The sequence below is a fragment of the Clostridioides sp. ZZV14-6009 genome, assembly GCF_020658095.1.
Taxonomy (GTDB): Bacteria; Bacillota; Clostridia; order Peptostreptococcales; family Peptostreptococcaceae; genus Clostridioides.
This window is the reverse complement of record NZ_JAGWDG010000005.1, coordinates 57,672-115,342: the sequence shown is the minus strand read 5'-3', so window position 1 is coordinate 115,342 and position 57,671 is coordinate 57,672. Positions and strand designations below refer to the sequence as shown.

59 protein-coding genes and 1 riboswitch (2 of these 60 cut by a window edge) are annotated in these 57,671 nt (G+C 29.1%); all 59 genes read left to right on the top strand.

The genetic code is table 11. The features are described 5' to 3' along the window. Positions 1-1,263 carry the 3' portion of a GGDEF domain-containing protein gene (locus tag KGF36_RS09120; protein WP_227854682.1) on the top strand. 981 nt of this gene lie to the left of the window's left edge, so only the last 1,263 of its 2,244 coding nucleotides appear in the window; its start codon lies beyond the left edge, outside the window; it ends in the stop codon at positions 1,261-1,263. Positions 1,264-1,690: 427 nt separating this feature from the next. Further along, positions 1,691-3,721, top strand: a complete 2,031-nt coding sequence (locus KGF36_RS09115) for a PTS sugar transporter subunit IIA (RefSeq protein WP_227827810.1) — start codon at positions 1,691-1,693, stop codon at positions 3,719-3,721. After that, positions 3,718-4,170 carry a fructose PTS transporter subunit IIA gene (locus KGF36_RS09110; RefSeq protein WP_227827809.1) on the top strand — a complete coding sequence of 151 codons (453 nt, stop codon included), beginning with the start codon at positions 3,718-3,720 and terminating at the stop codon, positions 4,168-4,170. The genes KGF36_RS09115 and KGF36_RS09110 overlap by 4 nt, the downstream gene beginning before the upstream one ends. A 1-nt stretch (position 4,171) precedes the next feature. Further along, positions 4,172-5,227 carry a PTS fructose transporter subunit EIIC gene (locus KGF36_RS09105; RefSeq protein ID WP_227827808.1) on the top strand — a complete coding sequence of 352 codons (1,056 nt, stop codon included), beginning with the start codon at positions 4,172-4,174 and terminating at the stop codon, positions 5,225-5,227. 78 nt (positions 5,228-5,305) lie between these two features. Further along, positions 5,306-5,614 (top strand): PTS fructose-like transporter subunit IIB, encoded by a 309-nt coding sequence (locus KGF36_RS09100; RefSeq protein ID WP_227827807.1) that lies wholly within the window; start codon positions 5,306-5,308, stop codon positions 5,612-5,614. A gap of 104 nt (positions 5,615-5,718) precedes the next feature. Then, positions 5,719-6,984: a class II D-tagatose-bisphosphate aldolase non-catalytic subunit gene (locus KGF36_RS09095; RefSeq protein ID WP_227827806.1), complete on the top strand. Its 1,266-nt coding sequence runs from the start codon at positions 5,719-5,721 to the stop codon at positions 6,982-6,984. A gap of 87 nt (positions 6,985-7,071) precedes the next feature. Beyond that, a complete protein-coding gene (locus tag KGF36_RS09090) occupies positions 7,072-7,782 on the top strand; it encodes an HAD family hydrolase (protein WP_227827805.1) in 711 nt (236 codons plus the stop codon). Between the two features lie 471 nt (positions 7,783-8,253). After that, positions 8,254-8,730, top strand: coding sequence for a 5-(carboxyamino)imidazole ribonucleotide mutase (purE, locus tag KGF36_RS09085; RefSeq protein ID WP_227827804.1), 477 nt, complete (start codon positions 8,254-8,256; stop codon positions 8,728-8,730). Positions 8,731-8,735: 5 nt separating this feature from the next. Then, on the top strand, positions 8,736-9,434 hold the full coding sequence (purC, locus tag KGF36_RS09080; protein WP_227452069.1) for a phosphoribosylaminoimidazolesuccinocarboxamide synthase: 699 nt from the start codon (positions 8,736-8,738) through the stop codon (positions 9,432-9,434). An 11-nt stretch (positions 9,435-9,445) separates the two neighbouring features. After that, positions 9,446-10,813 carry an amidophosphoribosyltransferase gene (purF, locus tag KGF36_RS09075; protein ID WP_227827803.1) on the top strand — a complete coding sequence of 456 codons (1,368 nt, stop codon included), beginning with the start codon at positions 9,446-9,448 and terminating at the stop codon, positions 10,811-10,813. Beyond that, a complete protein-coding gene (gene purM / locus KGF36_RS09070) occupies positions 10,807-11,883 on the top strand; it encodes a phosphoribosylformylglycinamidine cyclo-ligase (RefSeq protein ID WP_227827802.1) in 1,077 nt (358 codons plus the stop codon). The genes purF and purM overlap by 7 nt, the downstream gene beginning before the upstream one ends. After that, the gene (gene purN, locus KGF36_RS09065) at positions 11,877-12,470 is read left to right on the top strand and encodes a phosphoribosylglycinamide formyltransferase (protein WP_227434636.1); all 594 of its coding nucleotides are present in this window, start codon (positions 11,877-11,879) and stop codon (positions 12,468-12,470) included. The genes purM and purN overlap by 7 nt, the downstream gene beginning before the upstream one ends. Beyond that, positions 12,463-13,995, top strand: a complete 1,533-nt coding sequence (gene purH / locus KGF36_RS09060) for a bifunctional phosphoribosylaminoimidazolecarboxamide formyltransferase/IMP cyclohydrolase (RefSeq protein ID WP_227827801.1) — start codon at positions 12,463-12,465, stop codon at positions 13,993-13,995. The genes purN and purH overlap by 8 nt, the downstream gene beginning before the upstream one ends. 10 nt (positions 13,996-14,005) lie before the next feature. Then, positions 14,006-15,256: a phosphoribosylamine--glycine ligase gene (purD, locus tag KGF36_RS09055; RefSeq protein WP_227827800.1), complete on the top strand. Its 1,251-nt coding sequence runs from the start codon at positions 14,006-14,008 to the stop codon at positions 15,254-15,256. Positions 15,257-15,280: 24 nt separating this feature from the next. Beyond that, positions 15,281-19,087, top strand: a complete 3,807-nt coding sequence (locus KGF36_RS09050) for a phosphoribosylformylglycinamidine synthase (protein ID WP_227827799.1) — start codon at positions 15,281-15,283, stop codon at positions 19,085-19,087. A gap of 202 nt (positions 19,088-19,289) precedes the next feature. Further along, positions 19,290-20,162, top strand: coding sequence for a dTDP-4-dehydrorhamnose reductase (rfbD, locus tag KGF36_RS09045; protein ID WP_227827798.1), 873 nt, complete (start codon positions 19,290-19,292; stop codon positions 20,160-20,162). 110 nt (positions 20,163-20,272) lie between these two features. Further along, a complete protein-coding gene (gene rfbA, locus KGF36_RS09040; RefSeq protein WP_227827797.1) occupies positions 20,273-21,142 on the top strand; it encodes a glucose-1-phosphate thymidylyltransferase RfbA in 870 nt (289 codons plus the stop codon). Positions 21,143-21,192: 50 nt separating this feature from the next. Then, on the top strand, positions 21,193-21,750 hold the full coding sequence (gene rfbC / locus KGF36_RS09035; protein ID WP_227827796.1) for a dTDP-4-dehydrorhamnose 3,5-epimerase: 558 nt from the start codon (positions 21,193-21,195) through the stop codon (positions 21,748-21,750). A gap of 37 nt (positions 21,751-21,787) precedes the next feature. Beyond that, positions 21,788-22,771, top strand: coding sequence for a dTDP-glucose 4,6-dehydratase (gene rfbB, locus KGF36_RS09030; protein ID WP_227827795.1), 984 nt, complete (start codon positions 21,788-21,790; stop codon positions 22,769-22,771). A 38-nt stretch (positions 22,772-22,809) separates the two neighbouring features. Further along, the gene (locus KGF36_RS09025) at positions 22,810-23,478 is read left to right on the top strand and encodes a lytic transglycosylase domain-containing protein (RefSeq protein ID WP_227827794.1); all 669 of its coding nucleotides are present in this window, start codon (positions 22,810-22,812) and stop codon (positions 23,476-23,478) included. Positions 23,479-23,486: 8 nt separating this feature from the next. Continuing rightward, a complete protein-coding gene (locus tag KGF36_RS09020) occupies positions 23,487-23,915 on the top strand; it encodes a YaaR family protein (protein WP_227827793.1) in 429 nt (142 codons plus the stop codon). Positions 23,916-23,938: 23 nt separating this feature from the next. Continuing rightward, positions 23,939-24,253 carry a FliM/FliN family flagellar motor switch protein gene (locus KGF36_RS09015; protein WP_227434646.1) on the top strand — a complete coding sequence of 105 codons (315 nt, stop codon included), beginning with the start codon at positions 23,939-23,941 and terminating at the stop codon, positions 24,251-24,253. A 151-nt stretch (positions 24,254-24,404) separates the two neighbouring features. Next, the gene (gene flgM, locus KGF36_RS09010; protein ID WP_227827792.1) at positions 24,405-24,680 is read left to right on the top strand and encodes a flagellar biosynthesis anti-sigma factor FlgM; all 276 of its coding nucleotides are present in this window, start codon (positions 24,405-24,407) and stop codon (positions 24,678-24,680) included. A 4-nt stretch (positions 24,681-24,684) separates the two neighbouring features. Then, positions 24,685-25,101 carry a flagellar protein FlgN gene (locus tag KGF36_RS09005; protein ID WP_227827791.1) on the top strand — a complete coding sequence of 139 codons (417 nt, stop codon included), beginning with the start codon at positions 24,685-24,687 and terminating at the stop codon, positions 25,099-25,101. A gap of 17 nt (positions 25,102-25,118) precedes the next feature. Next, positions 25,119-26,429 carry a flagellar hook-associated protein FlgK gene (gene flgK, locus KGF36_RS09000; RefSeq protein ID WP_227827790.1) on the top strand — a complete coding sequence of 437 codons (1,311 nt, stop codon included), beginning with the start codon at positions 25,119-25,121 and terminating at the stop codon, positions 26,427-26,429. 18 nt (positions 26,430-26,447) lie between these two features. Continuing rightward, positions 26,448-27,380, top strand: a complete 933-nt coding sequence (gene flgL / locus KGF36_RS08995; protein WP_227827789.1) for a flagellar hook-associated protein FlgL — start codon at positions 26,448-26,450, stop codon at positions 27,378-27,380. 15 nt (positions 27,381-27,395) lie between these two features. Further along, positions 27,396-27,788 carry a flagellar assembly protein FliW gene (fliW, locus tag KGF36_RS08990; protein ID WP_227827788.1) on the top strand — a complete coding sequence of 131 codons (393 nt, stop codon included), beginning with the start codon at positions 27,396-27,398 and terminating at the stop codon, positions 27,786-27,788. Then, positions 27,782-27,994 (top strand): carbon storage regulator CsrA, encoded by a 213-nt coding sequence (csrA, locus tag KGF36_RS08985; RefSeq protein WP_227827787.1) that lies wholly within the window; start codon positions 27,782-27,784, stop codon positions 27,992-27,994. Before fliW ends, csrA begins: the two co-directional genes overlap by 7 nt. 22 nt (positions 27,995-28,016) lie before the next feature. Beyond that, complete coding sequence (gene fliS / locus KGF36_RS08980) at positions 28,017-28,409, top strand: flagellar export chaperone FliS (RefSeq protein ID WP_227827786.1); 393 nt, start codon at positions 28,017-28,019, stop codon at positions 28,407-28,409. Positions 28,410-28,413: 4 nt separating this feature from the next. Then, positions 28,414-28,770 (top strand): flagellar export chaperone FliS, encoded by a 357-nt coding sequence (gene fliS, locus KGF36_RS08975; protein WP_227827785.1) that lies wholly within the window; start codon positions 28,414-28,416, stop codon positions 28,768-28,770. A gap of 16 nt (positions 28,771-28,786) precedes the next feature. After that, positions 28,787-30,304, top strand: coding sequence for a flagellar filament capping protein FliD (gene fliD / locus KGF36_RS08970; protein WP_227827784.1), 1,518 nt, complete (start codon positions 28,787-28,789; stop codon positions 30,302-30,304). Between the two features lie 14 nt (positions 30,305-30,318). Further along, positions 30,319-30,654: a flagellar protein FliT gene (locus tag KGF36_RS08965; protein ID WP_227827783.1), complete on the top strand. Its 336-nt coding sequence runs from the start codon at positions 30,319-30,321 to the stop codon at positions 30,652-30,654. 87 nt (positions 30,655-30,741) lie between these two features. Next, the gene (locus tag KGF36_RS08960) at positions 30,742-31,590 is read left to right on the top strand and encodes a flagellin (RefSeq protein ID WP_227827782.1); all 849 of its coding nucleotides are present in this window, start codon (positions 30,742-30,744) and stop codon (positions 31,588-31,590) included. Between the two features lie 79 nt (positions 31,591-31,669). Beyond that, complete coding sequence (locus KGF36_RS08955; protein WP_227827781.1) at positions 31,670-33,820, top strand: glycosyltransferase family 2 protein; 2,151 nt, start codon at positions 31,670-31,672, stop codon at positions 33,818-33,820. 27 nt (positions 33,821-33,847) lie between these two features. Beyond that, positions 33,848-35,707 (top strand): bifunctional glycosyltransferase family 2 protein/class I SAM-dependent methyltransferase, encoded by a 1,860-nt coding sequence (locus tag KGF36_RS08950; RefSeq protein ID WP_227827780.1) that lies wholly within the window; start codon positions 33,848-33,850, stop codon positions 35,705-35,707. 46 nt (positions 35,708-35,753) lie between these two features. After that, complete coding sequence (locus KGF36_RS08945) at positions 35,754-38,420, top strand: glycoside hydrolase family 99-like domain-containing protein (protein ID WP_227827779.1); 2,667 nt, start codon at positions 35,754-35,756, stop codon at positions 38,418-38,420. Next, complete coding sequence (locus KGF36_RS08940; RefSeq protein WP_227827778.1) at positions 38,413-39,081, top strand: glycosyltransferase family protein; 669 nt, start codon at positions 38,413-38,415, stop codon at positions 39,079-39,081. Before KGF36_RS08945 ends, KGF36_RS08940 begins: the two co-directional genes overlap by 8 nt. A 248-nt stretch (positions 39,082-39,329) precedes the next feature. Further along, positions 39,330-39,418: riboswitch (cyclic di-GMP riboswitch) on the top strand. A gap of 408 nt (positions 39,419-39,826) precedes the next feature. Then, a complete protein-coding gene (gene flgB / locus KGF36_RS08935) occupies positions 39,827-40,144 on the top strand; it encodes a flagellar basal body rod protein FlgB (protein WP_227827777.1) in 318 nt (105 codons plus the stop codon). Positions 40,145-40,151: 7 nt separating this feature from the next. Next, positions 40,152-40,556, top strand: a complete 405-nt coding sequence (gene flgC / locus KGF36_RS08930; RefSeq protein WP_054272255.1) for a flagellar basal body rod protein FlgC — start codon at positions 40,152-40,154, stop codon at positions 40,554-40,556. Between the two features lie 9 nt (positions 40,557-40,565). Next, positions 40,566-40,883, top strand: coding sequence for a flagellar hook-basal body complex protein FliE (gene fliE, locus KGF36_RS08925; RefSeq protein ID WP_227827776.1), 318 nt, complete (start codon positions 40,566-40,568; stop codon positions 40,881-40,883). Between the two features lie 24 nt (positions 40,884-40,907). Continuing rightward, positions 40,908-42,452: a flagellar basal-body MS-ring/collar protein FliF gene (gene fliF / locus KGF36_RS08920; protein WP_227827775.1), complete on the top strand. Its 1,545-nt coding sequence runs from the start codon at positions 40,908-40,910 to the stop codon at positions 42,450-42,452. Between the two features lie 12 nt (positions 42,453-42,464). Continuing rightward, positions 42,465-43,535 (top strand): flagellar motor switch protein FliG, encoded by a 1,071-nt coding sequence (fliG, locus tag KGF36_RS08915; protein WP_227827774.1) that lies wholly within the window; start codon positions 42,465-42,467, stop codon positions 43,533-43,535. Then, a complete protein-coding gene (locus KGF36_RS08910) occupies positions 43,519-44,259 on the top strand; it encodes a FliH/SctL family protein (protein ID WP_227827773.1) in 741 nt (246 codons plus the stop codon). Before fliG ends, KGF36_RS08910 begins: the two co-directional genes overlap by 17 nt. A gap of 3 nt (positions 44,260-44,262) precedes the next feature. Then, a complete protein-coding gene (gene fliI / locus KGF36_RS08905) occupies positions 44,263-45,582 on the top strand; it encodes a flagellar protein export ATPase FliI (protein ID WP_227827772.1) in 1,320 nt (439 codons plus the stop codon). A gap of 31 nt (positions 45,583-45,613) precedes the next feature. After that, positions 45,614-46,060 (top strand): flagellar export protein FliJ, encoded by a 447-nt coding sequence (gene fliJ / locus KGF36_RS08900; protein WP_227827771.1) that lies wholly within the window; start codon positions 45,614-45,616, stop codon positions 46,058-46,060. A gap of 28 nt (positions 46,061-46,088) precedes the next feature. Continuing rightward, a complete protein-coding gene (locus tag KGF36_RS08895; protein ID WP_227827770.1) occupies positions 46,089-47,294 on the top strand; it encodes a flagellar hook-length control protein FliK in 1,206 nt (401 codons plus the stop codon). 17 nt (positions 47,295-47,311) lie between these two features. Beyond that, positions 47,312-47,920: a flagellar hook assembly protein FlgD gene (locus KGF36_RS08890; RefSeq protein WP_227827769.1), complete on the top strand. Its 609-nt coding sequence runs from the start codon at positions 47,312-47,314 to the stop codon at positions 47,918-47,920. Positions 47,921-47,946: 26 nt separating this feature from the next. Beyond that, on the top strand, positions 47,947-48,927 hold the full coding sequence (locus KGF36_RS08885; protein ID WP_227827768.1) for a flagellar hook-basal body complex protein: 981 nt from the start codon (positions 47,947-47,949) through the stop codon (positions 48,925-48,927). Positions 48,928-48,939: 12 nt separating this feature from the next. Then, complete coding sequence (locus KGF36_RS08880; protein WP_054268815.1) at positions 48,940-49,143, top strand: flagellar FlbD family protein; 204 nt, start codon at positions 48,940-48,942, stop codon at positions 49,141-49,143. Beyond that, a complete protein-coding gene (locus KGF36_RS08875) occupies positions 49,143-49,961 on the top strand; it encodes a motility protein A (protein WP_227827767.1) in 819 nt (272 codons plus the stop codon). The genes KGF36_RS08880 and KGF36_RS08875 overlap by 1 nt, the downstream gene beginning before the upstream one ends. After that, positions 49,951-50,646: an OmpA family protein gene (locus KGF36_RS08870; protein ID WP_227827766.1), complete on the top strand. Its 696-nt coding sequence runs from the start codon at positions 49,951-49,953 to the stop codon at positions 50,644-50,646. The genes KGF36_RS08875 and KGF36_RS08870 overlap by 11 nt, the downstream gene beginning before the upstream one ends. 11 nt (positions 50,647-50,657) lie before the next feature. Then, positions 50,658-51,101 (top strand): flagellar basal body-associated protein FliL, encoded by a 444-nt coding sequence (gene fliL, locus KGF36_RS08865; RefSeq protein ID WP_227827765.1) that lies wholly within the window; start codon positions 50,658-50,660, stop codon positions 51,099-51,101. 14 nt (positions 51,102-51,115) lie between these two features. After that, positions 51,116-51,490, top strand: a complete 375-nt coding sequence (locus tag KGF36_RS08860; RefSeq protein WP_227827764.1) for a flagellar biosynthetic protein FliO — start codon at positions 51,116-51,118, stop codon at positions 51,488-51,490. Continuing rightward, positions 51,491-52,156 carry a flagellar type III secretion system pore protein FliP gene (gene fliP / locus KGF36_RS08855; RefSeq protein ID WP_227827763.1) on the top strand — a complete coding sequence of 222 codons (666 nt, stop codon included), beginning with the start codon at positions 51,491-51,493 and terminating at the stop codon, positions 52,154-52,156. A 12-nt stretch (positions 52,157-52,168) separates the two neighbouring features. Beyond that, entirely contained in the window at positions 52,169-52,438 is a 270-nt protein-coding gene (gene fliQ / locus KGF36_RS08850) for a flagellar biosynthesis protein FliQ (RefSeq protein ID WP_227827762.1), read from the top strand. Between the two features lie 11 nt (positions 52,439-52,449). Next, a complete protein-coding gene (locus KGF36_RS08845; protein ID WP_227827761.1) occupies positions 52,450-54,264 on the top strand; it encodes a fused FliR family export protein/FlhB family type III secretion system protein in 1,815 nt (604 codons plus the stop codon). Between the two features lie 8 nt (positions 54,265-54,272). Further along, on the top strand, positions 54,273-56,348 hold the full coding sequence (gene flhA, locus KGF36_RS08840; protein WP_227827760.1) for a flagellar biosynthesis protein FlhA: 2,076 nt from the start codon (positions 54,273-54,275) through the stop codon (positions 56,346-56,348). Continuing rightward, complete coding sequence (flhF, locus tag KGF36_RS08835; protein WP_227854681.1) at positions 56,323-57,339, top strand: flagellar biosynthesis protein FlhF; 1,017 nt, start codon at positions 56,323-56,325, stop codon at positions 57,337-57,339. The genes flhA and flhF overlap by 26 nt, the downstream gene beginning before the upstream one ends. Then, positions 57,336-57,671, top strand: the beginning of a protein-coding gene (locus tag KGF36_RS08830) for a MinD/ParA family protein (RefSeq protein WP_227827758.1). 543 nt of this gene lie beyond the right edge of the window; only the first 336 of its 879 coding nucleotides appear in the window; it begins with the start codon at positions 57,336-57,338; its stop codon lies off the right edge, out of view. The genes flhF and KGF36_RS08830 overlap by 4 nt, the downstream gene beginning before the upstream one ends.

Sequence of the window (57,671 nt, the reverse complement as noted above, 5' to 3'; positions counted from 1 at the left end):
TTTAGTATGTTAATAAAACCTTTAATTTCTAAATCTCCTGATAGCACCTACATGATGATAGCAATAAACATAAAAGATTTTAAGCTATTAAATGATTGTTTTGGTAGTGAAAAAGGAAATAATGCACTTAAATATATTTATAATGTATTGGAAAAGAATATTATTAATGATGAAGAGTTTGTATGTCGTCATGATGCAGACTTATTCTACCTATTTATAAAGAATCGAGCAGTATTAGAAGTTTTAGAATTATTGTATAAAATAGAAAATGAGATTAATTATTTTAATAAAGACAAAGAAAACCCATACTTTTTAAGAATATCAGTAGGTATTTACACTATTGAAAATCATAATGAAGATTTAATAACAATACAAGACCATGTAAATACAGCAAGAAAAAGTTTTAATAAAACTCATAAAAGTGATTTTAATTTTTATAGTGATATAGAAAAAAATAGATTGATATTTGAAAAGGAATTATCAAATTTAATGGAAAAGGCTCTTGCAGATAAAGAATTTTTTATATGCTTACAACCAAAGGTTGATATAAAAACTGGAAAAATTAGAGGTGCAGAGTCTCTTGTTCGTTGGAATAGTGTAGAAAAAGGAATGATTTATCCAAGTGATTTTGTTCCTCTTTTTGAAAAAAACGGATTTATATGTGAATTAGACTTGTATGTGCTTGAAGAAACATGTAAATTGATTTCTAAATGGATAAAAGAATGTAAAGAGTTATTAATAATTTCTGTTAATGTATCAAGGCAACATTTAAAGGATAAATTATTCTTAGAAAAATATGAGATGATATGTAATAAATATAATGTGCCTACATGGTTAATAGACTTAGAACTTACAGAATCTATTTTTTTAGAAAATTCAGAAGCAATTGACGTAATAGATGATATCCACAGTAAAGGATTTAAATGTTCTATAGATGATTTTGGATTTGGATATTCATCATTAGGGATATTAAAGGAGTTTAAAGTCGAGATAATTAAATTAGATCGTTCATTTTTTGTTAGTAAAAATAATATAGAACGTGGCAAAGTTGTTGTGGAATCTATTATTGAACTTAGCAGAAGGCTTGGTATGAAAGTAATTGCTGAAGGTATTGAAGAAGCTGAACAAGTACACTTCCTAAAAAGCATTGGATGTGATTATATTCAAGGTTATGTTTTCTCAAAGCCATTATCAATATCTGAGTTTGAAGAATTCACATATAATGATAATAAAATAAAAAATTTGAAAATATCTAATGATTAGAGTTCTAAAATAAAATATTTAGGCAAGTTATATAATTTAAATATATAGCTTGCCTTTTTTACTTGTATGATTAAATATTCAGATATAGTTTTACTTTTAAGTAAAACCTTTAACTATTGCCCATATAGTTATAGATATATAGTAGTTATCAATAAAGCGTTGAAAATACTATGTAATATTAAAATGTATTGTAATCAGTAGATGATATAAAGTTTTAAATATAAATATTATATTTTTTGATAAAAATATGTCTACAGATTTTGTAAAAACAATTTTCAAATATTGTAAGTTGTAGTTAAAGCTTTATTGTATTATTCTGAATATAGAAAGATAGTCACTATTTTTAGACATAAAAAAACTAAAATATACAGAATAACATAAAATTTGCAGTATTGATAACTCTAATTATTTTGAAAGGAGGGAAAATATGATAAGTGGAAGAATGTTACTCATTATGAATTTTCTAAAGGAAAAAGAGAAGACAAGTTATAGGGAGATTAGCCAACAACTAAGTATAGAAGAAAGAAAAGTTAGATATGACATAAATAATTTAAATATTGTTTTACAGTCACTAAAGAAACCATTAATACAAAAGATAAATAAAGGCGTATTAATTGTCCCCAAAGATTTCCAAGTAGTATATATAGATAATAATGACTATGTATTTTCTTTAACTGAGAGAGTATCTATTATGAAAATTATATCAATGTTTAAAATAGATAAGCTAAATTTAGAAAAGTTGAGCAAAGAATTCCAGGTTTCTAGAAGTTCAATTAAAAACGACCTTAATGTTTTATCAAATGAATTAGAAAGAAACAAAATAACTATCACATATGATAAGACTTTCAAAATAAGTGGAGATGAAAACACTATATATAAACAAAGACTAAGTATATTAAAATCATATTCTTACCTATTTGGTAAAGAAAAGTCTGATTTAAGTGTGTTTGAGCAGTATTTAGTGAAGATTATTGAACAAATATTCAAAGGAATTTCTTTGAATGATATATATAACTGGTCAACAGATTTACTTTCCCAAATGGATTGGACTTTAAACGATGAATCTTTTATGTGGTATGTTTCAAATATTTTTCTTTTTACATGGTACATACATTCAGATGAAAAACATCCTTTAGAATCTTCTTCATTAAGTGAGCCGTATTTTGAAAATAAGTTTGACCAAGAATTTGAACAAATCATTCAAAAGAAATTGACCAAAGAACAAATTTTATTGTTAAAAAGTTTTGTGTTTTTTACAAATAAATATGCAAGTTTAAATGAAGATATGGATTTGATTAGTACAGAAATAATAGTTCAAGATTTAATTTACAATATGTCAGAAATACTAAGTGTTGATTTCAAAGAAGATATGATTCTTTATAAAGGTTTGCTTAATCATATTGCTCCATTAATAGAAAGAATCAAACAAAACATACAAATCTATGAAGAACTATTCCATGTTATACCAGATAAATATCAATATGTACTTGAAGCTACTAAGGTTTCTATACAAAAGAATAGGATGTTAAATCAAATAAGAAATGAAAATGAAATAATACTTTTAGCAATACACTTTTTAGGAAGTGTACAAAGAAACGAGAGAAATAATTATAAAAATATATTATTAGTTTGTGGATTTGGATATGGTGTAATTGCTATGTTAAAAGATACTCTAATAAATGATTATCAAATAAATATATTGGACAGTATTCCAGCATATAAATTGCAAGATTATAAGGACTGGGAAAATATCGATTTCATTATAACAACATCAAAGATAGCTACAACTTTACCCAAAGTAGTTATTGAGATTAATCCATTTTTACAAGAAAACGATTATCTAAAACTTGAAGAAAAAGGAATAAAAAGAAAGAATGTCCTGACTAATTATATATCAATTAAAAAAAGGCTAGATTTCTTAGAAGAAGATGCTCAAAAAAGAGTGTTGAGTATCATATGGCAAGAGCTCGGATATAGTGATGAAAGGATATTATCTAGACAACTTAAATTAAGTGATTTAATAGGGGCTGATACTATCAACATAATTGATAAAGAAGTGAAGTGGGAAGATGCTGTTAAAATTAGTTCAAATATACTTGCTGATTGTGATTTTGTATCAACACAATATGCTGAGAATATTATAGATATTTTGAAAAATGTAGGTTTTTATGCTGTAAAAGATGAAGAGTTTGCTTTATTACATGGGAATGATAGTTCATTAGTTAAAGTGAGTTCAATAAGTTTACTAATATGTAAAGAGCCAATTAGTTTTGGTGATAAAAAGGTTAAAGTTATATTTTGTCTAGCAAGTAGAGATAAAAAAGAGCAAATTCCAGCAATAATTAATTTAACTAAAATGGTTTATAAGACTAATTTTATTAGTATGTTAGAAAGTGCAAGGACAAAAGAAGAAGCAGAAGGTTTAATTCATAAATATGAGGAGGAGGTCACTGTATGAGTAAATTAGTCAATGTAAAATGCTCATTCAAAATGAAAGCAGATTCAAAAGAAGAAGCTATTACATCATTAGTGGATGTAGTATCAAAAGAGGGGTATTTAAGAGATAAAAATCAATTTTTAGAAGATGTTTTAAAAAGAGAGGAAACATTATCAACATATATTGGGCATGGTATAGGTCTACCTCATAGTCAAAGTATAGGGGTCAAAGATTCTTGTATTACAATTGGAAAGCTTGATGTTCCTATTGAATGGACAGAAGAAGGTGAAAAAGTAGATTTGATATTTTTAATATCAGTAACAAAAGATAATGAGAATAATCTTCATTTAAAGATTTTATCAAAACTGGCACGTTTATTGATGCATGAGAGTTTTAGAAATCAAATTAGAGAGTCAGATGAACAGACAGTTTATAATCTTATAAAAGAAAAGATAGGGGAGGAAGATTAAAGTGAGGATTTTAAAGTTTTTACAAAAACATCTTATGACAGCAACATCATATATGATTCCATTTGTAGTTGCTGGGGGAATATTATTTGCTTTGTCAGTAACATTAAGTGGGCAAGCTGCTGTTCCTGAAACTGGATGGTTAGCTAAACTAAATCAAATTGGTGCTGCAGGTCTAGCTTTGTTTATCCCAATATTAGGTGGATATATAGCATTTAGTATGGCAGATAAACCAGGGCTAGCACCAGGTATGATAGGTGCATATTTAGCAAAAGAAGTAAATGCTGGTTTTATAGGTGGTATTATAGCAGGATTTATAGCAGGATTTGTTGTCTTACAACTAAAGAAAATAAAATTAGCTCCTACAATGAGAACTCTAGGTTCCATATTTATTTATCCTTTGCTTGGTACATTGATTACAGGTGGCATAATTGTATTTTTAATTGGAGAACCTATAGCTTCTTTTATGGCATGGATGACGAACTGGCTAAATGGAATGTCTGGTGTTTCAAAGATTCCTTTAGGGGGTATTTTGGGAGGAATGATAGCTTCTGATATGGGTGGCCCTATAAATAAAGTTGCTGCGACTTTTGCTCAAACACAAGTTGATACACTTCCATACTTAATGGGAGGGGTTGGCGTTGCGATTTGTATACCTCCAATTGGATTAGGGTTAGCAACATTATTATTCCCAAAAAAATTTAGTAAAGAAGAAAGAGATTCAGGAAAAGCATCACTTCTAATGGGGTGTGTTGGAATCACGGAAGGAGCTATTCCATTTGCAACAGCGGACCCTGTTAGAGTAATTCCTTGTATTATGGCTGGTTCAATTATTGGAAACATTATGGCTTTTTTATTAGGATGTTTAAATCATGCTCCTTGGGGAGGCTTGATAGTACTTCCAGTTGTTGATAACAGGTTGGGTTATATAGCATCTGTACTAACTGGAGCAGTTGTTGTCGCAATCTTGATGAAATTAGTAAAGAAAAATGTAAAGGAAGATGAAGAAATTGAAGAAGATATAGATGATTCTATTGAATTGATATTCGAAGAATTATAGATATATGAAATAATAAATTAGCTTATATAAAATTTTAAAAAAAGCATGTAGAACTATAAATTTAAAGGAGATGAAGATATGAAAATTGTAGCAGTAACATCTTGCCCTAGTGGAGTAGCACATACTTATATGTCAGCTGAATCACTTGAATTATCAGCAAAAAAATTTGGAATAGAAATAAAGGTTGAAACTCAAGGAAGTTCTGGAATAGATAATGAGTTGTCACCTAAGGAAATTGAAGAAGCAGCCTGTGTGATATTAACTAACGATGTTGAGATTAGAAATATGGAGCGTTTTAAAGGAAAGAAAGTAGTAAGAATGAGTGTGTCTGACATTATTAAAAAATCTGATGCATTAATTAAGAAAATAAAAGATACTTTTCAATAAAGTTTGATTTATTTTACATATAACATAAAGATGTTTTTATTGAAGATTTTATTAAAAATATCTTTAAAAACATCTTAAAAAATAGAATAAAAGGAGATATAGTAATGAAAAAATTACCAATAAAAACTGTCGTACAACGATTACTAGACTTACAAGAAGAGGGGAAAAGTGCAACACTTTTAGGGATTGGTCCTATGTCACCTAATTTGTTACAAGCGAGTTTTGAATTAGCGAAAGATGATGATTTTCCTTTAATGTTTATTGCCAGTAGAAATCAAGTAGATGCAGATGAGCTAGGTGGAGGCTATGTAAATGGTTGGAATCAAGAAACTTTCACAAGAGATATTAAGAGAATAGCTGATAAAGTTGGATTTGATGGTTTATATTACTTATGCAGAGACCATGGAGGGCCATGGCAAAGAGATAAAGAAAGAAATGACCATTTACCTGTTGACAAAGCTATGGAATTAGGAAAAAAATCTTATTTAGCTGATATTGAGGCAGGTTTTGATTTACTAATGATTGACCCTACAAAAGATCCATTTGAAATGGGGAAAGTGATTCCATTGGATATAGTCTTAGAACGAACTGTAGAATTAATTGAATATTGCGAAAAAGAAAGAAAAAGACTTAATTTTCCAGAGATAGGATATGAAGTTGGGACAGAGGAAACAAATGGAGGATTAACTTCAACTGAGACATATGAAACATTTATAACTAGATTAAAAGTTGAACTTGAAAAGAGAGATTTACCAATGCCAACATTTATAGTTGGTCAGACAGGGACTCTAACTAGAAAAACAGAACAAGTAGGAACTTTTAATTTTAAGAATGCTTATGATTTAGCTCAAATGGCTAAAAAGTATGGAGTTGGTTTAAAAGAACATAATGGAGATTATTTGGATGATGTGACTTTATTAGAGCATATACCATCTCAAATTATTGCGACAAATGTTGCTCCTCAATATGGTACTGAAGAGACTAGAGCATACTTAAAGCTAGCAGAAGTTGAAAGAAAACTAAAGGAAGAAGGATTAATTGAAAAAACTTCAAATATTAGACATGTTCTTCTTGTAGATGCTATTGAATGTGGACGTTGGAGAAAATGGGTAATGGGAGAACAAAAAAGTTTAACTACTGAAGAAATATTTAAGGATGAAGTACTATCTAATGAGATATTAGATATTGCAGGTCACTATACATTCAATAATGATGATGTTAAAAGAGAGATAGAAGTGCTTTATAGTAATTTAAGCAAAAATAACATTGATGGTCAAAGATTTGTTGTAGACCATATTAAGCGTCCTTTACGTGATTATGCAGAATGTTATAATCTAAAGGGTGTAACTACTAGAATTTTAAATAAATAATAGGACTTATAGTGGTAAGTATTGTTATACTAGGTATTTATAGTTATAATTATATTTACCACTATTAAATTTTGGAGGACTAATATTTTGATTAATTTAATTTTTGATGTAGATGATACTTTATACAATCAGTTAACACCTTTTTATATTGCATATGATAAAGTGTTTTCTTCAATAAAGAATGTTTCTGTTAAGGATTTATATATAAGTAGCAGAAAGTATAGTGATGAGGTATTTCATTTGACTGAGAGTGGAGAGATGCCAATTGAAAAAATGCATGTGTATAGAATAATGAAAGCTTTTGAAGAATTAGGAAATGCCATTACAGAAAAAGATGCTCAAAATTTTCAAGATGAGTATATATATCAGCAATCACAAATAACTTTAATACCAGAAATGGAGCAAGTTTTAAATTTTGCTAAAGAAAAAAATATTAATATGGGAATTATAACTAATGGACCATCTTCTCATCAAAGAATGAAATTAAAGCAATTAAATATTGAAAAGTGGGTTGATGAAGAGAATATTTTTATTTCTAGTGAAGTTGGTTTTTCTAAGCCAGATATTAATATTTTTAGATTGGCTGAGAAATTTATGAATTTAGATAAGGCAAATACATATTATGTAGGTGACTCTTACAAAAATGATGTAGTAGGTTCTAAAAAAGCTGGATGGAAGAGTATCTGGATGAATCATAGGAAACATAGGGTAGAGGAGTTGGTTTATAAACCTGACTTTATAATTTTGGATTATCAAGAAATACCATTATTGTACAAAAAATTATTTAAAGATATTTAACTATTAATAAGATATAAATTGATTGGTAAAATAAAATTAAAAACTAGATATTTTGTAAGTCAACAACTATAAAATTGTATATCCATGAATAAGGAAGATGATTTATGATAATCAACTTCCTTTTTTAGTATAGATTTTAATTTAAATATCTTATAGAAGTGAGTATCTTACTGAATTATGAATATTATAATTTAAAAAATATTATGTAAGTTTACTCTAAATTATATAAAATATATTTATTTATCAAAAAATAATAAATAAATGAAAAGTAATTTTGTTAGGTATCAAAAAAAGTAAATAAAGTTCGTGATGGGACGAATAAAAAAAATACAAGGAATATTTTTTTTAAAAAATTTCAAAAAAGAGTTGATAATATATGTATATTAATATAAAATTTAAGATGTATAATTCGTATAATAATGCGAATGATTTAAAGTTTAAAATAACTTATAAACGGAGAGGGGAAGTCTAATGAAAGTAGCAGTAGTTATGGGTTCAAAATCAGATTATCCAAAATTAGAAGAAGGGATAAAACTGCTTGAAAAATACGGAATAGAAGTTGTAGCAAGAGCATTATCTGCTCATAGAACACCAGAACAACTTTCAATATTCCTAAGAGAAATAGAAGATGATACAGATGTAATAATAGCAGCAGCAGGAAAAGCAGCACATCTACCAGGTGTAATAGCTTCACAAACTCTAATTCCAGTAATAGGATTGCCTATTAAATCATCAACTATGGATGGATTAGACTCACTTTTATCAATAGTTCAAATGCCAAAAGGAATACCAGTTGCAACAGTTACAATAGATTTAGGTTTAAATGCAGCTTTATTGGCATTACAAATAATGACTCTAAAATACCCAAAATTAAAAGAAGATTTGAAATCATATAGAGAAGAAATGGCACAAAAGGTGCTAGAAGACGACAAGAATTTAAGGGGGTAACAGAAATGTTATTATATGAAGGAAAAGCAAAACAAGTATATTCTACAGATAATGAAAATGAATATGTTGTTTATTATAAAGATGATGCAACAGCATTTAATGGAGAAAAAAAAGCAGAAATATCTTCAAAAGGTATACTAAATAATAAGATATCAACAATAATCTTTGAAATGTTAAAAGAAAATAATATAAATACACACTTTATAAAAAGTTTATCGGATAGAGAAATGTTAGTTAAGAAAGTAGAAATTTTACCATTAGAAGTGATAGTAAGAAATATTGCTGCTGGTTCTATTTGCAAAAGAGTTGGTCTTGAAGAAGGTGTAGTTTTCGATGAGCCAATCTTTGAAATAAGCTATAAAAATGATGATTATGGTGACCCAATGCTAAATGACGATTATGCAGTGGCAATGAAATTAGCAACTAGAGAAGAATTAAAATTCTTAAGAGAAGAAACTCTAAAAATAAATGAATTGCTAAAAGCATTCTTCTTAAAATTAAACCTAAAGTTAGTTGACTTTAAAATAGAATTTGGTAAAGATTCAGAAGGAAACATAATATTGGCAGATGAAGTATCACCAGACACTTGTAGACTTTGGGATGTAAACACAAATGAAAAATTAGACAAAGACAGATTTAGAAGAGACCTTGGAGACCTTGTAGAAGGTTATACGGAAGTACTTTCGAGAATGAATAATAAATAGGAGGCAAATGTATGTGTGGAGTTTTAGGGATTTACTCTAATAAAGATGTAACTAAAGAACTATATTATTCTTTATATTCTATGCAACACAGAGGGCAGGAAAGCTGTGGTTTAGCTCTTTTAGATGATGGAGAAATTAAGTACAAAAAAGATATGGGATTAGTTGGAGATGTTTTTAAGGAAAGTGAATTATCTAAGTTAAAAGGAAATATAGGTATTGGACATGTTAGATATTCAACAGCTGGAGGAAGTCATGTTTCTAACTGTCAGCCTTTAGTTGGAAGTTGCAGAAAAAGACAATTAGCTATAGCTCATAATGGAAATCTAGTAAATGCAAATTATTTAAAAGATATGCTAGAAGAAGATGGATATATGTTCCAAACTAATTCAGATACAGAAGTAATTTTATATATACTTGCAAGATATTACAAAGGTGATATAGTAGAAAGTTTAAAAGTAACAATGGACTATATCAAAGGTGCATATGCTCTTGTAATAATGAGTCAAGATGAATTGGTTGCAGTTAGAGACCCACATGGATTTAGACCTCTTGTACTTGGTAAAAAGGGTGATGAATATATATTTGCATCAGAAAATTGTGCAATAGACATACTTGGCGGAGAAGTTGTAAGAGATGTAGAGCCAGGAGAAATAATAGTAGTTAAAGATGGTGAATTAAAATCATATTTTTATTCAGAAAATTATAAACCAGTTAAGAAAAGTTGTATATTTGAACACATATACTTTGCAAGAAATGATGCAACTATAGATAATGTAAATGCATATGAATTCAGAATTAAATGTGGGGAAAGATTAGCTCAAGATGAAAATGTAAAAGCAGATGTAGTAGTTCCAGTTCCTGATTCAGGTTGGCCAGGGGCTATTGGTTATGCAAATGCTAGTGGATTAAAAATAAGTGAAGGTCTAGTTAAAAATAGATATGTAGGAAGAACATTTATAAAACCTACACAAGAGGAAAGAGAGATAGCTGTAAAAATAAAATTAAATCCTCTTTCAACAGTAATAAAAGGAAAATCTATAATTTTAGTAGATGATTCAATAGTAAGAGGAACTACATCTAAACAGTTAGTAAAATCTTTAAGAGAAGCGGGAGCAAAAGAAATTCATCTTAGAATAACATCTCCTCCAGTCGCTTACTCTTGTTATTATGGAATAGATACTCCAAATCGCTCTAAGTTAATTGCATCAAGTAACAACGTAGAAGAAATGAGAGAATATATTGGATGTGATAGTTTAAAATTCCTAGATATAGAAGGAATGTTAGATGCAGCAGAACATAAGTCTACTTTCTGTAAAGCTTGTTTTGATGGAGAATACCCAGTTAAAAAAATTGATAAGGAGGAACTACTTTCATGTTAACATATAAAGAATCAGGTGTAGATATAGATGAAGGAAATAGAGCAGTAGACCTTATAAAAGGGAAAATTAAAGGAACTTATGATGGAAATGTAGTTGGAGATTTAGGAAACTTTAGTGGATTATACAGTTTAAAAGATTTTGTAGGAATGAAAGAACCAGTTTTGCTTGCATCTACAGATGGTGTTGGGACTAAGTTAAAAATAGCTCAAATGATGGACAAGCATGATACTGTTGGAATAGATTTAGTTGCAATGTGTGTAAATGATTTAATATGTCAAGGTGCTAAGCCATTATTTTTCCTTGATTATATAGCTCTTGGAAAATTAGTTCCTGAGCATATAGAAAAAGTAGTTGGCGGAATAGCAGACGGCTGTAAGATGTCTGGTTGTGCACTAATTGGTGGAGAAACTGCTGAAATGCCTGGAATGTATGGAGATGATGATTATGATTTAGCAGGATTCTCTGTAGGTATAGCAGACAAAGAAAAGATTGTTTCTGGAAATGATGTTAAATCAGGAGATGTATTAGTTGGTATATCTTCAAGTGGAGTACACAGTAATGGATTTTCTTTCATAAGAAAGATATTCTTAGAAACTTATGATTATAAGATGGAACAATATGTAGAAGAACTAGGAATGACAGTTGGGGAAGCACTTTTAACACCAACTAAAATATATGTTAAGTTAGCTTTAGATGTATTGGCTAAACATGATATAAAAGCTATAGCTCACATAACTGGTGGAGGGCTTATAGAAAATATAACAAGAGTTATACCTAAAAGATTAGGATTAGATATAAATAAAAAATCTTGGGAGAAACCTCCTATATTCAAAATGATAGAAGGTTTTAATGCTGTAGATGAGAGAGAACTTCATAAGAGTTTTAACATGGGTATTGGACTAGTTTTAATAGTAGATAAAGAAAATGCCAACGATGTTGTAAACTTTATAAATAATAGAGAAAATGACAATGCTTCTTATGTAGATAAAAAGTATAGTGAATTATTAGAAGATAAAGCATATATAATTGGTGAAGTAGTAGATAGTCATGAAGGTGTAGAATTATGCTAAATATAGGAGTTTTAATATCTGGTGGAGGAACAAATTTACAAGCAGTTATAGATGGTACTGAGTCTGGAAAGATAAAAGGTCAGGTTAAGGTAGTTATCTCAAGTAAGCAAGATGCTTATGGTTTAGAGAGAGCTAAAAATCATAACATAAAGGCAATTTGCGAAACTAATGAAGACAAGATAATAGAAATTCTTAAAGAAAATAAAATAGATTTAGTAGTTTTGGCTGGTTATTTAAAAATAATCAGCCCAAAACTGGTTAATGAGTTTAGAAACAAAATGATAAACATACATCCATCATTAATTCCTTCATTTTGCGGAGCTGGATTCTATGGAGAAAGAGTCCATCAGGGAGTAATAGATTATGGGGCTAAAGTAACTGGTGCTACAGTTCATTTTGTGGATGAAGGTGCTGACACTGGACCAATAATAATGCAAGATGTAGTTAAGGTAAATCAAGATGATGATGCAAAAACACTTGCAAAAAGAGTGTTAGAAGTTGAACATAGGATTTTGGAAGAGAGTTTAAGTCTTTTTTGTGAAAATAAATTAAAACTTCAAGGTAGGAGAGTGTTTATAAATGAGTAAGAGAGCTTTAATAAGTGTAACTGACAAAACAGGTGTAGTTGAATTTGCTAAAGAATTAAATAAGCTAGACTATGAAATTATATCTACAGGAAATACTTTTAAGACATTAAAAGAAAATGGAGTTAATGTAATGCAAGTTGAAGATGTTACAAACTTCCCAGAAATATTGGATGGAAGAGTAAAAACATTAAATCCATATATACATGGTGGAATACTTTACAAAAGAGACAAAGAATCTCATGTAGAAACTGTAAATGAACATAAAATACATTCAATAGATTTAGTAGCTGTAAATCTATACGATTTTGAAGGAACTTTAAAAGCTGGAAAAAGCCACGATGAAATGATAGAAAATATAGATATCGGTGGACCATCTATGATACGTTCTGCTGCTAAAAACTATAAAGATGTAATAGTAGTAGTAGATATAAAAGATTATGATTCTATAATAGAAAAATTAAAAACAGACACAATGACATTAGAAGATAGAAAAAAATTATCATATAAAGCTTTCTCAACTACAGGAAGATATGATGCTTTAATATCTAGCTATTTTGCTGGAGAAGTAGGAGATACATATCCTGACATATTAAATTTAACTTTCCAAAAAGAACAAACTTTAAGATATGGAGAAAATCCACATCAAAATGGTTTCTTATATTCACAATCAAATGCAAAAAATCCAATCTTAAATTATGAACAACTAGGTGGTAAAGAACTTTCTTTCAACAACTTAAATGATTTACATGGTTGCTTAGAAGTTATGAGAGAATTTAAAGATAGTGAAGAAGTAGTTTCAGTAGCTATAAAACATGCTAATTCATGTGGTGTAGGATTAGGAAAAGATGCTTTTGAAGCATATACAAAATGTTATGAAGCAGACAAGGTATCAATCTTTGGTGGAATAGTAGGAATAACTTCTACTATAGACAAATCTACAGCAGAGAAATTAAATGAAATATTCTTAGAAATAGTAGTAGCATATGATTTTGAACCAGAGGCATTAGAGATACTTAAACAAAAGAAAAACCTAAGAATCTTAAAATTAGCTAAGATAGAAAATAGTTTACAACCATATGAAATGAAATACTTAGATGGAAAATTATTGATACAAGATAGAAACAATATATTAGCAGAAAAAAGCGAAAATGTAACAAAAGCAAAACCAACAGATGAACAACTTAAAGATATGGAATTTGGTATGAGAGTAGTAAAAAACATGAAATCAAATGCAATTGCAATAGTAAAAAATGGTCAAACTCTAGCTTTAGGTTGTGGACAAACATCAAGAATTTGGGCATTAAAAAATGCTCTTGAAAACAATAAAGATAAAGATTTTACAGGAGCTGTTTTAGCATCAGATGCATTTTTCCCATTTGATGATTGTGTAACATTAGCTCATGAATATGGAATATCAGCAGTAGTTCAGCCAGGTGGCTCTATAAAAGATAAAGATTCAATAGAAGCTTGTGATAAGTATGATATGGTTATGGTATTTACAGGAATAAGACACTTCAAACACTAAGGAGGATATTATGAAGATATTGGTTGTAGGCGGTGGCGGAAGAGAACATGCTATATGCTGGAAATTAAGCAATGAAAAAAATGTAGAAAAAGTTTATTGTGCGCCAGGTAATGCAGGAATCGCAAATGTAGCAGAATGTGTAAATATAGGTGATACTGATGTAGAAGGACTTTTAAAGTTTGCCAAGGATAACAACATAGGTCTAACAATAGTAGGTCCAGAAGTACCACTAGTTATGGGAATAGTAGATGAATTTGAAAAAGAAGGTTTAAGAGTATTTGGACCTAATAAAAAATGTGCTCAACTTGAAGGAAGTAAAGCTTTTTCAAAAGATTTTATGATAAAGCATAACATACCTACTGCAAAATATAAAGAATATACAAACTTAGAAGAAGCTATATCAGAAATAGATAGCTTTGGGTATCCAGTAGTAATAAAAGCGGACGGATTAGCTGCTGGAAAAGGTGTTGTAATACCTGAAAATAGAGAAGATGCTATAGCAACTTTAAAAGAAATGATGTCAGATAAGAAATTTGGAACTGCTGGAGATAAAATAGTAATTGAAGAATTTTTAAAAGGTATAGAAACTTCCATCTTGGCATTTGTAGACAATGATACAATAGTTCCTATGGCAAGTGCAAAAGACCATAAAAAGGTAAACAATTATGAACAAGGACCGAACACAGGTGGAATGGGAACTTTTTCACCTAGTGAAATCTATACAGAAGAATTAGCAAATAAAGTAAAAGAAACAGTACTAGAAAAAACATTGGAAGGATTCAAAAAAGATGGACTTAACTTTAAAGGTATTTTATTTGTTGGTCTTATGATAACTGATGATGGAGAGAAAGTACTTGAATATAATGTAAGATTTGGAGACCCTGAAACACAATCTGTTTTATTTAGATTAGAAACAGATTTACATGAAATAATGGAAGCTATACTTGACAACAAGTTAAAAGACATAGAAATAAATTATAGTGATGATGAAGCTGTATGTGTTATGCTTACATCAGGAGGGTATCCAGACAGTTATGAAAAAGGAAAAGTTATAACTGGTCTTGAAAATTTGGATGATGATATAGTAGTATTCCACAGTGGTACTAAGATGCTTGATGGTAATTTAGTTACTAATGGAGGAAGAGTAATTGGTATAACTGCAAAATCAACTACAGTTAAGGATGCAGCAGAAAAAGTTTATGAAAATATAAAGAAAGTAAACTTTGAAGGGATGCACTATAGAACAGACATAGGAAGATAATTTTTCTAAAATGGAGGATAAGGTATGTTGAATACTGAAAATAAAGACTCAATGGTTAGAAGAGTACTAGTTGAAAAAAGAGAAGGTTTTGACCTTGAGGCTAAAGCTTTAAAAAAGGATTTAGTGGAAAGTTTACACATAAGTAGTATAGAAGATTTAAGAATATTAAATAGATATGATGTAGAAGGAATATCAGAAGATGTTTACGAAAATGCAGCAAAGACAATCTTTTCTGAGCCAAATCTAGATGTAGTATACTATGAGGAAATACCAGAATTAAATGGAGAAAGAGTATTTGCAATAGAATTTCTACCTGGTCAATATGACCAAAGGGGTGACTGGGCAGCTCAATGTGTCCAAATAGTAAATCAAGGTATAAGACCTGCTATCAATACAGCAAAGGTTTATATATTATCAGGTAAAATAACTGATGAAGAATTTAGCAAAATAAAAGATTACTGCATAAATCCAGTGGATAGTAGAGAAGCATCTTTAGAAAAACCAGAAACATTAAAAATGGAAACTGAGATACCAACATCAGTTGAAATATTAGATGGATTTATAGATTTAAATGAAGATGGATTAAAATCATTTGTAAGTGACAAAGGGTTAGCAATGACTTTAGGAGACTTACAACATGTTCAAAAATACTTTAAAGATACAGAAAAGAGAAACCCAACTATAACAGAAATAAAAGTTTTAGATACTTATTGGTCTGATCATTGTAGACATACTACTTTTATGACTGAAATAGAAAATGTAAAAATAGAAGATGGTAAGTTTAATGATATAGTAAAAGAAGCGTATCAAATGTATCTTAACTCAAGAGACAATGTATATGTAAACAGACACAAAGATATATGCTTAATGGATATAGCTACAGTTGCAGTAAAAGAATTAAAGAAAAATGGTAAGTTAAATGATTTAGACGAAAGTGAAGAAATAAATGCATGTAGTATAAATGTAGATGTTGAAGTTGATGGAAAGATGGAAAAATATTTAGTAATGTTTAAAAATGAAACTCATAACCATCCAACTGAAATAGAGCCATTTGGTGGAGCAGCTACTTGTTTAGGTGGAGCTATAAGAGACCCATTATCAGGAAGAAGCTATGTTTATCAAGCAATGCGTGTTACAGGAAGTGCTGACCCAAGAACAACTTTAGAGGACACTTTACCTGGAAAGCTTATGCAAAGAAAAATAACTACAGAAGCAGCTCATGGATATAGCTCATATGGTAACCAAATAGGTCTTACAACTGGACAAGTTGCAGAAGTATATGACGAAAACTTTGTTGCAAAGAGAATGGAAATAGGTGCGGTTATAGCAGCAGCACCAAAAGAAAATGTAGTAAGAGAAAGACCTGAAGCAGGAGATGTAATAGTTCTTCTTGGAGGAAAAACAGGAAGAGATGGCTGTGGAGGTGCAACTGGTTCATCTAAAGAACATAGTGAAGAGTCAATATTAACTTGTAGTGCGGAAGTTCAAAAAGGTGATGCTCCTAACGAAAGAAAAATACAAAGATTCTTTAGAAATAAAGAAGTTGCTCAAATGATAAAAAGATGTAATGACTTTGGAGCAGGAGGAGTTTGTGTTGCTATAGGTGAGATTGCTGATAGTTTAGATATAAATTTAGACTTAGTTCCTAAAAAATACGATGGACTTGATGGAACAGAACTTTCAATATCAGAATCACAAGAGCGTATGGCAGTAGCTATAAAAAAAGAAAATAAAGATAAATTTATACAATTAGCTGTAGAAGAAAACTTAGAAGCTACACATGTAGCTACAGTAACTGACACAGGATATTTAAGAATGTTCTGGAATGGAAAGGCAATTGTTGATATAAATAGAGAGTTTTTGGATACAAATGGAGTAAAACAAACTACTGATGTTCATGTTGCTAAAGTAGATGAAGAAAATACATTCTTTGCTTCTAATGAAATAGTAAAAGATGTTAAATCTGCAAGTATGAAAGATAAATTTACAAAAGTATTATCAGACCTTAACGTTTGTTCTCAAAAAGGATTAGTAGAGATGTTTGATAATACAATTGGTGGTAATACAGTACTTATGCCATTTGGTGGAAAGTACCAAGCTACTCCAACTCAAGGTATGGTTGCTAAGATACCAGTTCTTGGTGGAGAGACTAATACTTCTACAATAATGACTTATGGATATAATCCAAAAGTAGGAAAATGGAGTCCATTCCATGGAGCTTTATATGCAGTAGTAGAATCTGTATGTAAATTAGTTGCTATTGGAGGAAATTACAGCACAACAAGACTTACATTCCAAGAATACTTTGAAAAACTTGGTAACAATCCAGAAAAATGGGGTAAACCATTCTCAGCACTTTTAGGAGCATTTTATGCACAAAGTAAGTTTGAGATACCTGCTATAGGTGGGAAAGACAGTATGTCTGGTACATTTAAGGACATTGAAGTTCCACCAACATTAGTTTCATTTGCTGTTGATACAGTAGACGCTAAGAAAGTAGTATCTCCAGAATTTAAAAAAGCAGATTCAAAAGTAGTAATGTTATGTGTAAATAAATCAGAAAATGATGTTATAGACTTTGAAGAATTAAAGAAAAACTTAGATAAAGTAAGAGAACTTATACATGGAAATAAAGTTTTATCAACATATGCATTAGGATTTGCAGGTGTGGGAGAAGCAATAAGTAAAATGGCTTTTGGTAACAAAATAGGATTTAAGTTTAGTGAAGAAGCTGAAAAAGTATGTACAGATGATAAATTATTTGAAGCTAGTTATGGAAATATAGTACTTGAATTAGCAAATGATGATTTGAGCATGTTAGATGAATATAATTACATAGTGCTTGGAAGTACAGTTAAAGATGCTAGTATATTCATTAAAGGCGAAGAACTTTTATTAGATGAATTATATAAAGCGCATTGTAGTACTTTAGAGCCTATATTCCCAACTAAAACAGAAGAAGTAAAATCAAAAATAGAGACTATAAGCTATATATCACAAGGAGAGGCTAAAAAATCATCATTAAGTATAGCTACTCCAAGAGTATTTATACCAGCATTCCCTGGAACAAACTGTGAATACGATTCTGCAAGAGCATTTGAAAGAGCAGGGGCTAATGCAAATATAAGAGTATTTAAGAATTTAACTTATAAAGACATAGAAGATTCTATAGATACAATAGTGAATGAAATAAAATCTTCTCAAATAATAATGTTACCAGGAGGATTTAGTGCTGGTGATGAGCCAGATGGTTCTGGTAAATTTATAGCTACTGTATTTAGAAACCCTAGAGTTCAAGAAGCTATAAATGAGTTTTTAACTCAAAAAGATGGTCTAATGTTAGGTATCTGTAATGGATTCCAAGTGTTAATTAAGTTAGGTTTAGTTCCATATGGAGAAATAAGAGTTCCAAGTGAAAGTGCACCAACACTTACTTACAATAATATTGGCCGTCATCAAGCTAAGATTGCTAGAACTAGAATTTCATCTAATAAATCTCCTTGGTTAGCTCAAACTAATGTTGGAGATATTCACAATATAGCAATTTCTCATGGAGAAGGTAAATTTGTTGCTAGTGAAGATGTTATGAGAGAATTAATTGCTAATGGACAAGTAGCAACTCAGTATGTTGATTTTAATAATGAAGCTACTTATGATATTGAGTTTAATCCAAATGGTTCATTCTATGCTGTTGAAGGTATAACTAGTGCTGATGGTAGAGTGTTTGGTAAAATGGGACATTCTGAGAGAATTGGTGGGGAAGTATTTAAGAATATCATAGGTGAAAAAGACCAAAAGATATTTGAATCTGGAGTTAAGTATTTTAGATAGGATTCTGATAATTAATTGGTAATTAAAACATATATTTTAAATATTTAGACTTAGAGAGATGTAATAATATGATGATAATCATTTGATATTACATCTCTTTTTTACTTACATAAAAATATATTCTACGCAAGTCAAAATATAAGCTATGTTATAATTAATTATTAAGAGGAATTGAATATTTACTGGAGGATGAAAATAATTAATGAAAATATTAATAACAGGGTCTAATGGCCAATTAGGAAAAGAATTGGTCAACCAATTAAAATCAATCAATCAAAGTATGAATCAACCAAAATATACTATATTAGCTACAACAAGAGATGATTTGGATATATCTAATCAAATTAATGTAGATGATTTTATTTTATATAACAAACCTGATGTAGTTATAAACTGTGCAGCATACACGAAGGTTGATGTATGTGAAGATAATATAGAAATTGCATATAAAATAAACGCATTAGGAGCAAGAAGTCTAGCAATCGCATCAGAAAGAGTTAATGCTAAACTTGTTCATATATCAACTGACTATGTATTCAATGGTTTTTCTAAATATCCATATAGAGAAGATAATAAAACTGAACCTAATTCTGTGTATGGAAAAAGTAAACTTATGGGAGAAAAATTTGTGGAACAATTCTCACATAAGTACTTTATATTGAGAACAGCATGGCTATATGGTGATGGGAATAATTTTGTAAAGACTATGATAAAACTTTCTTTAGAAAACAAAGAAGTTAATGTGGTTAATGACCAGTTTGGAAGTCCAACAAGTACAGTAGACTTAGCAAAGGTTATAATAAGAATCATGGAGACAGAGAATTATGGAGTTTATCATGCCACATGTGAAGGGCAATGCAGTTGGTATGATTTTGCTAAAAAGATATTTGAATTAAAAAATATAGATATAAAAGTAAATCCAATTAAAAGTAGTGATTTTAAAAGTAAGGTTCAAAGGCCACAATACTCTGTACTAGATAATTTTATGTTAAAATTAATAGGATTAAATTCGTTTAGAGTATGGGAAGAGTCTATTGAAGAGTATCTAAAAGTATATGACATAGATAGGAAATAAATATACTGATTGTAGAAAATAAAATAAGATATTACATAAAATATAAATATTTCTTTTATTTATCCGATAATCATAATATGATAAAAAACAAATTTAAGGATGGAATAAAAATGAAAGGAATTATTTTAGCAGGAGGGTCTGGGACAAGACTATATCCAATAACAAAATGTATATCCAAACAAACACTTCCAATATATGATAAACCAATGATATATTATCCTATGTCAGTTCTTATGTTGGCAGGTATACAAGAGATACTTATAATATCTACACCAAGAGATATAATAGCATTTGAAGAATTATTTGGAGATGGAAGTTCATTAGGACTTAAAATAACATATGCAATTCAGGAAAAACCAAATGGGATTGCAGAAGCATTTATAATAGGAGAAGAATTTATAGGTAATGATAGTGTAGCACTTGTATTAGGTGATAATATATTCTATGGATACGGATTTAGTGAGAGATTAGAAAAGGCAGTTAAAAGAAGTGGAGCAACTATATTTGGGTATCATGTTAGTAATCCAAATGCGTTTGGAGTTGTAGAATTTGATAAAGACTTAAACGTATTATCAATAGAAGAAAAACCTAGTATTCCTAAATCTAATTATGCTATACCAGGATTATATTTTTACGATAGTGATGTTGTAGAGATAGCAAAGCTTGTTGAACCATCAGATAGAGGTGAATTAGAAATAACCTCTATAAACAATGAATATCTAAAAAGAGGAAAACTTAAAGTGGAACTTTTAGGAAGAGGTATGGCTTGGTTGGATACTGGTACACACAAGGGGCTGTTAGATGCTTCTAATTATGTTGAAGTAGTTCAAACAAGACAGGGCTTGTACATAGCATGTTTAGAAGAGATTGCATATACAAAAGGATATATAAATAGAGAGAAGTTAATTGAACTAGCTAAGCCACTGATAAAAACTGAGTATGGCCAGTATCTATTAAAACTAGCCAATGAATACATTTAATATGATATAAAATTTACTATAAATTTTATTTACTAAAGGAGTTTATTGTAATGGAAAAATTTAATTTTGTAAAGACAAAAATAGAAGGATTATATATAGTTGAACCAAATGCATTTTATGATGATAGAGGATATTTTTTTGAGAGCTATAATAAAAAGAATTTTATGGAGTTTGGACTTGATATGTGCTTTGTTCAAGATAATGAATCTAGCTCAAGGAAAGGTGTCTTGAGGGGAATGCATTTTCAAAATAAATATCCTCAAGGAAAATTAGTTAGAGTTACAGAGGGAGAAGTATTTGATGTTGCAGTTGATTTAAGAAAAGATTCACAAACCTTTGGAAAATGGGAAGGGGCAATACTGTCTGATAAAAATAAAAAGCAATTTTATATTCCAGAAGGTTTTGCACATGGTTTTTTAGTTTTATCAGAGAAAGCAGTATTTAATTATAAGTGTACAAATTATTATTATCCAGAATTTGAAAGTGGTTTTATATGGAATGATAAGCAGATAGCTATTGAGTGGCCTTTAGAAAGAATTGAAGAGACATTCCTATCAACAAAGGACAAAACACTGAAAGAGTTTAAAGATATTTATAAGGAACTTTAATAAAAGTTTATCAAAATTGGCATTTAGGAGAAAAAACATGAAAAAAATACTAATAACTGGAGGAGCAGGATTTATTGGAAGCAATTTTGTACAGTATATGCTTAATAAGTATGTAGATTATTCTATTGTTAATTTAGACTTATTGACTTATGCTGGCAATTTGGAAACATTAAAAGAAGTACAAGATAAGCCAAATTATAAATTTGTTAGAGGTGATATTTCAGATAGAGAGCATGTCTATAAATTATTTGAAGATGAAAAGTTTGATATAGTTGTTAACTTTGCTGCTGAATCTCATGTAGATAGGTCAGTTGAAAATCCACAATTATTTATACAAACAAATATTATAGGAACACAAGTACTTTTAGATGCATGTATAAAATATGGGATAAAAAGATATCATCAAGTTTCTACAGATGAAGTCTATGGTGATTTACAAATTGATAGAAAGGATTTATTCTTTACAGAGAAATCGGCTATTAATCCAAGTTCCCCTTATTCAGCATCTAAAACAGCAGCAGATTTATTGGTAAACTCTTACTATAGGACATATAGATTACCAACAACTATATCTAGATGTTCAAATAATTATGGACCATATCATTTTCCTGAAAAATTGATACCACTTATGATTTTAACTGCCTTGGAAGACAAACAATTGCCAGTATATGGGAATGGAGAGAATATAAGAGATTGGTTACATGTATATGATCATTGCACTGCTATAGACTTAATAATACATAAGGGTAAGATTGGTGAAGTCTATAATATAGGTGGTCACAACGAAAGAAGTAATATAGAAGTGGTAAAAACTATATTAAATATTTTAGGTAAATCTGAAGATTTAATATCATATGTAAATGATAGACCTGGTCATGATTTAAGATATGCCATTGATGCATCTAAGATAGAGCACGAGTTGGGTTGGAAGGCAAAATATGATTTTGATTTGGGCATAAAAGAAACTGTTAGATGGTATATAGAAAATGAATCTTGGTGGAAAGCTGTTTTATCAGTCTAACTTTAAAGTTTATAAAATTGTGAAAGGGGAGTATTATATTGAATGAAATAAGTTCACTAATTAATATATTAGCATTGACACAATTATCTGGCAGTAATTCTACAAGTCAGTGTAACTGTGGATACAATAATTCATCTGGATTTGATATGATTATGATGTCCCTATTGAAAGCATTGTCACAGAATAATCAACAAACTTCTAGTGGATACAATTTATTATCTGATTCTGAAAATTTATTTAATGAACTTGATAATGTAGCAAATAATAAGATTGGTAAGTTTATAGAAGTTGATACAAAGGATAAAAGCGTAAAGTCTAGAATCGAAAATGCTGTAGAGCAAGCATCAAAAAAATATAATATAGATGCTAATCTAATAAAAGCAATAATTAAAGTTGAATCAGATTTTAATCCAAATACTGTGTCTTCTGCTGGTGCAAAGGGGCTTATGCAGCTTATGCCAGAAAATTGCAGAGATTTGGGTGTAACAGACCCATTTAATATAGAACAGAATATAGATGCTGGAACTAGACATATTAAGGAGTATATAGATATGTTTGGAGGTAGCATAGAAATGGGATTAATGGCATATAACGGAGGACCTGGCAGAATGAGAAGCAGAGGAGTTGAATCAATTTCTGACTTGTATAAGATGCCAAAAGAAACACAAAATTATATTCCTAAAGTTATGAAATATTATAGAGGGTAGGCTTTATTATGGGTATAAATATAGATAAGCTAAATATAAGTCCAAGTAGAAATATAGAGGTTAAAAAACTAAAAGAAAATAATAAATTTTATGACAATTTAAACTCTGTAAAACAATCTTCTTCAATGGAAGATATAAAACGAAATCTGGAAAGTGTAAAAAGGGCAGGGGAAAGGCTTGTACTCACTCAGAACTATGGCGATATTAGTATATATAAAAATGCAGTAAAAGAATACCTAAAATCAGTTGTAGATAATATGTATTCACTTGATAAAAATAGTAGTTTTTGGGAGCATCAATACTATAAGAATGTAAAGATTGTTGATAATAAACTTGAGGATATGACTAGTAAGTTACTTAGTGAAGAAAAAGAAAACATAGATATTGTTTCTACTGTTGATATGATACAAGGCTTGTTGATAGACATGTATAGATAAGGTTATACAAGGAGAAAAGTTTTATGAATAGCAAAAAAGAGGATATATATGAATTGAATTTTGGGCAACTAATAGAAGAAAAGACTGGCGTTATAGAAGAAAATCAAAATGTTTTTAATGCAAAAGTAAACGTAGCTGTTTCTATAGGAAACACAACGGAAACAATAAAAAATATACTAGAATTAAAAGAAGGCTCTATAATAAAACTAAATAAGAATGTGGATGAAAAATTAGATATATATGCAAATGATAGATTGTTTGCTTATGGAGAAAGCATTATTACAAATGAAAAATTATCTGTAAGATTATCTAAAATAGAAGATTCAGATATAAATTAGCACTTTAAATAGTATCCCTTTAGGCTATTCTGTATGAATTTAGCTAAGGGGATATTTTTATAAAAAATTTAAAATATGTTTGAATCATATAAATGTTTTTATTTTCTGAGCGATAATTAAATTATAAGTATGTAATTTTGGAGGTGAAAATATGGATGTTAAAAATGTAAGTTCAAATATTGTAGTGAATAATTATTTAAAGAATACATTAGGTGTAAAAAAAGTTGAGGAAGTTCAAAAAACTAGTAAAACAGACAAGATAGAGCTATCTAAATTTGCAAAGGAAATGGCAAGTATATCAAATATGAGTGATGAGACTATTAGGAATAAAAAAATCGATGAAATAAAAAATGCATTGGAAAATGGAACTTACAAAATAAAACCAGAAGAAATTGCGAAAAAAATGATAGAGGATATGCGAGGATAAAGTCATGATTACAGACTTAAAAGTTATATTGTATGAAGAAAAAAAGATACTTAATAATATGATGGAATTATTAAAAGAACAATTTGATTATATAGTTGAAAAAGACATAGAAAATTTAAATAGATTAAATCCTAAATTAGAGGATATTAGTAGAGAACTTGCATCTATGGAGATAAAAAGAAGACAATTTTTTAGTGATGATATTCCAATGAGTGAAGTTGTTGAAAATAGTAATGATGAATATTTAAGAGAAATATATACAGATTTAAAGCACATTATTGCTTTAGCTAAAAATCAACAGGAATCAAATGATTCTCTAATAAAGAAAGAACTTATTTTTACGAAAAAAATGATTAATTTCATAAAACCAGCTGATAAACAAACTACAACTTATAATTCTTATGGAAATATTAGAAAATAGATATTGGGAGGAGAAATATGGCGGGATTATTTTCCATTTTAAATACAGCTAATTCAGGAATGAATGCGCATCAAAAAGCAATACAGACAATTTCTCATAATATAAGTAATCTAGACACAGAAGGTTATTCTAGGCAAAGGACAGAATTTGCCACAAATAGCCCAATGTATATGCCTAGTTTGAACAATGCAATTGGAAGAGGTCAATTAGGTACAGGTGTACATGTAACAGATGTAACAAGAGCTAGAAATAGTTTTTATGATTATCAATTTAGAGCAGAAGCTCATAAATATGGTAAGACAGTCTCAAAGTATGACTATTATAATACTATAGAAACTATAATAAATGAACCATCAGACTATGGAATATCTGCAGGTATAGATGATTTTTTCAAAGGGTGGGAATCATTAGCAAAGGATATAAATAGCGATAGTAAAAAAAGTCTAGTGGTAGAAAATGCATCAAATTTAGCAACTTTAATAAGTGAGAGTTATAAAAAGCTTGATAAGTTAAAAGGAGATATAGATGACAATATAGATTCTGAGATAAAACAGATAAATGACATGTTAAAAAGCCTTGAAGATTTGAATAAATCTATTGATGTTATATCTGGTTCTGGCTCTACTCCGAATGACTTACTTGATGAAAGAGATAGAATATTAGATGACTTAAGTTTTAAATTAGACCTTGAAAATGGCGATGTTAAAAATATGCTTGCAGATGGTAAATTAGAACTTAATGAACTAAAAAATCCAGGTGGAACTTGGAAAACAGGTGTATCAGGAACTTTACAAGGTTTGTTTGAAATGCATGGTAAGATTGATACATATAAAAGCGATTTAAAAGACGTATCTGATGGATTAGCTAAACAGATAAATGATGTTTATAATACGTCTGCTGGAATAACAGTAAGAGATTTTTTTATAACTTCAAATGTAGCTGGTGAAGATATCATAAAGGTAAATCCAGCTATAAAGAGTAACCCAAATGAACTAAAACTTACTGCTGATGAGGCTTCAAAGATTGCTAAACTAAAAGACGAAAAAATAGATATTGGGGCAGTTGGTGGAAAAGTAAGTACAATAAGTGACCACTATAAAGCTTTTGCAGAATCAGTGGGTTTAGATTCTCAAAAAGTAAATCAAGATGAGGTGAATCAACGTAAAATTATAAATAATATTGATAGTTCACGAATGAGTGTTTCAGGTGTATCGTTAGATGAAGAAATGACAGAGCTTATAAAAGTACAACGTTCCTATCAAGCTAGTGCAAAGGTTATGTCAACAGCTGTGCAACTGTTGGATGTTGTAATAAATGGAATAATTTAATAGAAGGAGGAATTTATAATGAGAGTCAGTACAGGTATGATGTCTAGCAGTTATCTAAACTCGTTACAAGATAATCTACAAAGGTTAGATAAAGTTAATAGACAAGTTAATACAACAAAGGAAATAAACAAACTATCTGATAATCCATATAAAGCAATAAAAATATTGAATTCAAAAAGTGAAATAAAGACTATGGAGACTTATATTGAAAACTGTAATGATACAGGAAATTGGTTAGAAACTACTGATACTGCATTAGATCAACTTGGAAAATTATTATCGGATGTAAAGAAAACTTTGGTGGCAAGTGGTGATGGTGCATATTCAGAGGATGAACTAAAGACTCTTAGTAATTCAACTAATGAAAAAATGAAAGAAATTGCAAATGCTTTAAATGCAACACATGAAGGTAAATATATATTTTCAGGATCAAATACAGGTACACCACCTGTTCAATATGTTGAAAATGCAGATGGTTCTGTAAGCTTAAAATTTAACAGTGGTATAAATTTAAACAAACTACAAGATTCTTTAAGTATGAACATAGCTCAAGGTATAAATGTAGAATATAATGTTAAGTTAAGTTCTCTTGGTTTTGACCCAACAAAAACAGATCCATTTGAAGATTTAAATAATATATCGAGAAAGTTAATAAATCCTAGTGATGCAGATATAAAAGACTTGACAACGACATGTTTAAGTGGTGTAGATAAGTTGATTGAGAATACAGTTAATACTAGATCTATATATGGAACTAAAGCAAATACTGTAGATGCAATGAAGGAAAAGAATGATGAAAATTTGATTCAGTTAAAGGATATTCTATCACAAAATGAAGAGATAGATTATGGAGAAAAACTTGTCCAATTAAAGGCGGCAGAATTAACTTATCAAGCTTCACTACAAACAGGAGGAAAGTTATTTAATGTATCTATATTAGATTACATATAGTAAAATAACGCAGATATGATGAAAATTACATTAAAAAAAGGTATACTAGGGTTTGAAAATCTAAAAGAATATGAGCTTTTAGATATAGAAAATAATAATACTTTAAAAGAATTTAATTCTATTGAAGAAGATTGTATAGGATTTATTGTTGTATCACCATTTGAGATTATCGATGAATATGAGATAACTTTAAATCAAGATATAATAGAAAAACTCAAAGTAGAATCGCCTAATGATATTATAATATTTAATATATTAACTCTTGGACAAACTTTAAAAGAATCAACTGTGAATATGAAAGCTCCTATAATAATAAATATAAAAAATAATTATGGTATGCAAATAATTTTACAAGAAGAAAATTACAGTATAAGACATCCATTATTGAGAGGTGATGATGGATGTTAGTGATTTCTAGAAAAAAGGGAGAGTCAATACTTATAGGAGAAGATATTGAGGTTAAGGTAGTAGGTGTTGATGGAAAGAATATTAAATTGGCTATATCAGCACCAAATGATATAGGAATACTAAGAAAAGAAATTTATGAAAAGATAAAAGATGAAAATATAAAAGCAACAAAGATAAATATAGAGATTTTAAGTAACTTAAAATAAAAGTATTTGGAGGAAGTAGTATATGTATGGAGAAAACCCTTATAATTCTTATAAGCAAAATTCAATATTTATGGCATCAAAGGAACAATTATTACTTATGCTTGTAGATGGTGCAGTGAAGTATACAAAGATAGCTAGACTATCTATTATAGATAAAAATATGCAAAGGGCACATAAAGAACTTGTTAGAGTTCAGGATATATTTACAGAGCTAATGGTTACATTAGATCAAAGTGCAGGTAAATGGGCAAAAGATATGTATAAAGTTTATGATTTTGTAAGATATGAGTTATCAAGAGCGAATATAAGAAAAGATATACAAGTAATAGATGAAGTATTACCAATAATAGAACAAATTAGGGATACCTGGTATGAAGCAGATAAAAAAAGTAAAGATGAAAGAAAAAGAGGATAATTAAATGGGTTTAAACATAGAAAAATTACAATATTCTTCGCAAGAACAACTATTACTTATGCTTGTAGATGGAGCAGTAAAGTATACAAGAGTAGCTAGGGCTGCTATTGTTGATAATGATATGGACAGTGCCCATAAGGAGCTAATTAGGGTACAAGATATATTTGTAGAACTTATGGCTACTTTGAATCAAGATGTAGGTCAGTGGGCAAAAGATATGTACAAAGTGTATGATTTTATAAAGTATAAATTGTCAAATGCAGATTTAAATAATGGTATACAAATAATAGATGAAGTTTTCCCAATAATAGAGCAAATTAGAGATATATGGTATGAGGCAAGTAGCAAAAGTAGAGAGTAATATAAGGAGGGTTATTATGTCAAATATAAGTCCAATTAGAGTTACAGGTCTCTCAGGTAGTTTTGATATGGAAGGTGTAATAGAGGCTAGTATGATAAAAGATAAGGAAGCTGTTGATAAAGCTAAACAAGCACAGCAGATAGTTAAATGGAAGCAAGAAATTTATAGAGATGTTATTCAAGACTCCAAGAATCTATATGATAAATATCTTAGTGTAACATCAGAAAATAGTATACTAAATAATAAAGCTTATTCATCACTGAGCATAAAGAGTTCTGATGAAAGTATAATATCAGCTAGTGGTTCAGCAGGAGCTGATAAGATAAATTATCAATTTGCAGTAAGTCAAATGGCTGAGCCTGCTAAGGTTACAATAAAACTAAATACAACTTCTCCAATTGTTACACAGTTTCCTCCAAATGCGAGTGGTGCTAGTTCATTGACTATAGGTGATGTAAATATACCAATAACAGAACAAGATACCACAAGTACTATAGTTAGTAAAATAAATTCTCTTTGTTCAGATACAGATATAAAAGCATCATATAGCGAAATGACAGGTGAACTAATTATTTCTAGAAAACAAACAGGTTTAGATTCAAAGATTGATTTAAAAGTAACAGGAAATGATGCATTAGCCAATCAAATATCAATAGAAAATGGTGTTGCTTCTACAGATGATGGAAGTGGAAGCAAAGAGTTTGTATTGGTAGGGAAGAATTTAGAAGCTAAAGTTACAGATTCTAAGGGTAGAGATACATATATAAGTAAATCTGAAAATGTATTTACTATAGATAATGTAGATTATACAGTTAATGGAAAAGGCAATGCAAAACTTACTTCTGTGACGGATACTGAAAAAGCAGTAAAGAATATGAAGGATTTTGTTGAGGATTATAATAAATTAATGGATAAAGTATATAGCTTAGTAACTACAAAAAAATCTTCAGATTATCCGCCTCTTACAGAAAAACAAAAAGAGGATATGACAACTGAGGAAATAGAGAAGTGGGAAAAGAAGGCAAAAGAAGGGATACTTAGAAATGACAGTGAATTGAGATCCTTTGTCGAAGATATCCAAAAATCTTTTTTTGGCTCTTCAAGTAATATTAATCTTTTAAAAAGTATGGGTATCAGTGAACACGCAGATTACAATAAAAAAGGCCAGATATCATTTAATGAAGAAAAATTTTCAAAGGCTCTAGTAGAAGATAGTGATAAAGTTTATAAAGATTTGGCTGGATTTTCTTCAAATTTTGAAGATAAAGGTATGTTTGAAAAACTAAAAAGCATTGTGTATGAATATGCTGGTAGCTCTGGGTCGAAATTGGCTGAGAAATCAGGTATAGCAAAAACTGCATCTGCTAGTGAAAATATATATTCTAAAGATATTGCTGATAAAGAAAAAAATATAAATAGGCTTGTAGAAAAAATGAATGCTAAGGAGGCTAAGTTGTATAGCAAATATTCAGCTCTTGAATCTTTACTAAACAAATACAATTCTCAGATGAACTATTTTTCACAGAATAAATAAGAGTAGGAGGTATCATGAATGAATTAGAAGAAAAGATAAATTTATACAAAATTATATCTGAGCAAATTTTAAGTATGATTACAAACAACAAATATAAGGATATAAATATCAAGTTGGATGAGAGACAACATATTATAAATAGTATAAATGAAATTGATAAAGATTCTTTTATAGAGAAATACAATGAATTAGGAATGATTGAAATCGATAATAAGATTAAAGGAATTCTTAATGAACAGTTAGCAATAGTGAAGAAAGAATTGTATGAATATAGACTAACAAAACAAGTTAATACGATGTATTCTAATTCAAACAGAGAAAAAATAAATATTTTCAATAAAAAAGTATAAAGTTAAGCATAATATGTCCGATTATATAGTTAGATAAAATAATAGTAGAAATGACAAGGATGTCAACAACACTAAGGAGGGTAAATAATGAGAGTTAATACAAATGTAAGTGCTTTAATAGCAAATAATCAAATGGGAAGAAATGTAAGTGGGCAAAGTAAATCTATGGAGAAATTATCTTCTGGGGTCAGAATAAAAAGAGCAGCAGATGATGCAGCAGGTCTTGCTATATCTGAAAAAATGAGAGCTCAGATTAAAGGTTTAGATCAAGCTGGAAGAAATGTTCAAGATGGTATATCAGTTGTACAAACTGCAGAAGGTGCGTTAGAAGAAACTGGTAATATACTACAAAGAATGAGAACTTTATCAGTTCAGGCTTCAAATGAGACTAATACTAAAGAAGAAAGAGAAAAAATATCTGATGAATTAAGCCAATTAAATAGTGAAGTTGAAAGAATATCAACATCAACATCATTTAATGGAAAAACATTGTTAGATGGTAAGGCTACAGAAATAAAATTACAAGTTGGAGCAAATGATGCAAGTGATAACCAAATAACAGTTAATCTGATTAATACTGCAAGTGTAATGAGTACAGCTGGAATAACTGCTAGTGCAATATCAAGCTTAAATGATAGTGGAACAGTGGGTACTGCTAGTGCTAAAACAATGGTATCTAATCTAGATAAAGCACTTGCATCTATAAACTCAGCAAGAGCTAAATTAGGAGCACAACAAAATAGACTAGAATCAACTCAAAATAACTTAAATAACACATTAGAAAATGTAACTGCTGCTGAATCTAGAATAAGAGATACTGATGTAGCATCAGAAATGGTTAATTTGTCTAAGATGAATATATTAGTACAAGCATCACAATCAATGTTAGCTCAGGCAAATCAACAACCACAAGGAGTATTACAACTATTAGGATAATATAAAAAGTAAGGGATAAAGAGTAAAGCATTGCTTTACTCTTTATTTTTAATAATTTATAACAGAAAGGAACAAGATTATGTTACTTAGTATTGTAATGATGGTTAAAGACGAAGAAAAATTTCTAGGAAAATCACTGAAATCATTGAAACCTATTATAGAAAGGTTAGATAGTGAGCTTATAATACTAGATACAGGTTCTAAGGATAAAACTGTAGAAATAGCAAAAAAATTTACAAGTAATGTTTATTTTCAAAAATGGAATGATGATTTTTCAGATATGAGAAATAAATCAATATCTTATTCAAAAGGTGAATGGATACTCATAGTAGATGCAGATGAGATATTAACTAAACATGAAGATTTATTAATGTTTTTTGAAACTGGAATATATAAAAAATATAATTCTGCTTCAGTAAACCTTAAAAATATATTTGCAAATTTTGAGTCTGATGAGAGATTGACAACAACTGTGACACTAATGAGATTATTTAGAAGTGACAATTTTAAATATGAGGGAAAAATTCATGAACAACCAATATATGAAGAACCAATATATAAAAACATAGCTGAATTTGATCATTATGGATATTTTTATGAGGATGAAGAGTTTAAGCTTAATAAAACTAAAAGAAATGGAATATTATTGTGTGCAGAGTTAAAGGAAAATCCTGATAATCCATATATAAATTATCAAATGGGTAAGAATCTAGTATCTGAAGGTGAAGAAGTGGAGTCACTTGAATATATAGAAAAAGCCTATAAACTATATAGAAAATATGGAGATGCACCAGAATATGTATATACAAGTTTGGCAAATAGATATATTGTGAATGGAAAATATAAAGAGGCTGAAGAATTATGTACTAGATACATAACAAAAGATAAAAATAATATTGATATATATTACTATTTAGGTAATGTACAAAAATCCCTTGGAAAAATAAAAAACAGTATTATATCATTTGAGAGATATATTTATCTTGTAGATAATTATGACATTAGTACACAATCAAACTCTTTATTTGCGGATGGAAATTGTATCTCTAATAGAGATACTATCATTTGCGAAATTATATTTATGTATTATGCAATGGAAGAATACCATAAAGTTATAGAAAAGTATAATAATATAAATAAGTATATATATAAAAGACAAGTAAACAAATTTTTATTTGCATCTTTAGAAAAAGTTAATAAGTTGGATGAAATATTGGAGTATTATAATAGATTACCAGATTCTAATGTAGAAAGAGATAGTTTTTTTTATGCTCTAGAACAATTAATCAAAAGCTTAAAGAAAGAGAAAAAGTTAAAACTTTATAGTATGCTTTCTGCTATAGATGGAAATTATGGAAAGCTAAATCGTATAAGATTAAAAAATGAAATTTCATTAGATGAATGCAAAGAAATATTAAAAAATGAAAGAAATCCTATTTATGGAGTACTCATTAATATAGCATATGAAAATAAATTAGATATATTTAATATAGTAAAGGATTTAGACATAATCTGGATAGAAAAATATATGGGTTATGCCATTAAATATGATAATGAATTTGCTATCAGTTTATATAATTATATAAAATATGTTCCAACTACTTTTGAAATTGAAAAGATAAAAATTTATAAGGTAATATCTAAACTTGTTTTAGATAACTGTAGTTTAGAAGAAAATAAATATATAGAATTATTTTATTTCTATATAGTATATTCTTATGAGTATATAAGGTTTTTATATAAAGAATTTGAGGATGCTGATTTATTAAAATATTTATGTAATGATATAGACAGATTTACAATAGAATTCAAATGTATGCTTTATAATAATGATAGTATAAATAATTTGGAGTATATTAATAAAATAAAAAACTTGATTAATGAGTATCCTTACTATAAAAGAATAATAAAAATATTAATAAAGGATTTTGAGGAAAGTTTAAATGAAAGTAATGAATTTAAGAAATTAAAGGATGAGTTTATTAATAATATAGAAGGTATGATTAATAATGGAGAATTAAAAAGTGCTAAAATATTAATTGATGAATATTCCAGAACATTTAAAGATGATGCAAGAATTTTAAATATAAAAAGTATAATAATGATTATAGATAAAAATTTTAATGAGGCTGAGTTTATGCTAAAAAAAGCTTATTCTTTGGATATGTCAAATGAAGATACTTTATATAATATAAAATATCTTCATGAGTTGAGATATAATATGAAATAAATTTAATTTGAGAGGATAGTAATAAATATGAATGGATATATAAATTTGGATAATTCGATTGATTTTGTGGAAAAATATCAAATTAAAAATCAAGATGTACAAAATTTCACAAGTATAATTATATTAACTTATAATCAGCTAGAGTATACTAAACTGTGTATAGCAAGTATAAAAAAGTTCACATATGAAAATTCATATGAGATTATTGTTGTTGATAATAATTCAACAGATGGAACTGTGGAGTGGTTAAAAGAACAAAATGACTTAAAAATAATATTTAACAATGAGAATCAAGGTTTTCCAAAAGGATGTAATCAAGGAATTGAAATATCTAGTGGTAAAAATATAGTTCTCTTAAATAACGATGTTATAGTAACTCCAAACTGGCTTTATAATATGGATAAAGCATTATGGAGTAATAAAGATATAGGAGCAGTTGGAGCAATTACTAACAATTGTTCATATTATCAAGAAATAAAAGTGGACTACAATTCTATAGAAGAATTAATTGAATTTTCAAATAAAATTAACCAAAGTAATGAGAATTATTGGGAGTATAGAATTAAACTCGTTGGATTTTGCATGGTTATAAAAAAAGAAGTATTGGATAAGGTGGGTCTATTAGATGAAATTTTTTCTCCAGGTAATTTTGAAGATGATGATATATGCTTTAGAATGATACAAAATGGATATAAATTATTTTTGTGTAAAGACACTTTTATTCATCACTTTGGAAGTATTTCATTTAGAGAAGATATATGGAGATATAACGAGATATTAAAGAGCAATAGATTGAAATTTATGGAAAAATGGAAATTTAGTGTTGAATATAGCAATAATATTAGATTCGATCTAATTGATATGATAGAAGAACAAAAAGATAAAGAACTACACATACTAGAAGTAGGTTGTGGAACAGGCGCAACGCTTTTAGAGATAAAAAATCAATATAGAAATGCAAAAGTATATGGTATAGAGCTGTGTGAAAGTCCTGCTAAAATAGCACAAAATATAGCTAATGTGCTAATTGGTAATATAGAAACAACAAAAATTTCGTATGAGAAAAAGTATTTTGATTATATAATTCTAGGAGATGTATTAGAACATTTAAATAACCCATGGGATGTGTTACATTCCTTTAGAGATTATATAAAAAAAGATGGGAGTATAATTGCAAGTATCCCTAATATAATGCATGTAAGCGTGTTAAGAGAATTAATTTGTGGAAATTTCACATATGCTGAATGGGGAATTTTAGATAAAACACATTTAAGATTTTTTACATTAAGTGAAATTCAAAAACTATTTTCTGGAAACAATTATGATATAAATAGTGTATCTGCATCTATAGTTGGATTAACAGAGGAAGATGAAAAACTTATTGATTGTCTGTGCTCAATGTCAGGTGAAAATATGAGAGATCAGTATCAAGCGTATCAGTATAAAATAAAAGCAACATATGCTGTGGATCTAAATAGAGTTTATGAAGATAGTGATTTGATAGATTTAAAATACAGGCTGATAAGAATTGACAACGAGATAGATATAGAAAGTAGTTTAGAGTTTATATTTAACATAGAAAGTAAATATGGCGACGAATTTATTGATTATGCAAGGTTCTTGATTGATGCTAATGTAATAAATAAGAGTAGGGTTTTAAATAGAATTGGTGTAGAAGCTTATAATATAGGTTTATATGAATTATGTGTATCTATATTTATGTTGTCACTTGAATTTGATAGAAATGATGTTGACACAATCTACAATATTATTTCAATTTTTAACATTATGGGTGAAAATGAAATAGCAATGGATATACTAGAGAACAGTAATGAATTAGTTAAGGGAAATAGTGACATTCAAGAACTGATGTTTTCATTTCAATAGAAGGATTATATAAGAAAACATTTAATACAAAAGGAGATTTGTGATAATGAATTATAATATGAGCTTGGATAATAATATGATAAATATTATAAGTGAATATGAATATAATAATGACAAAGTAAATACGAATTTTACAAGTATCATAATTTCAGTTCATAATCATATAGAATATACAAAACTATGTATTGAAAGCATAAGGAAATTCACATCTATAGGAACTTTTGAAATAATAGTTATTGATAATGCATCAACTGATGGTACAATCAAATGGTTAAAATCGCAAAATGATTTGAAAATAATACAAAACAAAGATTATCCTACAGAAATGTTTACAGGGTATATTAGGGGAATAGAAGCTTCTAAAGGAGAAAGCATATTATTTTTGGAGAATAAAATTGTAGCCACACCGAATTGGTTAGATAATTTAAGCAAAGCTTTATATAGTGACAACAATATAGGTATAGTGTGTGCAGTATCAAATGAAGATTCTATATGTAAAAACATGAATTTAAAATATGACAATATATTAGATATGTTAGATTTTTCTAAATGTTTTAATGTGTCTAATAGTAAACTATGGGATTATAAATTTAGTTTATCTACTAGTTGTTTTTTAATTAAAAAAGAGGTATTGAATCAGATAGGAGACTTAGATAAATTATTTACTTTGGAGCATTATATATTTCAGGATGTATTTCTGAGAGTAATAGATAAAGGATATAATCTACTTATGTGTAAAGATACATTTGTTCATTGTTTTAATAAAATACTTCACGATAGAGATGATGAGTTAAAATATATTAAAGAGATAAATAATGAAAAATTAAATTCAAAATGGAATTTTTATATGAAGAACAGTTCTAAAAATTATTCGGAAATTATGCAGATGATTAAATCACGAAAGAAGGAGTCTATAAATGTATTAGAAATTGGATATGGTTTAGGAGAGGCTCTATTAGAGTTAAAAAATATCTATAGGAATGCTAATACTTATAGAACAAAAATTAATATAAATTCTGGAGAACTTGGAGAAATAGTATTTAATAATTTAATGCGAAACACAGAAGGAATCAATCTGAAAAGTATGTATGGATTCTTTGATTATATTATATTTCCAAATACATTAAACTGTTTAAGAAACCCATGGGATGTATTAAGAAATATATATGAATATCTAAAAGAGGATGGATATATACTAGTCAGTGTGCCAAATATAATGCATATAAGTGTTATTAAAAAACTTATAAATGGGTCATTTTCATATTCAGATTCTGAAGTTTTAGATAAATCATACTTAAGATTTTTTACATTTAAAGAGATACATAAATTATTTAAAGAAACAGGCTATGAAATAGTTGAGATATATTATAGTAAAACAGATATGGAAAGTGAAGAATTACAATTGATTGAAAATCTAAGTGGTTTGCTTACTAAAGATATTAAAGAGGAATACTTTGTAGATAAGTATTTCTTAAAAATAAGCAAAAAAAATAAAAAATGTTTAGAGAATGATATAAATAAGTATAAAATGTACATAGATTATATACATAATAAGAACTCTTTTTCATCAGAATATAGTAAAGATATAAGCTTAGATTATGAATTTAATAAAATAGATAGTAAACTCATAGCATACTATTTACCCCAATTTCACTTAGATGATAACAATAATGAATGGTGGGGTAGAGGAAGTACAGAATGGGATAATGTATCAAGAGCAATTCCACAATATATTGGACATTACCAGCCAAGATTACCTAAGGATCTTGGATTTTACAGTTTAGAATCTATAGATACATTTAAACGTCAAATACAATTGGCAAAAGGAAGTGGTATTTATGGATTTTCAATATACTATTATTTGAGTGGGGATGTAAAATTACTTAGAAAGCCATTAGATATCCTTTTAAATAATAAAGATTTGAAGATACCTTTTTGTTTATATTGGGCGAATGAAGACTGGACAAGAGGGTATAAAAGTGATAATAAGGAGATATTAGTAAAACAATTAGATACAAAAGAGGATTATAAAAATGCTATTTATGATATGAAAAGATACTTAGAGGATGATAGATATATTGAAATAAATAATAAAAAAGTTATAATGATATACAGGCCGTTAAATATTCCTGACCCTATTGAAGTAATTGGTTTTTGGAGGGAATACTGTAAATTAAATAACATTGGGGATATTTACGTAATTGCTACAAAAGAACCTTGGGGTAAAGATAGCTCCTATTATCATCAGTGTGGGTTTGATGCGGTTAACGAATTTAGCCCACATGGAAATATAAGTACTGATTTATCTAAATATAGCATTATAAACAAAGAAATTGATTTTATAAAAGATAATTATGAAGGTAGAGTTTTTGATTATAGAGAATATGTTGAAAAGAGAAACTATATAGACTATGAATGTAATAAAATCTATAAATGTGTTACACCAAGTTGGGATAACACCCCAAGGAAAGCTGAAAAGTCGTGGATATTTGAAGGTTCATCTCCAAAATATTACTACATGTGGCTTAAAGATATTATGACTATGAATAAAAAAAATAGAAACTTAGATGAAGATATAGTTTTTATAAATGCATGGAATGAATGGGGAGAAGGAGCTATACTAGAACCATGTTCTAAATATGGATATGCATATCTTAATTTAACACAAAAAGCTATCAAGGATGTTAGGAGAGAATTCTTTAAATATGAATAATAAGAAAATTTGTTTTATAACAGCAGTTAATAATACATTATCATATATAGAGTGTCTTTTCTATATAAGTAGACTAAAGAGACCTGAAGGGCTTGAAGTAGAAATAATATCTATAAGAGATGCATCATCTATTGCAAGTGCATATAATAATGCTCAGAGTAAATCTGATGCTACCTATAAAGTATATCTACATCAAGATGTTTTTATAATTAATGAAAATTTTATATATGATATTATAAGTATATTTGAAAGTAATAAATCAGTTGGAATGATTGGAGTTTGTGGTACAAAAAAATTATTTTGTGAAAATTATTGGCAAGTTGGAAAAGTATACGAGTCAAGTGTTACAGGAAAAATGTCATTATTAAGCTATGATGAAGTAGAGCAAGAATATGAAGAAGTGCTTGGTATTGATGGTCTAATAATGATAACTCAATATGATTTGAGATGGCGAGAAGATGTATTTGATGGATGGGATTTTTATGACTTATCTCAAAGTATAGAATTTATAAAAAATAAATATAAAGTTGTAATACCAAACCAAAAAAAACCGTGGTGTGTGCATGATTCTGGGTTATTATGTATCTCTGATGAATACTATAAATATAGAAAAATGTTTATTGATATTTATTCTGAGTTTATTGATACTGATAAAGTATAATAGTTTTTTAATATAAAAGCTATTTAAACTAAGATATGTGGGTTAATTATTCCATTCCCGATAAAATATTTAAACTAATAGATTAAATTTTATTGAGAATGGAATAACTGTTTTTGTTTAAATTTTATAAGATTACATTCAAAAATAAACACTATATCATACATTGAAAATTAAATTATAAAATAAAATAGAAGAATATACACAAAAATATATTTAAAAAATTTGTTATTTATTGTATACTTAAGTTAAAACTAAATTGGCAAAACTAGAGAAATTTAGTGACGCAAAGCTATAGGGGCTAAGGTTTGTATATAAACTATGTCAGCCAGTTGCCAAAAAGAGTCCTAAGTATACTATACTGTATACGTAGGATTAGTCGAATTGACTGCCTTTTTGGCGGTCATTTTGTTATGAAAAAATTACTTTATTACAGTAAAAAATATATATAATAACAAATTTTACCAATTTATAATTTAAAATAGAGATAAAGCATATAAAAAAGTTACTATTTTACAAAAAAAGGCAACTTTGCAAAGAAATAATTAAATACATATTAAAATTTTTTTTTATTTTCACTAGAGTTTACTGAGGAAAAATTTGTTTTCTTACTAAAATGATACATTATTATATTAATGTAATAGAAATGCAATTAATTTGGATAAATAAAGAAGTCATTTTTTGTAATATAGCAACTCCGTTTTTAATTAATAAATAGAGTAGATGAATATTTTAAGGAGGAGTGAATATGAATACATATGACATTATAAAAATGGGATTAGATGCAACTAATCTAAGAAGTCAGACAATAGCAAATAATATAGCAAATATAAATACTGAAGGCTATAAGAAACATTATGTAACTTTCGAAGAAACATTAAATGATGCCATGCCTAAAATAGAAGAAAAAACAGATAATTCTAAAGGATTAAGAGTGGATGGTAATAATGTAGACATAGAAGAAGAAAAAGTAAATCAAGCAATGACAACATTACAATATAATGCTTTGATAGGTTTTGCAAATGGTAAAATAGCAATGACTAAATCAATAATAAGTGGGAGGTAAATAAAAGATGAGTGTGTTCAGTGGAATGGAAATCTCTGCTAGTGGTTTAACAGCAGAAAGTTTGAAAATGGATATCATATCATCAAATGTAGCAAATATAAATGCTACAAGAGGTCCAAATGGAGAAGCATATAGACGAAAAGTAGTTTCATTTGAAGAAAATTATGATAATAAATTAGGTATGTTAGGAGTAAAAGTCACATCTGTTGAAGATGACAAATCACCTCTTAAAGAAGTATATGACCCATCTCACCCAGATGCAAAGCCAAATGGATATGTAGAATATCCTAACGTAAATATATTAGTTGAGATGACAGACTTAATAACTGCTTCACGAGCATATGAGTCTAATATAGATACATTAAATGCTCAGAAGTCTATGATAGCAAAAGCACTGGAAATAGGAAAGTAGGGATAAATTATGCCAATTACACAGATTAACAACCTAGTGCAAGGAGCACAGTTAGAGAACTTAATTGGAGAAACTAAACCATTAAATACTAATAATAAAGAAGAAAAAAAGAATTTTGAAGATGTAATAAAAGATACTATTGATAAAGTTAATTTTCAACAAGTGACAGCAGATGATATGAAAGAAAAATTTATAAAAGGCGAAGATGTTTCTATGCATGAAGTTATGTTAATAGGTCAAGAAGCACAACTATCTATGCAATATCTAATAGAAGTTAGAAATAAGATTCATGATGCATATCAAGAAATGAATAAAGTACAAATTTAGTCTTTTGAACAGGAGTAATAATCAATGATAGCCAGTTTTAAAAATAAGATTAAGGAGCAAGTTGCTAAATCTAGGACAAAAATAGGTTCTCTAAAAAAGGGGACTAAGATAGCATTAGGTATAGGGATTGTTGCTATATGTTTAGCGCTAGTATTTACAGCAATATCTGCAAGCAAAAATAAGTATGCAGTCTTATTTTCAGAGCTAGATGTTCAAGATGCTGCAGATATATCAGCAGAATTAGAGTCTAGAAAGATAGATACCAAGGTAAAAGGAAGTACAATTTATGTTCCTAGAACAGAAGTTGATAAGTTGAGGTTAGAGTTAGCTCCAAGCTTGACAAGTGGTTCTAAAGGATTTGCACTTATGGATGATAGTTCATCAATAGGGCTTACTGATGAAGAGTTTCAAATTAAGAAGCAACGAATGATGCAAGGAGAAATAGAAAAAACAATCAAGAGTTTTCCTCAGGTGGAAGATAGTAGAGTACATATAACATTTGGTGAATCTTCTGTATTTGAGAAGGAGGCTGTTCCAGGAAGTGCAGCAGTTTATTTGATGCTAAAGCCAGGAACAACTTTAGAGAAAAATCAAATAAAATCTGTTATGGCACTTGTATCAGGAAGTGTTACAAATATACCAGAGAAAAATGTTCAAGTTATTGATAACAAAATGAACTTATTATCTGAAGGCATCTTAGACGATGAAGAAGTTGATGAAAACAATCAACCGATAAATGGTGCTATTAGTATTGATAAAAATAAGGCATCTGAGCAGGCACTGGATAAACAATTAGAAAAATCTATTTTAGACATGTTAGAACCAATATTTGGTACAGGAAAGGTAAAAGCTACAGTAAATGCTGATTTGAGTTTTGATACAGCTGAAAAAACTGAAATAAAAATTGACCCTGATAAAGTTGCTATAAAGGAAACAAGGTCAAAAAATTCATCTAAATCTGCGACAAATAATGTCCAAGGTGTAGATGCTAATATGAATAACCAAGGAAATAAAAATGGTACTAATACAGAAGATAGTTTGGATGAGAGTTTTGAATATGAAACAGGTAAGATTGAAACTCATACTATAGTTGCGCCTGGAGAACTTAAAAGATTGACAGCTTCTGTTGCTATAGATGGAAAAATAGCTAAAGGTGTTCAAGCTGATGTGGAAGATATTGTTAATAATGCTATAGGCATGGATGGAGCTAGGGGAGATACTCTTAGCGTTGTTTCAATGGTATTTGACCCTAAGGGTAAGGCAGAAGCTAAACAAGAAATGGAAGATATTAAAAAAGAAGGATTCAAAAACAATATAATAAAAGCGGTTGTTGGAGTAGTAGCAGTTGTTGCAGTAGGTGTTATTGGATACTTAATATATAAAAAGAGAAGTGAACAAGAAGACATGGATTATGAAGATGAAGTTTATAGTACTAATTCTATTGATAAGAAAGACAATCCTCTGTTAGGGGATGACCCAGAATTGACATTAGAGGAAGCTGTTAAAATGTATGCAGAAGAAAAACCAGACCAAGTCACAGAGATAATAAAAACTTGGTTAAATGAGTAAGGGGGATAGAAAGTGTCCGCGGAAATTACAAATGTTAATGCGTTTGATTTAAGTGATATAAGTGAAAATGATAAGAAAGAGAAGGTAGAAGGTGAAGGTTTAAAAAAAGCCGCTGTACTGTTAATGACATTAGGTCCAACTGTGGCTAGTGATATAATAAAAAGTCTACCAGATAAACAAGTTCAAAAAATAGGTTTGGAAATTGCAAATATTTCTTCAATAGCTTCAAAAGAAAGAAGAGAAATATTAAAAGAGTTTGTAGAAATAAATAAAGCGAAAGATTATGTTATAGAAGGCGGGCTTGAATATGCCAAAGAATTGTTAAGTAATGCCTTGGGAAATGCCAAAGCAAGTAAATTACTTGAGGGTATATCAATAGATACAAGTACAAAACCTTTTAAACATATTATAAAACTAGATGTAAAGAAGATATTAGAAATACTTAGAAATGAAAGTGCACAGACTATAGCCATTTTACTTGCACATATGGAACCTGAAAATGGCGCAGAAGTTTTAGCTTATTTAGATTTTGATTTACAAAATGAGGTAGCTATGAGAATAAGTTCAATGGGTTCAATATCTCCAGAAGTTATAAGTGTAATTGAAACTTCATTAGAGAATAAAATGCATTCAATAAGTGGTGAAGATTTTAAAGATTATGGAGGAATAGCTACTCTAGTTCAAATATTGCTTAATTCTGATAGAAAAACAGAAAAGAATATTTTGAATACTATTGAAGAAAAAGACCCAGCTTTAGCAGCTCAAATTAAATCTAATATATTTGTATTTGAAGATATTGTCAAGTTAGATGATATAAGCATACAGAAAGTACTGAAAGAAGTAACTATGAAGGATTTAGTATATGCTTTAAAAGGTGTGGATGATGAAATATCAGATGCTATATATAGAAATCAATCCTCTAGGGCAGCAGAAGCACTTAAAGAAGAGATGGAAATGGTTGGTGTCATAAAGGTTACTCAGGTTGAAGGTGCTCAACAAAAAATAGTGAGTATTGTAAGAAAACTTGAAAGAGAAGGTGCCATAACTATTGTAAGGAATTTTGGTGATGACTTTGTTGAATAATAAAATTATCAAAAGTGAAAAAGCATCATATAAAGGAGTACTAGACTTATCTATAATAGATAAAGCTAGAGTGGGAGAATCAAATATAAACGAAGATAATGATTGTAGATTTAGAGATGAAGTAATAAAAGAAGCTATAGAATCTGCTGAGATAAAAAAGAATGAGATATTGGAAGAAGCAAAAATAAATGCACAAAATATAGAAAAGCAAGCATATGAAAAAGGATATAGTCAAGGTCAGAAAAATGGATATGAGGATGGATATAAAGAGTCATATAATGAGTATACCCAAAAAGCTAAAGATGAAGCAGATTCTATAAGAAATCAGGCAAATTTAATCTTATTACAAGCTAATGAGAAAATGACTGAGTACATAAAGGAAAAAAATAAAGAGATTATAAGACTTGCTATTAATATGGCTAGTTCTGTTCTAAAAAAGCACTTTGAAGATGAAGAATCTATGAGTGATTTGTTAAAGCAAATTATTCAAGATTATGAAGGAAGTAGTTCATTCATAGTAAGATGTAATTCTTTCTATAAAGATAATATAGAGAAAGAGTTTGAATTATTTAAAGAAGAAACATCATTAAAATCAAGTGTATTTGTTATTGCAGATGATAGCATAGATAAAGGAAATGCTATTATACAAAAGGAAAATGGAAGAATAATAGTTGGTATTGATTGTGCTATGGAAAAACTAAAAGAAGAATTGCTTGGTGAATAAAGTATGTATAAAACTGATATATCTATAGATTTTGACAAAATAAATAAGAAAATAGAAAATTTAGAACTTACTATATCAGAAGGTAGAGTTAAGAAAATAATAGGGCTTACTGTAGAAGTTGAAGGGATAAAAGCTTTTGTTGGAGAGCTATGTGTTATATACAATCAAGTCAACAAAACAGTGAATTGTGAAGTAGTAGGTTTTAAAGATAAAGAAGTAATATTAATGGCATTAGGAGAGTTAACATTAATAGCACCTGGTTGTAAAGTTATTTCTAAGGGGATACCTTTAAGTGTTATGTGTAGCGATAATTTACTAGGTAAAGTACTTGATGGTCTTGGAAATCCTATAGATAACTCAGAAGTTGTTTTAGGAGACAGATACAACTTGAATAATGAACCTCCTGACCCAATGAAGAGAAAAAAGATACGCAATATAATGGAAACAGGTGTAAGAGCAATAGATGCATTTACTACTTGTGGTGAAGGACAGAGAATAGGAATATTTGCAGGAAGTGGAGTAGGTAAGAGTACAACTCTAGGCATGATTGCTAGAAATGCAAAAGCAGATGTAAATGTAATTGCCCTTGTTGGAGAAAGAGGAAGAGAAGTATTAGATTTTATTGATAAAGACTTAGGTGAAGAGGGAATGAAAAAATCTGTTGTTGTATGTGCGACATCAGATAAAGCACCATTAGTTAGACTTAAAGGTGCCCTTACAGCCACTGCAATAGCCGAATACTTTAGAGATCAAGGGAAAAAAGTAATACTTATGATGGATTCTGTGACTAGATTTGCTATGGCGCAAAGAGAAGTTGGAATAGCCATAGGAGAGCCACCAGCACAAAAAGGATATACACCATCTGTATTTGCCATTTTACCAAAACTCATGGAGAGAACAGGGACATCAGATAAAGGCTCTATCACTGCATTTTATACAGTATTAGTTGATGGAGATGACTTTAATGAGCCAATAGCAGATACTACAAGAGGGATACTGGATGGTCATATAGTTCTATCTAGAGATTTGGCAAATAAGAACCATTATCCTTCCATAGATGTCTTGAATAGTTTAAGTAGACTTATGAATGAGATTGCTTCAAAAGAAGATATAAAAATAGCATCATTTGCAAGAGATATGCTCTCTGAATATAGAGAAGCAGAAGATTTGATAAATATAGGTGCATATGCTTCAGGTACCAATAAAAAAATAGATGAAGCAATCTATTATCATGAGCATATTATCAATTTTTTAAAACAAGGTATAAATGAAAAGAGCTCTTTTAACGAAACTATAAGTAGCTTGAAAAGAATATTTGAATAAATAACTTAAAAAAATATTTGAAGAGGTTGTGATGGAATTGGATAAAAACTTTAAGTTTAGATTACAGAAAGTTTTAGACTTAAAAATGAAAGATGAAGAAAAAATAAAAATGGAGTTTGCTAAAATTCAACAAAAAAAAATAGATATAGAGAATAATTTAGAAAACTTAGAAAGTAATTATAATAAATATGCTATAAGTAAAGATAACGATAGTATTCAAAATCAAAAAATAACTATTAACTATTTGTTGGCTCTAAATAACTCTATAATGGATTTATCAGAGGAACTGGATAAGTCGACAAATGAACTTGAAAAAGCTAGAAAACAGCTTATAGACAAACAGATAGAAAGAAAATCATTAGAAAAACTAAAAGAGAAAAAGTATGGACAGTATTATAGAGAAGAAAATTTAAAGGAACAAAAAACTAATGATGAGTTTGCAAGTATGAGTTATTTGAGAAATAGACAAGTTCTATAAGAATAGTAGGAAGTGAGGATATTATTGTATGAAGATACAAGCAGATTCTTATAATGTTATTAAAGATATTGTGGATAAAAAAAGTTCATCTAAGAATAAAGATGTAAAAAAGAATAAATTTGAAGATAATTTGTATAAGGTAACAGACAATAAACCAGTTAAAGATAGAAAAGAAACAAGCAATCAAAATGTTAGCTCAGATAAACCAGAAGATAGTGATAATGAGTGTCATTTAGATGAAGATAAAAGTAATCACTTAGAAGATAAAAGTACATATGAAAAAGATTGCAGTAAGATTAATGAGATTTTACAACAATTACTAAATATTTTAAAAAATAATGATAAAAAAGATAAAGATATAAATTCTATATTAAATGATATAGAAAAGCTAAATGTATCAGATGAATTGAAACAAGAACTTAAACTTAATAAAAATATGTTGAATAAGATTGCAAACCAAAATGCAGAATTAAATAAAGCTAATGCGAATAAATCTGATGAAGCGCAAAATTTAGACATGATGAAGTTAAGAGAACTTTTAGAAAATAATGCTAAAGGAAACTTTGAAGTAATTAGTAAAACTACAGAGGATGATAATAAAAGCATAGATTTATACAACTTTGATAGTAATAGAATGGACAATCTTAACTCAAATAAGCAAAGAGATGATAGTTCTGATATTTTGGAAAAACTAGCAGGGGTTAATGGAAATAAAAACGGAAATTTGGGTCAGGTAATAAATAAAAGCATGGATATAAACAAAACTAAAAGCGATAATGTTAATTTAAAACATATAGAATCAAACGTCATGGATGATTCGATTAAGGCTATTAAACATATGAAAACAAATGATATACAAGAGTTAACAATTAAATTAAGACCAAAAGAATTGGGAGATATGAACATACAATTATTGAAAGATAATGAGAGTATGAAAGCTGTTGTAACTGTTTTTAATAAAGACGTATTTGACTCTATAAATAAAAATATAACAGATTTAAAGCAACATCTTGAACTTACGAATGTAAATATAAAAGATGTATCAGTGCAAATGCATAGTGATAATAGAAATACATCAGATACTTTTGATAAAGCATTTGAACAACAGAACAGACAAAATAACCAAGAAAATATGAATAAGCAGGATACAAATAATAAGCGTAACAATATAGTCATAGAAGATGAGATTAAAGAAAATCTTATTGATGATGATAGAGTAGATTTATTAGCGTAATAAGGGGGTAATACTGTATGTATGGAGTGGCAACAGCTTTAGCAGGGGCTCAAGGAAACTATAGGTCAAATAACTTGAGCCAACTTGAAAGAAATATTAATGATATTGCGAATAAACAAGTTAGAAGTAAAGGAAATCAGACAGTAACAGACAACGGAACTCCAATTATAGGGCAGGGTGACGATGCTGATAAAGACTTGTTTATGAAAATACTTGTAGCACAAATGGGTAATCAAGACCCAATGAATCCACAAGACCCAACAGAGTATGTATCACAATTAGCTCAGTTTGCAACTTTAGAAAAGATGTCAGCTATGAACGACAAGCTAGATATACTCTTAGCTTTAAGTAACTCTACTCTAATAAACTCTGCTTTGAGTATGGCAACGTCATTAATTGGTAAGGAAGTAGAAGTATCTGGAGAAGAGAAGGAAGATGAAAACATTGTAGGTGTAGTAAAGTCCACATATATAAAAGATGGAGAGGTACACTTAGAACTGAAAGTAGATGGTAGTGATAAAACTGTAGATGTTAAATATGAAAAATTACTTAAAATAGGAGAAGTAGATACAACTTCAGGAGAAGAAAATAACCCTCCAGAGCAAGAATCTCCAGAACAAGAATAATATTAAATTAGAAAAGAGGTAAATTCATGATAAAAGCAATGTATTCAGGTGTAAGTGGAATGAAAGCAAATCAAACTAAACTAGATGTAATAGGTAACAATGTAGCAAATGCTGGGACTACTGCTTTTAAGAAAAGTTCAGCTAGAATAACAGATTCATTTTATCAAACTGTACTATATGCAAGTGCTCCAACAGCTGCGTTAGGGGGAACAAACTTAGGACAAGTAGGTGTAGGTAGTAAGATATCAAGTATAAATAAAGATATGACACAAGGAAATGTACAGCCAACTAATAGACCATCAGATTTGATGATAGATGGCGATGGGTATCTTCCAGTAGTGAGACAAGGTACAGTTATGTATACAAGAGATGGTTCTTTTAACTTAGATACAGGATTTAAAGCAGCAGCTGGACCTTTGCAAAATATCAAAGGTGGAAGACTTGTAAATGGTGATGGGTATATGTTACAAGGCGAGGTTTATAAGGGTACGTATGATGCTACTACTGGTGAATTTACTAAAAATGCTACTGCAGAAGGAAAAGAACCTATTGTAATACCACTTCAAAGCGTAAGTCCTAAAGATGGAACAGTCCAAAATGTACTAGAGTACAATATATCAAAGGATGGTACTGTAGAATTTTTATTAAGTGATGGTCAAAGAACACAGTTTGTATATCCTATACCTGATGGTAAAAAAGTAGGAGATGCATCTGGTTTAAATATTAATGATGGTAAGATTCAAAAAGTACAAACATATGCATTCCAAAATCCAGCAGGACTAGACGCAGAAGGAGGAAACCTATACAAGCCATCAGCAAACTCAGGAGACCCACAAGTAGCAGGAGCTACAGGAACAATAATACAAGGAGCAATAGAAGCTTCCAATGTAGATATAGCAGAAGAATTTACAGAAATGATAATAGCAAGTAGGTCTTTCCAAGCAAACAGTAAAATAATATCTACATCAGATGAGATACTTCAAGAAATAATAAGTCTTAAGAGATAGTAGGTACATAGTATGATAAGAGTAACGGATTTAAACGGAAGAAGCTACATATTAAACTCAGACCTTATAGTAAGAATTGACTCAGTTCCGGAAAGTAGAATATTACTTACAACAGGAGAAAAAAATCTTGTAAAAGAGTCTGTAGACGAGATAGTAGATAAAGTAATAAAGTATAAAAGGAAAATAAATGTAGGTTATATTAGGAGCGAAAAGTAATGAAAAAAACAGATTCACTGACATTCATTGGACTAATATTATCTACAGTATTAGTTTTATTTGGAGCAGTAAAAGGAAGTAGTACAGGATTAAAAAGTTTTTTTGACTTTTCATCAATATTAATAACAGTATTTGGGTCATTTGGAGCATTGATGATTACATTTACTATTGATGACATGAAACTTATAAAAAATGCACTACAATACTCATTTAAAACAACGAGTATATCAAGATTAGACTTATTGAATCAGTTTAAAGCACTTTCCAAAAAAGCGAGAAGAGAAGGTCTTTTGTCAATAGAAAGTGATGTAATGAAAATACAAGACCCATTTATGAAAAAAGGATTAGAGCTATGTATTGATGGTCTGGAAGTCAATGAAATAAGGTCTATATTAGAATTAGAGATAGATTCTGTTGAAGATACAAATAACAGATATTCAAAGATATTTAAAACTTGGGGAACATTTGCACCTGCATTTGGAATGTTGGGGACTCTAATAGGTCTTATACAAATGTTATCTGACCTTACATCACCAGATTTGATTGCTTCTGGTATGGGAAAAGCATTAATTACTACATTTTATGGTTCTCTACTTGCAAATATTGCTTTAAATCCAATTGCATATAACATAGATGAAAAAACGGAAAAAGAAGTTTACATAAAAGAAATGATGCTGGAAGGTATAATAAGTATACAATCTGGCGAAAGCAGTATAGTAGTTGAAGAACGATTAGCAACATATCTTTCAAGAAGTGAAAGACTAGAGTTCTTGAAATCTAATAAAAATACAGAAAGAGTAATTAGTAATGGCGCGTAAAAAAAATAAAAAAAAAGATGAGATAAACCCAGATGCATGGTTGGCCACTTATGCAGACACAATAACTCTAATTCTTACTTTTTTCGTATTGCTATATGCAACATCAGTTGTAGACATGGAAAAATTTAAAAATATATCAAATGCATTAAAAGGTCAGTTTTCTGGAGTAAGTATGTTTAACACAGGTTCAAGTACAAGTGCGAAGTCTCCAATAGATAGTGTTTTAGTGGATAAAAATGATAAGTCAGATTTAGAACAAGATTTAAAAGATAAGGTTAATAATTCTAACTTACAAAAGAGTGTAACAGTTAAGGATGATAGTAGAGGGATTTTATTAGAGTTAGATGACTCAATCTTATTTGACTCTGGGATTTCGGAGTTAAAAGTTGATAGTAAAGCTACTCTAAATAAAGTATATGACATGATAAAAATGATGAAAAATAAGATAGTTATAGAAGGTCATACTGATAATGTACCTGTAAAATCAAGTACACATGAGTCCAATTGGGATTTATCTTCTAGTAGAGCAGTAAGTGTTGTAAGATACTTTGTAGAAGAAAAGGGCATGGACCCTAAACTATTTTCAGCAACAGGATGTGGAGAGTATCAACCTTTAGTTTCAAATGATACAGCAAAAGGAAGAGCTGAAAATAGAAGAGTTAATATACTTATAACTATCGACTAGGAGGAAGAGTTTTGTTCAAAAATAAAAAAATTATTCTAATTATTTTGATACTGATTGTTTTCTCAGCAGGAGCAGGGTTTTTTATATTAGGTAAAGGTGGAAATGGACAAATTGATAAGATTATAGGTTTGTTTATTCCAACAGGAAAAGGTAAAGATGAAATAAAAACAGAAAATCTTGATTTAGAAGAAATGGTATTGAAGCTAGCTGATGAAGGTGTAAGATATTTAAAGGTGTCAATAACTGTGTCTTATGATGCTTCATATAAAGATATAGAAAAAAATACACCTTTAATTAGAGATAATATCATAAATTGCCTTATGGCAAAAAGAGCAGATGATTTTGCTGCTGAAAACCTAAATAATATAAAAGATGAAATAAAAAATACTTTAAATACAAATTTAGGTGGAAATGTAATACAAAACATATATTTCACAAATATAGTAGTACAATAAAAGGATGGTAAGACATGATACTTTATTTATTAAAGATATTAATATGTATTCCAATAATTTTAATATTGATAGTCTTATCTTTAAAAATTAGCCAGGGAACTTTATTAAAAAAATACAATGACAAATATGTAAAAATACTAGACATTGTAAGTATAAATAAAAACAATAGCATAATAATTTTAAAAATAGGTGAAGAAGGATGTATTATTGCATCTTCTTCAGCTAGTATGAATAAGATAAAAGATTTGACCAAAGAAGAAATATCAAAAATAGAAGATGACATTAAAGAAAGAAATTTTAAAATCCAAGATTTTAAAATGGAAAAAATCAAAGCAAAATATGATTTCAGTAGATATATTGGAAAATTTACAAAAAAGGAAGATAAGTAAATGGAACTATTATCAAAATTACCTTTGGCTGACGTACCATATACAAGTTCAATGCAATTGTTTTTATTTCTAACTGCATTAATGTTTTTACCATTTGTAATGTTCATGATGACAAGCTTTGTTAGAATAGTCATAAGTTTATCATTTTTGAAATCAGCATTAGGAGCACAACAAGCAATTCCAAGTCAAGTTTTGGTAGGGCTTGCAATAGTATTGACAATATTTATAATGAGACCAGTATTAAATGAAATAAACGAAAAGGCATTACAACCATATATTAAAGAAGAAATCACTATGGAAAAAGCTATGAAGGAAGCAGAAGTACCTATTAAAGAGTTTTTATTAAAGCAAACTAGACAAACTGACTTAGATTTATTTGTAGAACAGGCAGGGTTAAAAGAAAAAAAATTAACTCGTGAAAATATACCCTTATCTGTTGTAGTTCCAGCTTTTGCGATAAGTGAGTTAAAAACTGCTTTTCAAATAGGTTTTTTAATATACATACCATTTTTGATAATAGACCTTGTTGTGGCAAGTGTTTTGATGTCTATGGGAATGTTTATGTTGCCTCCAGTCATGATATCATTACCATTTAAGTTGTTATTATTTGTAATGGTAGATGGATGGAACTTGATAGTAAAAACATTGATATTGGGATTTGGATAGGAGAAAAATAGTATGAGTGAATTTATGATAATGAGTGTTCTTAAAAATGGCATGTTTACAGGAGCTATGATTGCAGCTCCAGTACTAATTGTTTCTCTTGTAGTTGGACTTTTAATAAGTGTGTTTCAAGCTACAACTCAAATCCAGGAGCAAACATTGACTTTTGTACCAAAACTAATAGCAATTCTTTTAGTAGTAGCTATTGGTGGAAGCTGGATGTTACATACTCTTATTAATTTTACTTCTGAGATATTCAATATGATATCTCTTATAACTAAGTAGGTAGGGTGCATATGATTTTTGTATTTATTAGAATAGTAGCCTTCTTCGGAACATTGAGAATACTATTTCCAGCTGGTACACCTGCTTTATTTAAGTCACTTTTTGCAATCATTATATCAATATTGATTTCAAGTACTATGCAAATTGAATATGCAACAAATATAGATAATATTGTAATGTTTACGTTATATGGTATAAATGAGACGATAACAGGGATTATTCTCGGATATATAACTAATCTATGTTTTTATAGTATCAGAATGGCAGGTTCTATGATGGACCAACAGATGGGATTATCAATGATTAATATGTTTGACCCAAACTCAATGGCTCAAACAACTTTAATTGATAATCTTATGAACTGGACAGCAATAATGATATTTTTTAGCATGGATGGGCATCATGTTTTAATTCGAGGTATAAGGTATAGTTTTGAGTTAATTCCAATAGGAAAATCATTTGTAGATAATAATATAGATTATATAATAAACATATTTGTGCAGTGCTTTATAACTGGATTCAAAATAGCAATACCTATTGTACTTTGTCTGCTTATGGCAGATTTTATATTAGGTCTTATATCAAGAAGTGTACCTCAACTAAACGTAATGATAGTTGGTATGCCATTAAAAATATTGGTTGGTATAGCACTATTTATCATATCAATACCTTTAATTGTCAACCAAATAAGTCATTTATTGAGTCAGATACCAAAGATGTATGAGGGAACTTTTGCACTAGCCCCCATGTTTTTTATGGGTTCAGCAGATAAAACAGAAGAAGCCACTCCAAAGAAAAAGGGAGAACAAAGAAAAAAAGGTAATATAGCAAAAAGTAGAGAATTACCCGTTGCAATGACTCTATTTGCATTCACTTTATTAGTCCCTACATTATTTTCATACGTAGTAGATACACTTAAATCTTCACTTAATCATTTTTTAAGTGTGAATTTTTATATGGATATAAATTATTCAAATCTAGAAAAATTAGTTATAGTGGGATTAATGGATTTTTTCAAGATATTTTTGCCAATAGCTATTCCATTCTTGGTTTTAGGTATAGCAGCTAACCTGTTTCAAGTGGGAATATTGTTTACTGGGGAAACTTTGAAGCCAAATCTATCAAAATTAAATCCAGTTAGTGGATTCAAAAATATGTTTTCTATGAAAAGTTTATCAACTTTAATAAAGGATGTAGCGATTATATCTGTCTTAGCATACATAGGATATAAATTCTTTCAAGATAATTATTTAGATATCTTAAAGCTAGGTAATATATATCTTCCAACTTTAATGTATACAATTAAAGACTTAGTATATTCTATATTAAGTAAAATTTGCATAGCTATGATAGTTATAGCAGCTACAGACTATTTTTATCAAAGATATAGTCATAAAAAGCAACTTAGAATGACAAAACAAGAAGTAAAAGATGAATATAAAAACTCAGAAGGGGACCCAGAAATAAAAGCTAAAATAAAACAAAAACAAAGACAAATCTCATCTCAAAGGACTATGCAAGCAGTACCAAGCGCTACTGTAATAGTAACCAATCCAACTCACTTATCTATAGCAGTGAGATATGAAAAAGGAAAGGACCAAGCTCCAGTAGTAGTGGCAAAAGGTGCAGACTATTTAGCTTTTAAAATAAGGGAAATCGCAAAGGGAAATGATATCCCAATAATAGAAAATAAACCTATCGCTAGGTTGTTATATAAGCAAGTAGAAATAGACCAAGAAATTCCAGAGGACATGTATCAAGCTTTTGCAGAGATATTAGTAGCAGTATATAAAATCAAAAATAGATACAAAGTCCCAAAAAGGTAGGATAAGTAATGAATAAGTTTAATCTAAAGGAACATATGGACGTAATAGTGGCTTTTGGTGTCGTAGGAATTGTTCTTATGATGATAGTGCCATTACCTACATTTATATTAGATATTTTACTGGCAATTAACATAAGTTTATCTGTGCTAATTTTATTAATGACATTATTTACAACAAATGTACTTGATTTATCTATATTTCCAACAGTGTTACTTGTTACAACACTATTTAGATTGGGATTAAATCTTTCATCAACTAGATTGATTTTAACTCAAGGATATGCAGGTGAAGTTATAGAGGCATTTGGAAGTTTTGTTGTAGGTGGAAATTACGTAGTAGGTATAATTATATTCCTAATTATATTAATTGTTCAATTTGTCGTTATAACTAATGGTTCTGGAAGAGTATCTGAAGTAACAGCTAGATTTACGTTAGATGCCATGCCAGGGAAGCAGATGAGTATAGATGCAGATTTAAATGCAGGAGTTATAGATGACAAAACCGCTAGAAAAAGAAGAAAAGAACTCCAACAAGAAGCTGATTTTTATGGATCTATGGATGGCGCAAATAAGTTTGTAAAAGGAGATGCTATAGCAGGTCTTATAGTAACAGCAATAAACATAATAGGAGGAATTGTAATAGGAGCTGTAATGCTAAACATGACTCTTATGGGTGCAGCTCAGACTTATGTAAGACTTACTATAGGTGATGGACTTGTAAGCCAGATACCAGCTCTACTAATATCTACATCAGCTGGTATAATCGTAACAAGAGCTTCGACTGATGAAAACTTTGGTGACTTAGTAGGTAAGCAATTAACAGCAATACCAAAAGCAATAATGATGACTGGATGTGTTTTAATTGTACTTGGTATGATGCCTGGATTACCTAAACCAGCGTTTTTTTCACTGGGAATAGGTGCAATAGCAGCAGGTTACTTCTTAGGAAGAGAAAAGAAGGATACCTTAGAAGATTTAGATTTTGAAAAACCTGATATGGTAAATCCAGACAAAAACGAAGTAGAAGATGTAACAAACTTAATAAATGTAGAAGCTATAGAAGTAGAAATTGGATATGGATTAATATCTCTAGCTGATGAATCAGCAGGAGGAGATTTACTTCAGAGAATAGCATCAATAAGAAGACAATGTGCCATAGACATGGGGATCGTTGTACAACCTATAAGAATAAGAGATAATTTACAATTAAATCCGAACCAATACAATATAAAGATAAAAGGTAATGTAGTTGGTGGATATGAGATAATGCCTAATATGGTTTTATGTATGGACCCTATGAATCAAGGTTTTAATATATTTGGAATAAAGACAATTGAGCCTACTTTTGGAATAGAGGCACTTTGGATAGAAAGTGATAAGGTAGAAGATGCAGAGTTAAAAGGTTATACAGTTGTAGATTCATCCACAATACTTATAACCCATTTACTAGATATAATAAAATCCAATGCACATGAATTGCTGGGAAGACAAGAAGTTAAGACTATTATAGATGCAGCAAGAGAAAATTATAGTGCTGTAGTTGATGAATTGATACCAGATTTAATGACACTTGGTGAGGTTCAAAAAGTACTTAAAAATCTGTTGAGAGAAAAAGTAAATATAAAGGATAGGGTTACAATACTTGAAACACTTGCAGACCAGTCTCGAAATACAAAAGACATAGAGCTTCTTACTGAATATGTGAGAATAGCTTTAGCTAGAAGTATTTGTACGAATTTGGTGGATGAAGATAAGTCAATTGTAGTGGCTACATTATCTCCAGAAACTGAGGAATTAGTATCCAATAATTTACAAAGGTCTGTAAATGGAACTTATCCAGCCGTTGACCCAGAAAATACAAACAAAATATTTGAAAGTATACAAGATGTAATAGGTAATGTATATTTCAATCATAATATACCAGTAATAGTAGTATCACCAAAGATAAGAGCACCATTTAGAAAACTAGTTGAGATTGTATATCCTAATTTGACGGTACTATCATTAAATGAAATACCTAATGATGTTAAAATCAAAGCAGAAGGTGTGGTGAGCATATATGATGACGAAAAAGTATACAGCTGATACAATTCAGGATGCTATGAATCTAGCCAAAATGGAATTGGGTGACAATATTACATTAATAGATAAAAAAGAGGTAAGAAAATCTGGAATACGAGGTATTTTTTCTAAGAGAGATATCGAATTAACTGTTGGATGGGAAAAGATAGATAAAGTAGAACAAAATGACTTGAAACGAGAGGTAGAACAATTAAAGTCAATTATAAGTAATATGGGGTTTGATAATAAGAATGACAATGATATAGATAAAATATGTAAGAATCTACTAAATCTAGAGTTAAATGAAGAAATTGTAGAGTCCATAAGAACTGACTTACAAGAAATGAAGTTCAATGGAATTGATACAAGTAAAAATTTAGTGGAAAGTCTAAAGAAAAAGATTAAAATAGAAAATCCAACGATAAATGGGAAAATCGCTCTAGTTGGACCACCAGGAGTAGGTAAGACAACTACAATAGCAAAGTTAGCTGCAAAATTAGTATTTGAGGAAAATAAAAAAGTAGGTGTAATAACTATAGATACCTATAGAATTGGTGCTGTAGAGCAGTTAAAGATATATACTGACATAATGAATATTCCTTTTAAAGGAGTAATAAGCCCTGATGAGATGGAGTTGGCACTTGATGAGATGAAAGATTGTGATGTTGTATTAATAGATACCACAGGTAGAGGATATAAAAATTCTATGCAAATACTAGAAATCAAAAATCTCATAGATAAAGCTGAAACTGATAATATACACTTAGTTTTGAATTGCACAACAAGAGAAAATGATACAAAAGCAATTATAGATTCATATAGAAATGTTAACTTTAAAAGCTTAATAATTACAAAGCTAGATGAAACAATCACATATGGTTCCATCTTTAACATAGTGAATTATGCACAAAAACCAATATCATATATTACAATAGGGCAAAATGTTCCTGATGATATTATAAAACCTAATGAAGATAAGATTATAAGATTACTATTAGGAGTTGAAAGTATATGATTGACCAAGCTCAAATCTTGAGAAAAATGGCAATAGAAAAAAAAGGACTTGATGAATTTATAGTAGATAATGGGAATGCACCTAAGATAATTACAATAGCTTCTGGGAAAGGTGGTGTTGGAAAGAGTAATCTTGCTACAAATTTGTCTATCTGCTTGACTAGGCTTAATAAAAAAGTTCTTATATTAGATGCAGATATAGGAATGTCAAATATAGATATAATAATGGGTGTAAATGTAAAAGGTACGATAATTGATGTAATTAATGGAGAAAAAAATATAGAAGATATAATTTCACAAACTAAATATGGTGTGAATATAATTTCTGGAGGT

What these genes read in the sequence shown, in the direction of transcription:
- fliE (WP_227827776.1), top strand. Translation starts at nt 40,566, where the DNA reads ATGCCAATTACACAGATTAACAACCTAGTGCAAGGAGCACAGTTAGAG.
- flgK (WP_227827790.1), top strand. Translation starts at nt 25,119, where the DNA reads ATGGCGGGATTATTTTCCATTTTAAATACAGCTAATTCAGGAATGAAT.
- flgM (WP_227827792.1), top strand. Translation starts at nt 24,405, where the DNA reads ATGGATGTTAAAAATGTAAGTTCAAATATTGTAGTGAATAATTATTTA.
- flhF (WP_227854681.1), top strand. Translation starts at nt 56,323, where the DNA reads ATGATGACGAAAAAGTATACAGCTGATACAATTCAGGATGCTATGAAT.
- KGF36_RS09015 (WP_227434646.1), top strand. Translation starts at nt 23,939, where the DNA reads ATGAATAGCAAAAAAGAGGATATATATGAATTGAATTTTGGGCAACTA.
- flgB (WP_227827777.1), top strand. Translation starts at nt 39,827, where the DNA reads ATGAATACATATGACATTATAAAAATGGGATTAGATGCAACTAATCTA.
- KGF36_RS08895 (WP_227827770.1), top strand. Translation starts at nt 46,089, where the DNA reads ATGAAGATACAAGCAGATTCTTATAATGTTATTAAAGATATTGTGGAT.
- fliQ (WP_227827762.1), top strand. Translation starts at nt 52,169, where the DNA reads ATGAGTGAATTTATGATAATGAGTGTTCTTAAAAATGGCATGTTTACA.
- KGF36_RS08880 (WP_054268815.1), top strand. Translation starts at nt 48,940, where the DNA reads ATGATAAGAGTAACGGATTTAAACGGAAGAAGCTACATATTAAACTCA.
- KGF36_RS09020 (WP_227827793.1), top strand. Translation starts at nt 23,487, where the DNA reads ATGGGTATAAATATAGATAAGCTAAATATAAGTCCAAGTAGAAATATA.
- KGF36_RS08860 (WP_227827764.1), top strand. Translation starts at nt 51,116, where the DNA reads ATGATACTTTATTTATTAAAGATATTAATATGTATTCCAATAATTTTA.
- fliP (WP_227827763.1), top strand. Translation starts at nt 51,491, where the DNA reads ATGGAACTATTATCAAAATTACCTTTGGCTGACGTACCATATACAAGT.
- KGF36_RS08875 (WP_227827767.1), top strand. Translation starts at nt 49,143, where the DNA reads ATGAAAAAAACAGATTCACTGACATTCATTGGACTAATATTATCTACA.
- rfbA (WP_227827797.1), top strand. Translation starts at nt 20,273, where the DNA reads ATGAAAGGAATTATTTTAGCAGGAGGGTCTGGGACAAGACTATATCCA.
- flhA (WP_227827760.1), top strand. Translation starts at nt 54,273, where the DNA reads ATGAATAAGTTTAATCTAAAGGAACATATGGACGTAATAGTGGCTTTT.
- fliD (WP_227827784.1), top strand. Translation starts at nt 28,787, where the DNA reads ATGTCAAATATAAGTCCAATTAGAGTTACAGGTCTCTCAGGTAGTTTT.
- csrA (WP_227827787.1), top strand. Translation starts at nt 27,782, where the DNA reads ATGTTAGTGATTTCTAGAAAAAAGGGAGAGTCAATACTTATAGGAGAA.
- KGF36_RS08870 (WP_227827766.1), top strand. Translation starts at nt 49,951, where the DNA reads ATGGCGCGTAAAAAAAATAAAAAAAAAGATGAGATAAACCCAGATGCA.
- KGF36_RS08885 (WP_227827768.1), top strand. Translation starts at nt 47,947, where the DNA reads ATGATAAAAGCAATGTATTCAGGTGTAAGTGGAATGAAAGCAAATCAA.
- KGF36_RS08950 (WP_227827780.1), top strand. Translation starts at nt 33,848, where the DNA reads ATGAATGGATATATAAATTTGGATAATTCGATTGATTTTGTGGAAAAA.
- KGF36_RS09005 (WP_227827791.1), top strand. Translation starts at nt 24,685, where the DNA reads ATGATTACAGACTTAAAAGTTATATTGTATGAAGAAAAAAAGATACTT.
- fliI (WP_227827772.1), top strand. Translation starts at nt 44,263, where the DNA reads ATGTATAAAACTGATATATCTATAGATTTTGACAAAATAAATAAGAAA.
- KGF36_RS08965 (WP_227827783.1), top strand. Translation starts at nt 30,319, where the DNA reads ATGAATGAATTAGAAGAAAAGATAAATTTATACAAAATTATATCTGAG.
- KGF36_RS09110 (WP_227827809.1), top strand. Translation starts at nt 3,718, where the DNA reads ATGAGTAAATTAGTCAATGTAAAATGCTCATTCAAAATGAAAGCAGAT.
- rfbB (WP_227827795.1), top strand. Translation starts at nt 21,788, where the DNA reads ATGAAAAAAATACTAATAACTGGAGGAGCAGGATTTATTGGAAGCAAT.
- KGF36_RS08940 (WP_227827778.1), top strand. Translation starts at nt 38,413, where the DNA reads ATGAATAATAAGAAAATTTGTTTTATAACAGCAGTTAATAATACATTA.
- KGF36_RS08910 (WP_227827773.1), top strand. Translation starts at nt 43,519, where the DNA reads ATGACTTTGTTGAATAATAAAATTATCAAAAGTGAAAAAGCATCATAT.
- KGF36_RS09115 (WP_227827810.1), top strand. Translation starts at nt 1,691, where the DNA reads ATGATAAGTGGAAGAATGTTACTCATTATGAATTTTCTAAAGGAAAAA.
- KGF36_RS09050 (WP_227827799.1), top strand. Translation starts at nt 15,281, where the DNA reads ATGTTGAATACTGAAAATAAAGACTCAATGGTTAGAAGAGTACTAGTT.
- purH (WP_227827801.1), top strand. Translation starts at nt 12,463, where the DNA reads ATGAGTAAGAGAGCTTTAATAAGTGTAACTGACAAAACAGGTGTAGTT.
- flgL (WP_227827789.1), top strand. Translation starts at nt 26,448, where the DNA reads ATGAGAGTCAGTACAGGTATGATGTCTAGCAGTTATCTAAACTCGTTA.
- purC (WP_227452069.1), top strand. Translation starts at nt 8,736, where the DNA reads ATGTTATTATATGAAGGAAAAGCAAAACAAGTATATTCTACAGATAAT.
- KGF36_RS09095 (WP_227827806.1), top strand. Translation starts at nt 5,719, where the DNA reads ATGAAAAAATTACCAATAAAAACTGTCGTACAACGATTACTAGACTTA.
- KGF36_RS08845 (WP_227827761.1), top strand. Translation starts at nt 52,450, where the DNA reads ATGATTTTTGTATTTATTAGAATAGTAGCCTTCTTCGGAACATTGAGA.
- KGF36_RS09100 (WP_227827807.1), top strand. Translation starts at nt 5,306, where the DNA reads ATGAAAATTGTAGCAGTAACATCTTGCCCTAGTGGAGTAGCACATACT.
- KGF36_RS08945 (WP_227827779.1), top strand. Translation starts at nt 35,754, where the DNA reads ATGAATTATAATATGAGCTTGGATAATAATATGATAAATATTATAAGT.
- fliJ (WP_227827771.1), top strand. Translation starts at nt 45,614, where the DNA reads ATGGAATTGGATAAAAACTTTAAGTTTAGATTACAGAAAGTTTTAGAC.
- fliS (WP_227827785.1), top strand. Translation starts at nt 28,414, where the DNA reads ATGGGTTTAAACATAGAAAAATTACAATATTCTTCGCAAGAACAACTA.
- rfbC (WP_227827796.1), top strand. Translation starts at nt 21,193, where the DNA reads ATGGAAAAATTTAATTTTGTAAAGACAAAAATAGAAGGATTATATATA.
- fliF (WP_227827775.1), top strand. Translation starts at nt 40,908, where the DNA reads ATGATAGCCAGTTTTAAAAATAAGATTAAGGAGCAAGTTGCTAAATCT.
- KGF36_RS08890 (WP_227827769.1), top strand. Translation starts at nt 47,312, where the DNA reads ATGTATGGAGTGGCAACAGCTTTAGCAGGGGCTCAAGGAAACTATAGG.
- KGF36_RS08955 (WP_227827781.1), top strand. Translation starts at nt 31,670, where the DNA reads ATGTTACTTAGTATTGTAATGATGGTTAAAGACGAAGAAAAATTTCTA.
- flgC (WP_054272255.1), top strand. Translation starts at nt 40,152, where the DNA reads ATGAGTGTGTTCAGTGGAATGGAAATCTCTGCTAGTGGTTTAACAGCA.
- KGF36_RS08960 (WP_227827782.1), top strand. Translation starts at nt 30,742, where the DNA reads ATGAGAGTTAATACAAATGTAAGTGCTTTAATAGCAAATAATCAAATG.
- rfbD (WP_227827798.1), top strand. Translation starts at nt 19,290, where the DNA reads ATGAAAATATTAATAACAGGGTCTAATGGCCAATTAGGAAAAGAATTG.
- fliS (WP_227827786.1), top strand. Translation starts at nt 28,017, where the DNA reads ATGTATGGAGAAAACCCTTATAATTCTTATAAGCAAAATTCAATATTT.
- fliW (WP_227827788.1), top strand. Translation starts at nt 27,396, where the DNA reads ATGATGAAAATTACATTAAAAAAAGGTATACTAGGGTTTGAAAATCTA.
- purM (WP_227827802.1), top strand. Translation starts at nt 10,807, where the DNA reads ATGTTAACATATAAAGAATCAGGTGTAGATATAGATGAAGGAAATAGA.
- purF (WP_227827803.1), top strand. Translation starts at nt 9,446, where the DNA reads ATGTGTGGAGTTTTAGGGATTTACTCTAATAAAGATGTAACTAAAGAA.
- purD (WP_227827800.1), top strand. Translation starts at nt 14,006, where the DNA reads ATGAAGATATTGGTTGTAGGCGGTGGCGGAAGAGAACATGCTATATGC.
- purE (WP_227827804.1), top strand. Translation starts at nt 8,254, where the DNA reads ATGAAAGTAGCAGTAGTTATGGGTTCAAAATCAGATTATCCAAAATTA.
- purN (WP_227434636.1), top strand. Translation starts at nt 11,877, where the DNA reads ATGCTAAATATAGGAGTTTTAATATCTGGTGGAGGAACAAATTTACAA.